This window comes from Ruegeria sp. BG8 (assembly GCF_056538325.1).
On sequence record NZ_JBQFSZ010000010.1, the window covers coordinates 1 to 57,671 of the forward strand.

Sequence of the window (57,671 nt, forward strand, 5' to 3'; positions counted from 1 at the left end):
GCTCCGCGCCCGGCGCGCTTGCCCAATCAGACGACGGAGAATATGAAAACCAAACCCGCAGACTCTCGTTATGAAGGAGAGAGCCTTGGGAGGTAGGTCAGACCTTTTTGACTGTTTGCGCCGATATTTTGATAATTTCTTCCCAATGCAATAAAATAGCTGGCTGAAAGCCACGACTAATTATCGTTTTTGGTAACAATTTGAACAAGCCAACCCTCCGTTTAGGATATCTGACTCTCTTCCGCGGTTATTGGCTTCCTTAAGACAAAGCAATTTGATCTGTGCGTCGATTTTTCGGTTGTTCTACTCAACCTAGCCAATAAATTGGTGGCCCAAAAGGCTGTAGCTAGATGGCAGAAGTACACAAATTTCACGAAATTTCAGCCCATACCTCGCGGATGACATCTGCAGCCATCAACACATCATCTCGGGTTGTTTCAAACTGACCAACTTGAAAGCGGATAATCTTGCGGCCTTCAAAAATTGCTTGTGTCAGGTAAATCCGGCCATCGTCATTCAAGGCATCAACCAGTTTTTGCTGCATGTCGTCGTCTCCGGGACATCGAAATGAAAACAGGCTGAGGATCGGATCTGTCGTGATTTCGAACCCATCCATCGCGCCAATAATCTCGGCTAGTTCATGCGCCCAGTTGACGTGATTGCGGATGCGCATCCGCAACCCCTCAAGGCCATAAGACCGGATCAAGAACCAAATTTTCAAAGCGCGAAAGCGACGACCCAGTGGGATCGTCCACTCGGAATAGTTTGTAACCTCAGCGCCTGTGGTTTTCAGATATTCCGGCTCAATTTTCAGGGTGTTGAGCTGGGGCAACGGGTCTTTCAGGAACTGAACTGCGCAATCGAACTGTGCCCCCAGCCACTTATGCGGGTTGAAAACGATGCTGTCATAACGATCAGAGCCCGACCAGAACGATTGTCGGAACTCCGGACAGATCATCGCCGACCCCGCCCAAGCCGCATCCAAATGGGAATAGAGGTCGTATTCCTGCGCGACGTCAGCAACGGCGTTGAGATCATCACATGCCCCGATCCCCGTTCCTCCTGTAATCGCCACTATTCCCGCCGGTTTATGACCAGCCGCAAGATCCGATTGTATAGCTGCCTTCAAAGCGTTGGCATCGACGGAAAATGTCGTTCCCTGCCCGGGTAACTTGATCAGGTTCTCCTGACCGATCCCGGCCACCCAGCAAGCCCGGTCAATAGACGAATGCGCCTGTTCCGAGCAATAGACACGCAGCGCACCTTTTGCGTTTAAGCCGTCTCGATTTCCGGTATATCCCGTGGCCCTTTCGCGCATCGTCAGAACAGCCGACAACGTCGCTGAGGACGCGCTGTCCTGAATGACACCCGTCATATCTGCTGGCAGGCCAAGCGCCTGTCGCAACCAGTCAACCATCGCACCTTCAAGCTCGGTTGCGGCGGGCGAAGTCTGCCAAAGCATGCATTGCGCCGCGATCGTGCTTACCAACATTTCCGCCAGAATGGATGGAGGGGCTGCATTGGCCGGGAAATACGCGAAAAACCGCGGGTGCTGCCAATGGGTCATACCGGGCATAACGATCTGTTCGAAATCGGTTAGGATAGTTTCCATCGCCTGACCGCTTTCCGGCGGAATCGCATCGATCTGTTGAAATATCTCACCGGGCGCGGTTTGCGCCCTTACAGGACGGTTGGGCAGAGTCTTGTGGTATTCAGACGCCCATCTGGCAATGTGTTGACCCCAGTGTGAAAACTCATCCCAGTTCATGCGACTGTCCTTCGATGCCAATTGCTTGCCGGTACAGTACCTTCGCCCTCAATTTCCGCTAGTCATAGATATTCGGCAGCGAAAAAACGACGCCCGTATCTGGGCGCCGTTTTTCACTCATCCATTGCGATCGAGCTGAGTTTAAGGTCAGTTCGATCAGAACCTGAAGGTCGCTCGGAATTCTGCGGTTACACCATAGCCACCATCAAATGTGGATTGAACCTCGGTGTTGAAGCCGACACTGCGCAGCCCATCCTCTGAGGAATACGCAACATCCAGCCCAAGGAAGCCAGCGGCCGCATCGTCAAAATCTGCGACAAAGGCAAAAGGCGTGGATGCAGCAATCGCTTCAACATCGTCCGAGCCCGCATCAAATGTGGCGTCCACACCAACTGAGAGATTCAGGTCCGTTTTCCCGCCTTCAGCGCCTGCGAATGTCTTTGGCAGATTCACCTGCGCACGCGTGTTGAACAGAGACACATCGCGATCCTCGACAGTTAACGGGGTGCCCGTTCCGGTTTCGGTGTAATCGTCCAATCGCAGATAAACGTAGTTAGCGCGTGCACTGAAGGTCAGCGGTGTCTCCCATTGGGTGATAGGTGCATCAAAGGCCAGTGACGGTGACACGAACGTACCGTCGAAATCGCCTTCCGCTTCTCCGGTGCCGACGGTCCGCGAAGTCTCATTGTCGGTGAAACCAGCAACCAGAGCCGCATTCAAACGGAAGCCATCAAAGCCCCGCTCCCAGTAGACACCACCAAAATAAGACGTCACGTCGGTCTCACCGGCGTTATCATCCAGATTAACCGAACTATTTGTAAGACCTGCCAGGAACCCAAGACTGCCATTCTGAACAATCTCGGTAGATTCCGCGCCTCCGATCAAACCGCCGTAGCTGTGCTCGAAACCTACGTTCGAGCCTTCGGCCTCTACATCTCGATCACCGCCCAAAAGAGAAATCCAGACATGCGGGCCTTGGGTCGAAGCAATGTCGCCGAAACCGCGGCTAACTTCGGGCGCTGGCGTATCCGAGGGCACACGATTGGCTGCTTCCAACGAATTGAAAATTGCGTCGGTAATATCGCTGATGACAGTGGCCTGTGCAGTGAACCCGGTCGTATCAACGGCAATGGCAGTCAACCCGCCATTCACAACCGCGCCTGCGCCACCGAAGTTGATAATTTCAGGTGCCGAAGCAAGGTCATTGTCGCCACCGGACGCATCGGCAAAATCAACTACGGCATTCAGGCCGCTGGAAAAGTTCAGTGTATCAACGTCATTTGGGTTGGTTCCACCCAAGCCGTCGTTGCCGTTACCAAAATCGATGGCTCCGTTCAGTAGCGAACCCGACATCAACGTCACCGTGTCGTTACTGTCCCCTTCAAGGTTGATGGAAAAGCCATTACCCCCCGTCAAAACGCCTGAGTTGGTAATTGTTACGGGCGACGTGCCAGTGGTGTTGGAGCCCGCTCGGATTGCTTCCTCCACCGCGGTTATTTCGCCAGTATTCGTGATCGCGACTTGGCCATTGCCACTATGTTGAACAGTTAATCCAGTTCCCTGCGCGTCTACCGTACCAGTGTTTAAGATCGTGATATTACCCGTTCCGCCTTCACCAGCGACTTCACCAAAGAGGCCATCAAATCCCGACGTAACGCTACCGGAATTGGTCAGGGAAACGTTACCGCTGCCGCCAACAAAAGCAGAGAGGCCAGTGTCTGCAGCCTCGACTTCTGCCGCGTTGTTAACGACGATATTGCCGTCCCCATCTAGGTTAACCTGAACCGCATCCTCTTCCGACAATATTGCGCCGGCCGCAGAGACCGTCACATTCCCGTCGCCCTCAATGAGGGCAGTAATACCGTCCTCTACAGAGTCAACAGTTCCATTGCTTATGATAGCGATGTCGCCGCTACCTTCGATACTAGCATCAAAGCCGGACCCATCCGCCGAAGTCACATCGCCGGTGCTTTCGAAGATGACGTTACCATCACCCTCTACATCGGCTTCGAATCCATTGTCATCTGCGGTCACATTGCCGGTTGAAAAAATCGACACATCACCGCTACCCGTATCGCCTTCCAAACCATCGTTCTGATTTGCGGTAACATCTCCAGTCGAAACAATTGTAATGTTGCCACTTCCAATAATATCCACCTCGATCCCGTCTTGGTCAGAGTTGATATCGCCAGTTGAGCTAACAAAAATGTCTCCGTCCCCATCAATGTCTAATTCGATGGCTTCGGATCCATCGCCATCTGCAGTTGTCAAATTTCCAACGGACGAAACAGTGATATCTCCATCATCGACGTCAACCTCAATAGCTTCGCCGTTCGTTACCGAAATATCACCCCTCGAAGAGATCGTTACGGATCCCGCACCTGTCGAAAGATCAAAGCCGTCACCATCCGCGATGATGTCCCCAATGGAATTCAAAACGACATCGCCGGTTCCGTCTACGTCCAAGATAATTCCATCGCCGTCGTCAGCGGTCACGTTTCCAGTGATGTTCGCAATGATATTACCGCTTCCATCGATACTAGCTTCGATCGCGTCTTCGTTTTGGGACGAAACATTACCGTTAAGGGTCAGCTTGATATCTCCATCATCTGCGATATTTGCAAATACTGCTACACCACCGACTAAAATATCACCTGCCGAATTCACCGTAATATTGCCGTTTCCATTATTCTTTGTAGCACTGATCCCATCAGAGTTACTGGTCTCCGTACCAATGTTGCCAACCGAAAGGATGCTAACGTCGCCAACTCCCTGTGCATCAACGATAATCCCCGACGCTGCGTCTCCAGTGGTTGCAATGCCGACCGTACCGCTGGTATCTGCATTGATATTCACGTCACCCGAGGGCGTAAGGAATATTACCCCGGGAACACCCGCTGCAGGCGCGATGCCCGGCGCTGTGACGGAATTGATGTTCAAAGTATCAATCGTTGGTCCGTTGGCCTCAACACCCGCCGAAAGATCGCCTGTACAAGTTGCGGTGGCTCCAACAACGTCGCAAGGCCCATTCGCGGGCGGCACAACCGTTTGCGCAACCGACGCTTGCGGTACGCCAATCGCGGCACCCAGACTTATGGCACCTGCTGTCAGAAAACTGCGAGAAGAAACGTTATTGGATTTGAGAGAAATTGCTCGTTTACTCCGAGCCAGAGCATCATTCCGACGACGCGCTTTGCGGTTCATATATTTTTTGTCCGACATATACCTTGCTCAACTAATTCGTTACTCATCTGTACGCATCCGGCCGTGCGCGGATTTTCGCGCACAAGTAAGACCGGTCCGCCAAGAATGACAAAGTTACGATTCGGTTAAAATCGAAAATTTTTTTCTCTTGGCGCATGTCGGCAACAAAAGTGTATCGCATTGACACACATCGCAATTTTTACGTGCTGTTGCGAAGTCTCTCTTAGCTCTTATTGCAATGGCTTATGTGCAATAACCCAACGAAATTCGGGCCGTTGAACCCTGCTTTTCAAGTTTACGTCAACGCGAAATAGCGGCTTACACGTTGTCAAGGAGGGACGGCCAATTACCCGCATTCGTTTCGATTGTTTATGACGCGATCTATGGATTAAACGCGGGAACCTATCCCAGATTGAGAGCGTTTCAGAACGCTGACAAACCAGCGTTGGTATCCAGAAGAAACTGCCGAAAGATCGGACTGCTCGCGGCACCAATACCTCTGGCGTTTTCTCCAATCGAACCGGCCTCAACTCTCGGCGGAATGAGGCCGCGTTTGTCCTGATTTATCAGATATCGCCTCACACGAAGGACAAGCTCCTCTCGGACACCTGCGGGAAAGGCTCCGTCGATAAAAATAGCCTCGAAATCAATGACTGCGCAGATCGACAGGGCAGCCTTGGCCAATTCCTGCGCTGTACTCCCGATCCACGGCTCGACATAACGCGCGATGCTGCTCCAGTCCTGCGGTTTGGACCACAGGATTCCCGGGTCAACATTGGCCTCAATCAGACGGTCCTCTAGCAGATGCAGAGAAGCCACATCTATTAATTGCTGACTTTCACCCAATGGCCCCGTCGTCCGCATGGCGCCCAGCGCACCCGCGTTACCCTGATTGCCCTCGAAGACTGTTCCATTGAGCGCGACACCTCCCCCGATCATCGAGCCTATGAAGAAATAGAAATAGTCTCTGTATTCGCCGCCGCGACCATACAGGTGTTCAGCGTGGCAAGCAGCGGTCGCATCATTTACGACAAAAACGGGCAGATCGCTGAACTTGGCGACCTCGGAAAAAAAGTTCACATCCTTCCAAGTACGAAACCTGTCGGCGGCAATGCCGCTAAGATCGTGCCATTTCCAAAGCTCGAACGGAGTACCTATTCCGATCCCACATACCCTGCTACGCAGCTTGTCGGGCTCTGGCGCCAGAAGCTCGGTCAAACCATCTTCGAGAAAACCAAACACAGTTTCAGGAAACGGGTAGTCGTAGGATATTGAAAGCTGGCGGCGCGGCCTTCCCAAGAAGTCGATCAAAAGCAAATCCGCACTCCGGCGTCCAACCTTCATTCCCACAGACAATATGCCTTCGGGGTTAAGCTCCATGGGGATTGAGGGCTTGCCAACTTTGCCGCGTTTCGGCGTGCCGCGACGAATAATTTCGTCTTTTTCCAACTTCCTGAGAATGATCGAAACGGTCTGCGGTGACAGCCCCGTAAGCCGCGCCACATCGGCACCTGGTGTAGGTCCATGCCTTTGTAGAATCGTGAGAATCAGGCGTTCATTGTGGTTGCGCACCCCACTTTGGTTGACCCCACCGGTCAATTTTATCAGCGCCTCTTTCTCCATGTGCCCGACCATAAACGCACCGTATCCCTTTGGAAAGATGGGAATCTAAATTAATAAATCAAGTTTATTTATTTATTGACAGAAAAACGAGAATCACCTTTCCTATGCGGAGACCCGCAATGGAGGTTAGATGTGGGTCATCACCGGAAATTCGGTGCAATCAAAGATATTACCCGGGAGGAAACTATGAAGAAGCTTCTTTATTTTGCCGCATCCGCCGCAGCCCTTACCATCGGGGCGACATCTGCGCAGGCCGCAGGCGAGACTGTTTGTCTGATCACTAAAACAGATACGAACCCGTTCTTCGTGAAAATGAAAGAGGGTGCGACCGCGAAAGCCGAAGAGCTGGGCATGACCCTGAAGGCATTCGCCGGTAAGATCGACGGTGACCATGAAACGCAAGTTCAAGCCATTGAAACCTGCATTCTGGATGGCGCGAAAGGCATACTATTGACCGCATCCGACACCAGTTCGATTGTTCCAGCCGTACAGCAAGCTCGAGATGCAGGCGTACTCGTCATCGCGTTGGACACGCCCCTAAGCCCGATCGACTCGGCGGATGCAACATTTGCAACCGACAACTACAAGGCCGGACTTTTGATCGGGCAATGGGCAAAGGCCAAGATGGGTGACGCCGCCGCAGATGCCAAGATCGCGACACTGGACCTGAACGTCAGCCAGCCAACGGTGGATGTTCTTCGCAACCAGGGTTTCCTTGATGGTTTTGGCGTCGAGTTGGCTGACCCCAACGTCATTGGTGACGAAAACGACCCACGTTTGGTTGGCAGTGACGTCACAGACGGCAACGAAGAAGGGGGGCGTCGGGCCATGGAAAACCTGTTGGCCAAGGACCCATCAATCAACGTCGTTCACACGATCAACGAACCTGCAGCAGCAGGGGCTTATGAAGCACTAAAATCCATCGGTCGAGAAAACGATGTTTTGATCGTATCGGTTGATGGCGGTTGCCCCGGCGTTCAGAACGTAGAAGCCGGTGTGATTGGTGCCACTAGCCAGCAATACCCGCTGCTAATGGCGTCGCTGGGCGTTGAAGCTGTGAAAAAATGGGCCGATGAAGGCGTAAAGCCGGAAAACACACCTGGAAAAGACTTCTATGACACCGGGGTCGCACTGATTACCGACCAGCCAGTTGATGGAGTCGAATCCATTTCGGTGGCGGAGGGATTGAACCTCTGCTGGGGATAAACCCCGCTCGCACAGGCGGGGCGCAAAACTGCGCCTCGTCGTTTTCATTGCACCAGCCATCATAGATTTTTCATCGACACATGCCGGCTATCGGTTCCGCCACCAAAAGGGGGAGACATGTCTGACGCAAACCAAGGCGCACAAGAGTATGAAACCGCTGCTGCGCGCGCCGAGAAAGTCGCCGAATTCGAAGACCCGCGAACCGGAATAATCGGTCGGATACAACACATTCTTCACGCGAACCCGTCTTTTGTACCGCTGATAGTCTTGGTCGGCGCAATTTTGATTTTCGGATTACTTCTAGGATCAAAGTTCTTCTCACCTTTTGCGATGACTTTGATCCTACAGCAGGTTCAGATCGTGGGTATCGTTGCCGCTGCCCAAAGCTTGGTAATTCTTACGGCAGGAATCGACCTGAGCGTCGGCGCGATCATGGTTTTTTCTTCCGTGATCATGGGTCAGTTCACATTTCGCTATGGGATACCTGTACCGGTCGCCGTCTTTTGCGGGCTTGCAATCGGAACGGCTATAGGAGCGATCAATGGATGGCTTGTCAGCCGCGTAAAACTACCCCCTTTCATTGTCACGCTTGGGATGTGGCAGATTATCCTTGCCACTAACTTCTTATACTCTGCCAACGAAACAATCCGTAGTCAGGACATTGAAGCGAATGCGCCTTTCCTTCAGTTCTTTGGCACGAAGTTCAGCGTTGGGGGTGCGACCTTCACCATTGGTGTCATCTTTATGTTGGTTTTGGTTGCGGTGCTTGCCTATGCGCTTAAGCACACGGCATGGGGACGACATGTTTACGCGGTAGGGGACGACCCCGAAGCAGCGGAATTGTCTGGTGTGGATGTCCACAAAACGCTCATGTCGGTCTACATGCTGTCCGGTCTGATTTGTGCTTTTGCGGGCTGGGCGTTGATTGGGCGTATCGGTTCAGTCTCGCCGACGTCAGGACAGCTTGCCAATATCGAAAGTATCACCGCCGTTGTGATTGGAGGAATTTCATTGTTTGGCGGGCGAGGATCAATCTTAGGCTCGCTATTTGGCGCGCTTATTGTCGGCGTATTCACGCTTGGGCTCAGATTGCTTGGTGCAGACGCCCAATGGACGTTCCTGCTGATCGGACTTCTCATCATTACCGCCGTCGCAGTGGACCAGTGGATCAGAAAGGTATCGGGCTAATGTCAGATCAAACTCCTGTCGTACAAGGTCGCGGAATCGTAAAACGATATGGCCATGTCACCGCTATCGACCATTCTGATTTCGAACTGCGCCAGGGCGAAATACTGGCGGTCATCGGAGACAACGGAGCCGGTAAATCCTCGATCGTCAAGGCGATCTGCGGTGCGACGATCCCGGATGAAGGTGAGATCCTCATTGAAGGCAAAAAGGTAAATTTCACCTCGCCCATCGACGCGCGGAACATGGGGATTGAGATTGTCTACCAGCAACTTGCCATGTCACCGGCCCTGTCGATCGCAGACAATATGTTCATGGGCCGGGAAATTCGAAAATCCGGTTTCATGGGAAAGTATCTGCGGCAATTGGATCGCCCAGCTATGGAGAAATTCGCCCGGGACAAGTTGACCGAGTTGGGTCTTATGACGGTCCAGTCCATCAATCAGGCGGTCGAGACCCTCTCGGGCGGGCAGCGTCAGGGTGTGGCAGTTGCTCGGGCCGCTGCATTTGCCTCGAAATTCATTATCATGGATGAGCCAACTGCCGCTTTGGGCGTCAAGGAAAGTCGCAAGGTGTTAGAGCTTATTCAGGACGTTCGCGCGCGCGGAATCCCGATCATCCTGATCAGTCATAACATGCCCCATGTGTTCGAAGTCGCCGATCGCATTCACGTTCATCGCTTGGGACGAAGGTTATGCACCATTGACCCCAAGGATTACACGATGTCTGACGCCGTCGCCTTTATGACAGGTGCGAAGGAACCTCCGGAAGAGGACGCTGCCTAATCGGTTTCCACGATTCTGCAGTTTGAGGTCATGATAAGCACGACCAAACCCTGGGACAGCTCCAAAAACGGATACGGCCAAGGCTGCATAGAATGTGTGCGTCTTGGCCAATCTTGGTTTTCTAACCAACTTACTTATCCTTCTTACAGCTTGGGATCACGGTAGATTTGCCTTGCGCGCATGGCATCGGAGATACCTGACTATAAAACTCGGGTTGACATAGTCGACTAATTCACTCAGTTATCTTACACACGGCGCCGTGACTGTGTGCCTGACGTGATTTTTGAAATGAAAGACCCGATCCCAATGACAAGATTTCTTGCCGCTACAAGCGCACTGACCCTTTGTGCCGCATCATCAGCTATCGCTGCTGACGGCCCGGCAAAGGCCGATGTACTGGCGACCTATGCCAATATTGCCGAAGCCAAATACGAAGACAGCCTGATCGCCGCAAAAACTCTGCAAACCGCCGTAAACGCCCTGATCGCAGAACCATCAGACGCGACTTTGAACGCCGCGCGCGCCGCATGGATCGCAGCGCGCGTCCCCTATCAGCAGACCGAGGTTTATCGCTTTGGCAACGCGGTCGTGGATGACTGGGAAGGTAAGGTAAACGCCTGGCCACTGGACGAAGGCCTTATCGACTACGTGGACGCCTCGTATGGTGGGCCGTCCGATGAAAACGAGTTCGCCGCATTGAATGTCATTGCGAATCCCAGCTTCACTTTGTCGGGTGAGACAATCGACGCGGCCGATATCACGCCTGAATTGCTGGCAGAAACACTACACGAAGCGGATGGCATCGAGGCAAACGTAGCGACCGGCTACCATGCCATCGAATTCCTGTTGTGGGGGCAGGATTTGAACGGCCACGATGCGGGTGCAGGCAACCGTCCGTATACCGACTACGTCCAGGGTGAGGAATGCACACACGGCAACTGTGATCGCCGGGGCCAGTATCTGAGCGCTGCGACCGACCTGTTGGTTAGCGATCTTGCCTGGATGGCGGATCAATGGAAGCAAGGCGGAGAGGCGCGCGCCGCCCTGACAGCCAATGAGGCCGCAGGCGTTTCCGCCATTCTGACCGGTATGGGGTCGCTGTCCTATGGGGAGCAGGCGGGTGAGCGGATGCGCCTTGGCCTGATGCTGAACGATCCAGAGGAAGAGCATGATTGTTTCTCGGACAACACGCACAACAGCCACTACTATGATGGCCTTGGCATCCAGAATGTTTATCTGGGCAGCTACGCCCGCATCGACGGCACGCCGGTCACCGGGGCCTCGTTGTCGGATCTGGTGATTGCCTCTGATCCTGCGCTGGACGCTGAGATGAAAGTGAAACTGGCGAACACCATGCAGGCTTTGGGCCGGATTAAGTCCACTGCCGAAGCTGGATTCGCATATGACCAAATGCTCGAGCGCGGAAACGCTGGTGGTGAGGCATTGATTATGGGCGGCGTGGACGGCCTGGTTGATCAGACGAAGACGATCGAACGTATCGTGACCACGCTGGATCTGGATCAGATCGAATTTGAAGGCTCGGACAGCCTGGACAACCCCGACGCGGTTTTCCACTGAACCGCTCTGATTGCGAGGTGGCGGGAAACCGCCGCCTCGCAGCCATTTGAAGACCCGCAAACAGCTTTATAGATGACTTACGGCAATTAACTGACTAATATAGTCAGAATATAAACCCAGAGTGTGTCGCCATGATCATATGCCACTGCACAAACATCTCGGACGCGGATATTTACGCCGCAATAGATTGGATGCGCCTATCGGATCCTCATGCGGTGATCACGCCTGGAAAAATCTATCATGCCCTTGGAAAATCAGCGGATTGTGGCGGATGCATGCCACTTTTCCTAGACACCATGCGCGCAAGCGATAAGCTGGAAGTCCCCATGCAGCTTCGTGCGTTGCGCAGCGAAGTATCACAGGAGAATGCAGATGAAGGGCGACCCCAAAGTAATCGAATACCTCAACAAATCCCTGCGGCATGAGCTGACAGCGGTCAGCCAGTATTGGCTACATTATCGCCTGCAGGAAGATTGGGGCTTGGTCCACATGGCCAAGAAAAGCCGCGAGGAAAGCATCGAAGAGATGGGCCACGCGGACAAGCTGATCGAGCGGATCATCTTTCTGGAAGGCCACCCAAATCTTCAGAAGTTGGATCCCCTGCGGATCGGACAGAACCCGAAAGAAACACTGGAATGTGATCTGGCCGCCGAACATGACGCGCGCGCTTTGTATATAGAAGCCCGCGAATACTGCCGCGAAGCAGGGGACTATGTCAGCATGTCGCTGTTCGAGGAATTGATCAGCGACGAAGAAGGACATATCGACTTCCTCGAAACGCAGCTTGATCTGTACGAAAGGATTGGCGAAGCCAATTATGCGCATCTCAACGCAGCAAAAATGGACGAAGGCGACTAGCCTTGCCGTTCTGTCGGTGGCCGCTCTTGCGGCCACCCCTTCGCAGTCTACGGAACTGCAAGACCTCCACCTAAACTATCAACCCAGAACTGAAGACGAGCGTGCGCGCATCGAAGCGGTCACCGCGCCGCCAACGGATTACAGCGCGCCCCAACGGTTCGAAGACCTGTCCGCCGGGGCAGCAACGGTTCGGGTACGCAGCGACGCGGATGCCTTTTCCCAACCTTCCGGCAATCTGGAATTCGAACAAGAGTTGGACTTTAAGGTTGGCAACGGGTTGTTCAAAAAGATCTGGGTCTCGTCGCCCTCTTCAACCTTGGCGTCCGACGGACTTGGTCCTTTGTACAACGCCCGATCCTGCCAACGCTGTCACATCAAAGACGGACGCGGCCATAAGCCGTCAAGCCCCAAGGACAACGCGATTTCCATGTTTTTGCGCGTCTCGATCCCCGGTGGCGTCAGTTACGGCCAGATAGAAGACTACATCGCAACCCAACCCGAACCCAACTACGGCGGTCAGATGCAAGACCTCGCCCTACCCGGCCACGCGGCCGAGTACCGGCTGGACATAACGTATGAGGACGTAATCGTAGAACTCTCGGGCGGCGAAACGGTCACTCTGCGCCAACCGACATACGAAGCTGCTGATCTGGGTTACGGCCCGCTGCATCCCGAGGCAATGATCAGCCCACGTGTCGCTCCGCAGATGATCGGCCTTGGTTTGCTCGAAGCGATTCCAGCAGAGGATTTGCTGGCCAATGCAGACCCTGATGACATGGATGGCGACGGGATTTCCGGACGCCCCAACATCGTCTGGTCGGTGGAATATAACAAGCCGATGTTGGGTCGGTTTGGTCACAAAGCCGGGATGCCAACAATCCCCGAGCAATCGGCCGCCGCTTTTGCTGGCGATATCGGGATCTCCAGCCCGCTATATCCGGCGGCCCATGGCGACTGCACGGAACGGCAGGAAAAATGCGTGAACGCCCCGCATGGTGATGGCGATGATCGTGTATTCGAAGTCGACCAACAGGGTATGGACTTGATTGTCTTTTACAGCCGCAATCTTGGTGTCCCGGCACGGCGGAATGTGGATGACCCGGTGGTATTGCAGGGCAAGAAGGTGTTCAACGAAACAGGTTGCGTCGCTTGTCACACGCCGTCCTATGTGACCCATCGCATGTCGGATCGGCCTGAGCATAGTTTTCAACTGATCTGGCCATACACTGATTTGCTTTTGCATGACATGGGCGAGGCCCTTGCTGACAACCGCCCCGAGGCTCGGGCGACGGGCCGCGAATGGCGAACACCGCCCTTGTGGGGTATCGGCTTGACGGAACAGGTCTCGGGCCACACCCAATTCCTGCATGATGGCCGCGCGCGTTCATTGCTCGAGGCGGTTCTCTGGCATGGTGGTGAAGCCCAGACCGCTCGGAACGCGGTTGTGTCGATGCCTAAATCCGATCGCGATGCCCTTATCCGCTTTTTGGAGAGCCTTTGATGCGCCCCCTACTCCTCGTCTTTGCGCTTGCCCTGCCGATTACAGCAATGGCACAGGATCGCGCGCCGATCCTGACGGACGCTGTTCAAAACCATATTCTTCCCGGTTATGCCGCGCTCACAAGCACGGCGCAGGCCCTTGAGACAACGGCGCTGCCAAACTGCGACCTGGCATCCAGTGATTTGCGCAGGGCATATCATACGGCTTTCGACAGCTGGATCTCGGTCAGTCACCTAAGGTTTGGCCCGTCCGAAACCGATGATCGCGCTTTTGCATTGGCTTTTTGGCCAGACACCAAAGGATTCACACCCAAGGCGCTATCCAGCCTGATCGCAGCACGGGATACAGCGGTTGAAAACCCTGATGAATACGCCGAAACATCCGTCGCAGGCCGTGGGTTCTTTGCCCTGGAAATGATGCTGTATGATCCAGCCTTTTTTGATCAGGGTGATGCCGATTACAGGTGCGCGCTGATCCGCGCGATCGCAACGGACATTCATCGCAACGCAAACGCCATCCAAGCAGGATGGGATAGCTACGCGCCGGCCCTGATGAAACCGGGCGAAGACGGTAGCCCGTACCGCACTGGTGACGAAGCCATGCAGGAGCTGTTTAAATCCCTTGTCACAGGCTTGGAATTCACGGCTGAAACACGTCTGGGCCGACCGTTGGGTACATTTGATCGCCCCCGTCCAAAACGGGCCGAGGCCCGCCGATCCGCGCGTTCGCTTCGACATATCGAGCTGTCATTGCTTGCGTTGCGGGACCTTTCGAACCGGTTGTCCTCGGATCATCCTCAGATTGCCGCCGACCTTGATCGCGCGTTCGACAAGGCAATTAGCCGCGCAAGCAAGCTGGAGGACCCGGACCTGTCCGGAGTTGCCACGCCTCAGGGACGATTGCGGATCGAGGCTTTGCAACAGTCGATCAACGACATCCGCGCAATCGCGTCCGCTGACCTTGGCCCGACACTCGGCATAAGCGCCGGGTTCAATTCGCTGGACGGAGATTGAAGCATGGCCAGCCGTCGACTTTTTCTTGCCGGTCTTGCCGCAGCCAGCCTGTCTCCGATACGTGGTTGGTCGATGGTCGGGGCACCAGACTTTCTCGCAGCTGCACTTTTTCCCGATGGGACGTACCGGCTGGCGGGTTTGACGGAACCCGGTGACATCCTTTTCACACTCCCCCTACCCGCGCGAGGCCATGCCGCCGCCGCGCATCCCTACCTGGCACAGGCAGTGGCATTCGCACGCCGCCCAGGCAGATTTGCGGTGGTTATCGACTGTGTAACTGGTCAGGAAATCCAGCGCCTACAGGCACCCGATGAGCGCCATTTCTACGGGCACGGCACGTTTTCGTCAGATGGCGCAACGCTTTTCACCACAGAAAACGACTTTGAGGCCGGAGAAGGCATCATCGGGGTCTGGGATACGGACAACTATACAAGACTAGGCGAATTTTCGTCGGGCGGAACGGGTCCGCATGACGTTCGCCTCATGCCGGATGGCCAAACGCTGGTGGTTGCCAATGGAGGGATCGAAACCCATCCCGACACGGGCCGAACCAAGCTGAACCTGCCAGTGATGCAACCCAACCTGACCTATCTTAATCAATCCGGCGCGGTGTTAGAGCAGGTAGAGCTTCCCCGGAAGCTCCATAAAAACTCGATCCGACATCTGGCTGTGCGGCCCGATGGATTGGTCGGCTTTGCCATGCAATGGCAAGGTGACACCGCAAAGTCACCCGCGCTACTTGGCCTTCACAGACGGGGTGAGGTTCCTCGCTTACTAAAAGCCCCGGAAGCTGAACAAAGCACTTTGCAAGGTTACGCTGGCAGTATCGCGTTTTCCGGGGATGGAAAAACAGTTGCGATCACCTGCCCACGGGGGAATTCTCTGCATCGTTTTGACGTTGCAACTGGTCAGCTACAAGACGCATTTACGTTGGAAGATGTCTGTGGCCTTGGCACCGGCAAGAACGGTTTTTTCTTTACCACCGGAACGGGGCTAGTCGGCGCAGTGTCAGCGACCCCGCAAGTATCTGCCCGCCCTGACTGCCAGTGGGACAACCACTTGATCCCGATCAGCCACGTAACATAAATTCGGCAATTCCCGTCACATAGATTACACTTGGAAGAATCAAATAGCTGCCGTATTGGCGGGCGCAAAACCGGCACCCTTTGAGTAAGGACTGACTTGATTGAAACAGACGCCCGACGCACCGCATTCCATCTACGGGGTTGAGAAATGGGGCAAAGGCCTCATTGAGGTGACGGAGCAGGGCGAGATCGGTCTGCGCAATCCCATGCACCCTGAGGCCGCCGCAATCAGCCTGCCCGGTATTCTGTCCGATCTGGATGACCGGGGCATCAAGGCCCCGATGGTTCTGCGTGTCACGTCCTATCTGGAACACGAAATCGCGCATCTGAACGAAAGCTTCCGCAGCGCCATCGCGCGCGTGAACTACAAGGGCAGCTATCGCGGTGTTTTCCCGATCAAGGTGAACCAGCAAGCACAGGTAGTCGACCGGATCGTCGAGTTCGGCAAGAAATACAACTACGGTCTGGAAGCGGGTTCAAAGCCCGAATTGGTCGTGGCGCTGGCCCATCGTCTGGCCCCTGAGGCGCTGATCGTCTGCAACGGCGTCAAGGATGCCGAGTTCATCCAACTGGCCATCCTGTCCCGCAAGATCGGCTTCAACACGGTCATCGTTCTGGAAAGCCCGAAAGAGGCGGATACGGTGATCGAGGTCTACAAGGAACTCGGCATCGAACCCCTGATCGGCGTGCGGGTGAAGCTGACCAACCAGATCAGCGGCAAGTGGGAAGAAAGCTCGGGCGACCGCTCGGCCTTCGGGATGAACACCGATCAGCTTGTCGCCACGGTGGACAAACTGAAAGCGGCGGGCCTGCTGCATTGTCTGAAACTGCAACATTCGCATCTTGGCTCTCAGGTGCAGGACGTCAACGACGTGCGCCGCGCCGTGGGCGAGGCGTGCCGCTACTATACCGAACTGACGCGCGAAAGCGTACCATTGACCCATCTGGACCTCGGCGGCGGCATGGGTGTGGACTATACGGGCGAGAAGAAAGCCGCCGAGAACTCGATCAACTACACGGTCGAAGAATACTGCGCCAACGTGGTCGAAACCGTCGCCTATGCGATGGATGAGGCTGAGATCAGCCACCCCACGCTGGTCACCGAAAGCGGCCGTGCGGTCGTGGCGACATCCTCGATGTTGGTGTTCAATGTGCTGGAAAGCACGCTTTACGATGCACCGACCGCACCGGATGTGGAATCTGACGACAACCATCTGGTTTCGGACCTTGCTGCCGTTCACGGATACCTCAGCCAAGATCGTCTGCAAGAATGCTGGAACGACGCCACCTTCTATCGCAACGAACTGCGTGCCTTGTTTCGCCGCGGCTATGTCGACCTGCGCCAGATGGCCCGCGCCGAGCGGATTTACCTGTCGCTCATGGCGCGCCTCAAGGCGCTGGCGGCCAGCGATGAACTGGACACGGATGTGGATGAACAGCTTGAGAAAGTGGCCGATATCTACCACTGCAACTTCTCGCTGTTCCAATCTCTGCCCGATGTCTGGGCCATCGACCAGCTACACCCGATCGTGCCCCTGCAAGGGTTGAACGAAACCCCCGACCGCCGCGCCGTCTTGTCAGACATCACCTGCGACAGCGACGGCAAGATCGACCGATTCATACTGGCCGACGGTGTCTCACCCAGCCTGCCGGTGCATTCCCTGCCCGAGGACGGCGAGTACTTCATGGGCGTCTTCTTCGTCGGCGCTTATCAGGAAACCCTTGGCGATCTGCATAACCTGTTCGGAGACACCAACGTCGTCACCATCGACCTGCGCGCCGATGGCGGCTTCGACCTGCTGCACGAGCAAGAGGGCGACACGATCAGCCAGGTCCTGTCTTACGTTGAATTCGACCCCCAAGACTGCGTCGCGGCCTTCCGCAAAATGGTGGACGAGGCGATCTCGACCGGTACTCTGCAAGCCAAGGACCGCAAAACCCTGATGAGCGCCTATCGCGACTCGATCAACGGCTACACCTATTACGAATAAGAAGGAGACAGACCATGGGCAAAACACTGGTTGTCGGCGCGGGCGGCGTATCCCACGCAGCCGTGCACAAGATGGCGATGAACTCGGACATTTTTACCGAGATCACACTGGCAAGTCGCACGAAATCGAAATGCGATGCCATCGCAGCGGCCGTCAAGGATCGCGTCGGCGTCGAGATCAAGACCGCAGAACTGGACGCCTACAAGGTCGAAGACACGGTCAAGCTGATCAAGGAAACCGGCGCTGAGATCCTCGTGAACCTCGCCCTGCCCTATCAGGATCTGGTGTTGATGGACGCATGCCTGGAGGCCGGCATCCACTACCTCGACACCGCGAACTATGAACCCGAGGATGAGGCCAAGTTCGAATACCACTGGCAATGGGCCTATCAGGAACGCTTCAAAGCGGCCGGCCTGACCGCCATCCTTGGCTCGGGCTTTGATCCGGGCGTGACATCCGTCTTCGCCACATGGCTCAAGAAACACAAGCTGGACACGATCCGCCAGATCGACGTGCTGGACGCCAATGGCGGCAGCAATGATCAGGAGTTCGCCACCAACTTCAACCCGGAAATCAACCTGCGCGAAGTGCTGGCCGAAGTCCGCCACTGGGAAGGCGGCGAGTGGAAAACCAGCCCGGCCATGACCCACAAGGTCGAGTTCGACTTCCCCGCCATCGGCCCCAAGAACATGTACCTGATGTATCACGAGGAACTGGAGTCGCTCAGCACCCACTTCCCCGAGATCGAGCGCGCCCGCTTCTGGATGACCTTCGGTGACGCGTATATCACCCACGCCAAGGTGCTGGAAAATGTCGGCATGACCCGCATCGACCCGGTGATGCATGACGGCAAGGAAATTATCCCGATCCAGTTCCTGAAAACCCTGCTGCCCGACCCCGGCGATCTGGGCGCGGAAACCAAGGGCAAGGCCTGCATCGGCGACATCGCCACTGGTCAGGCCAAGGACGGCTCGGGCGAGAAGACCTATTACATCTACAACATCTGCGACCACGAGGAATGCTTCGCCGAGGTCGGCAGTCAAGCCGTCAGTTACACCACCGGCGTCCCCGCCATGATTGGCGCAGCACAGGTGCTGAAAGGCAACTGGCGCGAGCCGGGTGTGTGGAACATGGAACAACTCGACCCCGATGACTTCATGGACATGCTGAACAATCACGGCCTGCCGTGGCAAGTCCACGAACTCGACGGCCCAGTAGAATTCTAGATCCAGAACTTCATCTGGCCAAAAATATCCCGGGGGGTCCGGGGGCAATGCCCCTGGCCTCTCCACAATCGGAGACACCGGACATGTCTGACATGATGACCACCCAAGCCGGAGACGCCGGTGCCTTCCGCAAGTTCGACCTGGCTCGCGTACCCACACCCTGCTTCGTGGTCGACGAAAAAGCCGTCGAACGCAACCTGCGCATCCTCTCTGACATCGGCACTCGCTCCGGCGCGCATGTGTTGAGCGCGCTCAAGGCGTTTTCGATGTTCTCGCTGGCCCCGCTTGTCCGACAGCACCTTGGCGGCTCTTGCGCCAGCGGCATCTACGAGGCACGTCTGGGCCGCGAGGAATATGGCGGCGAGGTCGCGACCTTCTGTGCCGGCTACAAAGATGCCGACATCGGCCAAATCCTGTCGCTCTCCGATCACATCATCTTCAACTCGCCCGCGCAAAAAGACCGTTTCCTGACCAAAGCCCAAGCCGCGAACGTTCAGGTCGGCCTGCGTATCAACCCCGAACATTCCGAGGGCGAGATTCCAAAATACGATCCCTGCGCGCCCTGCTCGCGCCTCGGCACTCCGATCAGCCAGTTGAGCGCCGAGACCCTGACCGGCGTCGATGGGTTGCACATGCACACACTCTGCGAACAGGGGTTCGAACCTTTGCAACGCACGTGGGAAGCGGTCGAACCCAAACTCAAACCCCTCCTCAAACAGCTCAAATGGCTGAACTTTGGCGGTGGCCACCACATCACACGCGATGATTATGACCGCGACGGGTTGGTGGCCTTCATCAAAACCATCCGCGAAACCTACAACGTGGAAATCTATCTCGAACCCGGCGAGGCCGTCGCCTTGGACGCAGGCATTCTGGTCGGCGAAATCCTCGACCTGCCCACCAATGGCATGAACCTGGCAATCACCGACATTTCCGCCACCTGTCACATGCCCGACGTGATCGAGGCCCCCTATCGCCCCGCCCTTATGGACGAGGCCGAAGCCGGCCATACCTACCGTCTCGGCGGGCCTTCATGCCTCGCAGGCGATGTGATCGGGGATTACACGTGGGACAAACCGCTGGAGATCGGCCAGCGCTTTGCCTTCCTCGATCAGGCGCATTACTCGATGGTCAAGACCAACACGTTCAACGGCGTGCCGCTGCCCACCATCGCGCTGTGGAACAGCGAAACGGACGAGCTAAAGATCATCAAACAGTTCGGCTATGACGACTTCAAGGACCGCCTTTCATGAGCATCTTTCTCGACAGTGAACTGACCGCCGCTGAACGCGGCGAAGACGCCCGGTTCCGTGTGATCCCGGTGCCGCTGGAGCGTACTGTGTCCTACGGGTCAGGCACCGCCAACGGTCCCGCAGCCATCATCGAAGCCAGTAACGAACTGGAACGCATCACCGGTCATGCGGAACCTTGCGTCGAAGGCATCTTCACAGAAGACACGCTGGATTGCGACGGCCCCTTGCCCGAGGTGATGGAACGACTTGCGCAACGCACCGAGGCAGCGGTGCGCGCAGGCAAGGTGCCGGTGACGCTGGGCGGAGAGCATTCGCTCAGCTACGGCGCGGTGATGGGCGTGGCGCGCGCGCTGAACCAGCCCGTCGGTATCGTCCAAATCGACGCACATGCAGACCTGCGCAATGCTTATCAGGGCGAGAAGCACTCTCACGCATCAGTCATGCATCTGCTGGCCGAAGAGGGCATCAAACTGGCCCAATTCGGCGTTCGCGCCTTTTCCACCGAAGAAGCACACAGCCGTTTGAAAAACCACGTCTTCCATGTGGACGCCGAAGAGCTGGTCACTGGCAATATCCACGCTGTCGACCTGCCCGAAGACTTCCCCGAACTGGTCTACGTCAGTTTTGATGTTGACGGTCTGGACCCGTCACAGATGCCCGCCACCGGCACACCGGTTCCGGGCGGGCTGGGGTATTACCAAGCGCTGCGGTTGGTCGAACACGCCCTAAAAGGCCGCAAATGCGTGGGCTTCGACGTTGTAGAACTGGCCCCCGATGGCAACGCGGCGTGGGATTTCACCGCCGCGCAGATCGTTTATCGGCTAATGGCGTCCTGTTAATCTTCGGCTGTCTCATTCAGTTCCATATGCCCTTCGCCCTTATTTAACACGCGGCGCAGCATGGGCTCGAAGAATTCCAGCGGCTTGGTCGGATAGTCAGGATCAAACGCCTTTTGATCGTATTCATGGCAGAAATAGCGGCAGTCTTCCCAATAAGGGCTGTCGCGGTATTTGTCGCGCGCATTGCGATCTCCGCCCAGGTGATGGTTGTAGTAGTAGCCCTGAAACACGCAGTGATGTTTCAAAATCCAATAAACCTTTTCGCTGACATAGGGTTTCATCATCGCCGCTGACAGTTCGCCATGATTGTAAGGCGACAGGATATCGCCAGTGTCATGGATCAGGGCAGCGACTACCAATTCCTCATCCGCGCCATCCTCATAGGCGCGGGTCGCGGCCTGAAGGCTGTGCTGGTAGCGGTTCACCGGGTAAGGCGTCCACTCTTCATCCAGCGATCGGATTGCGTCCAGAATACGATCGGGCAGCGCAGCATTATAGGCCTCTTCATACTCCATAACGGCGTCCCAATCTGCTTTGGTCGCCTCTTCAAAGCTTGTCCATGAGGGTTTGTGGCTTTTGTCCAGCATGACGCGACTCCCTAGCTGATGGTCTGTCGTATCTTAACCGCTCACACATTAGCAAAAAAATGAATTGATTTTATCAATTTGATGAAAAAATACTTTCAATATGCAAATCAAAGCTTTTGAGACTTTTCTATGCGTTGCGGAAACGGGTGGCTTTCACGCAGCGGCGCGTAAGCTGAACGTGACGCAAACGGCCATCAGCGCCCGCATCAAATCGCTGGAAGAGGAAACCGGCAAACCCCTTTTCAGCCGCGGCGCGGGTGGCACTAATCTGACCGAATTCGGCCGTCAGTTTCGGCCCTATGCAGAACAAATGCTATCGCTGTGGTCTTTTGCTTCTCGGGATCTGCCTGCGCAGACCCAGAATCGGATCGTGCTGAGGCTTGGATCCCAGCTTAGCATCTGGGACCCTTTGCTGGTCGACCTGGCAGTAAGGTTTGAGCAAAAGCTGGGACGGCTATTGCTGACGCTTAACTATGATCATGACCTAAACATGATCGACGCTGTTGCCACACATGTACTGGACGCCGCGCTGACCCATGAAAAACCTTCGGATACTCGCGTTGTTTTTCAAGAGCTTGACGCCGAGCGGCTGCTGCTGGTGGAAACACCTGATAGCGTTGGTGAACCCGTATTCGCCAATCTGGAGTTGGGGCAAGTTTACCAAGACCATATTCGAGAAACCGCAAGACAGGCCTCGAACCAAACGGTATTTCTTGGGAATTGCACCATGGCCCTGCGCTATGTCCTGCGGCGGAGCGGCATTGGGTATTTTCCTGAATATGTCATCGCTGAACACTTACAGTCCGGCGCGCTGAAACCTGTACGTGGGGCACGTGACCTCATGCTACCGCTGTATTTAGTGACGCGACCTGACAGCGCTAATTTTGATGATATCCGGACCTGTCTGACTGAACTTCGCAAACCCGGTTAAACCTTTGCCAACGTTTGGGAAGAAGCCTGGGCACGGGCGCGAATAAGCGGACGCCCCGCGATAAGAAGGAAAGCGCACGAGATCAAAATACCCATGATTGCGGGCAGATACAGCACGATCCATAGACCCGGATCATCAATTACGATTGGGGAAACAAACCCGCGGACGCCTTCGAGCAAAACCAGAATCGTGAACGCGCCGAAAATCTGTGGCCACAATCCGAAACGCGAAAAGCTGCCCAGCATCAAGGTCGCATATCCCGCCATAGCAACGGCAACGCAGATGGCGATCCATGAGAACCGTTGGTGCAGTTCTTCGATCAGTTCACCTTCAGTAAACCCCTCCGCCTCGGCAATCGCAGACCTGTTTTGCAACAGCTCTCCGGTCGGAATGGCCTCAAGGCTGCGTTCCGTCATTCTGTTGGTATTGGTCAGTCCCGAGATGTCGTAAGACGCATCCTCGAACAACGTCGATGACAACGTACGGCCCTGCTGATCCAGACGCAGCGCCACGCCATCCACCATGACAAGGTGAATCCCCAAGCCGTTGTTAACCAGATAGGCGGTCTTGCTGGAATAACTGACAGGGCTTGTTTCGTCGCGTCGGTCAGACACAAATACTTCGTGCAAGGTACCGTCCAGATCAATTTGCCCGATATACACGGTGACGCCATAGGCGGGATGCAGAAACTCACCTTCATTCAAAAGCTGCGCTGTGACGTCACCGGCAACTTCGGCCTGGCGGCGCTCCAACTGTTCAACCGAAGCGGGGCGCAGGAAAATACTGATGGAGGCCATCATTGCTCCGGCAACTAATCCGAACAGGAACACGGCGCGCGCCAGCCGCCAGGGGCTGGATCCTGTCGCCAACATCACCGTCAGTTCGCTTTCGCGGCTCAAGCGGTTTGTCGCGTAGACGGCGGCGGCAAAGACAGCCATCGGCATGACAGTGCGGATCAGAGTCGGCAACGTAAGCGCCGTGAACTCAAGGAACACAACAGCCGACTGGCCGCCGCTGATTACGCGATCAAACAGGCTGACAGATCGGGTAATCCAAAAGACACCCACCAGAACCAGGGTGAAAAAGCCGAATAGAATCAGCAATTGCCGCAGGAAATATCCATCGAAACGCGACATGTATCCTCATTCGACCATTGGGTGTTCAGCCGGACAATATGCCAATCAACAGGACGAGGAAACCGCAATGCTGGCGATTTGTCGAAATTGCCACGTTATCGTTCAAGTGTTTGAGGAAATGGCAGGGGCAGCAGGGTTCGAACCCGCGACCTACGGTTTTGGAGACCGTCGCTCTACCAACTGAGCTATACCCCTAAGGTGCGCCTCAGATATGACAGCCGCGCGGCGGACTCAAGAGGCTTTTTAAGATTCCGCCACTCAAACAGCAGATGACAAACAAGTTGCGCGCCGCGTCGAGTTCTATAAGACACGTTTTGCCCAACAGAAGGACCCCGCCTGTGAGTATTCGCAAGAAGATTGCCGACAGTGAAGCCGTCTTGAACTGGGTTGCGCGGCGCATTGCCTGGTATATCAGGCTGGTCAATCGCAATACGGAATGGCAGCGCATCGGGTATGAAGAGCTGGATCAACTGGCGGCCCAAGGCGAGCCGGTTATCGTTGTGCTTTGGCACCAGCGGCTAGCGCAATCCCCGTATTTCTACCCGTTGGACAAGGGCCGCATCTGTTCGATCACATCCTCTGCACGGGCCGGCAGCATGGTGGGCCGCGTTCAAAAGCTGTTCGGCATGGATACCATTGCCATGACCAGCAAACACAAAAGCAACGTCGCCGTATCGCGTGAAGTCATTGGGAAAGTCAAGCAGGGTATTTCAATAGGCATCGCAGCCGACGGCCCCCGCGGGCCGGAACGGGTGCTGTCCACGGTGCCCCTGGTCTGGGCACGCACGACTGGAAAGCGGGTGTTCGGGATCACCTTCTCCGCACAACACGGACGCGAGGCTGGCACATGGGATAGGTTGCTCATGCCCCGCCCCTGGCGCAACAAAGGTGTGTTTGTTTGCCGCGAGTGGACTGAAACAGTGCCCCGCAAAGCGACCGAAGAGCAGATCGAAGAGCTTCGTCAAAGCCTTGAACAACACATGAATGACATAACGGCAGAAGCCGACCGCATGGTCGATCGCGAACCCTGGTCGCCTGCTTAACCGCCTCTGAGGCGCTGCATTAGATAAACTTCGGCGCCTTCCGGTATGGGTTCGGTGAGGCCTGTGGCAATGACCCGACCGTCAACAGCAATAGAAACGCCAGCATCTATTGGGGCCTGAAGCTGCGGGTGTACCCGCACCAGCTCTCTTAACAATTCACCTGTGGTCTTGGCCTCAACCTCGACCACTTGCTGGCCCCCGGTCAATGACCGGAGACCAGACCAAAGATGGACCTCAACCATTGTCCTTGAGCGCCGCCAGAATACGCGGCGGGGACATTGGCAGTTGCTTCATCCGAACACCTGCAGCGTTCGACACAGCATTGGCGATCGCGGCCAAAGGCGGCACGATGCCCGTTTCACCCACTCCGCGTACACCGAATGGGTGGCCGGGATTGGGTACTTCGACGATGACCGTGTCGATCATTGGCAAGTCACTTGCAACCGGGATGCGATAGTCGAGGAAGATCGAGTTTTGCAGGCGACCATCCTCGCCATAGATGTATTCCTCGTTCAGCGCCCAACCAATGCCCTGCGCTGCCCCGCCCTGGTACTGGCCTTCCACATAGGTTGGGTGGATGGCTTTACCGGCGTCCTGAATGACAGTGTAGCGGGTGATCGACGTTTTGCCGGTTTCAGGGTCAACCTCAGCATCGACGATATGGGTGCCGAATGACACGCCAGCGCCTTCGGGTGTCGCCTCAAAATGGCCCGAGATCGGACCGCCGGTGCGTCCCATTTTCGCTGTGATGTCAGCCAAAGGCATAGGATCGAAATCACCTGCGTTCGGGCCGGAAGGCACCGCGCAGCCGTTTTCCCATTTCACCGCTTCGACCGGAATATCCCATTTGGCCGCTGCGCGTTCGCACAGCTTTTCAACCGCATGCCGGGCGGCCTTGATCGTGGCCAAACCCGATGCGTAGGTCACACGCGAGCCGTGGCTGACATCGTTGTAACCCAAGGTGGCGGTATCCGCGACGGTGACACGGATATTTTCGTAAGGAATGCCAAGTACTTCGGCAGCCATCAGTGCCATCGACGCACGCGAGCCGCCAATATCCGGCGTTCCGACCATAACCTGCGCCGAGCCGTCCTCGGACAGAGCCAGAGTTACGGATGTCTCGCCCCCGTGGTTGAACCAGAAGCCGCAGGAAATTCCCCGCCCCTGCCCCGGCTTCAACGGCGCTGAATAATGCGGATGTGCCTTGGCCGCTTCGAGGGTTTCCACCAGCCCGATGCGTTCATACCGGGGGCCATAGCTGGCCTTGGTACCCTCATGCGCCGCGTTCTTCAAGCGCACGTCGACCGGATCCAAACCCAGCTTGTTGCACAATTCGTCAATAACGGACTCGACCGCAAACGCCCCCATCGGCGCACCCGGCGCACGATAAGCGGCTTGTTTCGGACGGTTGGCCATGACGTCATAGCCGATCTGTTTGACGTTCGTCAGGTTGTAGGCCGCAAACGCGCACATCGCGGTCATGTCACATGGCGCGCCGGGGAAGGCACCGCCCTGCAGGCGAAATTCGCCACGTGCCGCAGTAATTGTGCCGTCCTTCTTCATCCCGATCTTGACGTCCATAGACGCCGAAGCAGTCGGTCCGGTCGAGCGGAACACCTCGGACCGGGTCATCACGATCTTGACGGGGCGGTTTGCCTTACGGCTCAGCGCCAGCGCGACCGGTTCGATGAACACGGTAGTCTTGCCTCCAAAACCACCGCCAATCTCGGACGCTGTCACACGCAGTTGCGAGGTTTCGATACCCAGCAGTGCCGCACAGGTTTTCTGCGCGATCCAGTGACCTTGGGTGGTGCACCACAGCTCACCCTTGCCATCGGCGCCCAAAGACCCAAGGCAGGCGTGCGGCTCGATGTAACCCTGGTGCGTGGCCTCGGTGGTAAAGCTGTCTTCGATGACCAGATCGGCCTCGGCAAAGCCCGCGTCCACATCACCATGCCCACTTTCGTGATAGCGCACGACGTTCGGGTGCAAACCCTCAGGGACCGAGTAGTCCGCAGCGCCTTCGCGGATAACAGGCGCGTCCGAAGCCATCGCCTTGTCCACGTCGGTCACGTGCGGTAGGACCTCGTATTCAACCTCGATCAGCTTTAGCGCATCACGCGCCGCCAGCGCAGACGTTGCCGCCACTGCCGCTACGGCATGGCCATCATACAGGGCTTTTTCGCCTGCCATGACGTTTTCCAGCACGTTCCAGAACTCGCCCTCGAGACCCGGAAAGAACGGCACGTCTGCAAAATCGGCACGTGTAACGACAGCTTTGACGTCTTTGTGCGCCTCGGCTTTCGAGGTGTCGATTTTGACGATCCGCGCGTGCGCATGAGGCGAGCGCAGAATAGCGCCATGCAGCATACCCGGTGCCGAGATATCAGCGCCGAACTTGGCGCGGCCCGTGACCTTGTCCAAACCGTCGGGACGGTCGGGGCGCGTGCCTATAAAATTGAATTCAGTTTTGCGATCGTCCAAAGCCATTATGACGCCTCCCGCATCTCAGCCGCCGTATCCATCACGGCGCGAATGATCTTGTCATAGCCGGTGCAGCGGCACAGGTTGCCTGCCAGCCAGTACCGGGTTTCTTCTTCGGTCGGGTTCGGGTTCTTTTCCAGCAACGACTTTGCCGCCACCAAAATACCCGGAGTGCAGATGCCGCATTGCAGAGCGGCATATTCGATCATCTTCTTCTGCAACGGATGCAGAACATCACCATCTGCAATCCCTTCAACGGTTTCGATCTGCTTTCCGTCGGCCTCGACGCCCAGCATCAGGCACGAACAGACCAGACGGCCGTCGACGGTAACCGAACAGGCACCGCAATCGCCGGTACCGCAGCCCTCTTTCGCGCCTGTCAGGTTCAGCTTGTCACGCAGACAATCCAGCAGCGTTTCGCGGGGGTCGCACAGATATTCGACACTGTCCCCGTTCACAGTCGTAGATACGTGGAGCTTGCTCATACTTCTTCTCCCTTTGCGCGGGCATATGCGATCTTGGCAGCGCGCTTGGCCAGAACACCAGCGACTTCGGTGCGGAATTCGATCGTACCACGCTTGTCGTCGATTGGGTTGCATGCAGCCGACGCAGCCGTGGCCAAAGCATCCAGGGCAGCATCGTCCAGCGTTGTGCCGATAATGGCCTTGGCGCAATCTTCGACAAGCAAAACGGTTGGTGCGACCGCACCCAAAGACACACGTGCCTCGGTGACCGTGTCACCGTCCAGCCGCAGGTTCACACCGACGCCGACAACGGCAATGTCCATCTCGGTGCGCGGAATAAAACGCAGGTATGCGTCGCCACCATTCGCGCCACGTGCGGGGATATTTACGGCGGAAATCACCTCACCCTTGGAAAGTGACGTTTTTCCCGGGCCGGTCGGGACATCCTCGACCGCGATCTCGCGGGTGCCCTCCGGACCGGTAACCGTCACGGTCACGCCCGCAGCTACCATTGCCGGGACCGAGTCCGCTGCCGGAGAGCCGTTGCACAGGTTGCCGGTCAAAGTGGCGCGGCCCTGAACCTGGGTCGACCCGATCAGATCCATAGCCTCGACCACACCGGGCCAGTCACTGCCAAGCTCGGGATACTCGCTCATTTCAGCACCGGTCGCAGCGACGCCCAGCGTCCAGCTGCCATCGGCATTGCGCGCTATATCACGCACACCATCAATTTTTTTAATGTCAATCAGCGTGTCTGGTGTAACCAGCTCTGATCGCAGCTGGACCAGGACATCGGTGCCGCCGGCCAGAAACCGCGTTACGCCCGTTGCGTTTGCAGCCAGTGCCGAGGCTTCGGCAAAACTGGCGGGGCTGTGGTAGTTCATGAAAGAGTCCTCGCGCCTGTTGATCAGGATTCACTGGGTTCGCGCGAAAACTAATGCAGCAACCCCGTCGCGTCCATGCCTCTGAGCGACGAAAATGCAATTCTTGCATGTCGTTTTTAGGTGACCGTTCATAGGTCCAGCTCAATTATTCCATCCACTTCCGCCGCGCGGCTTTGGCACAGGATCATGGCCCCTTCGCGCTGTTGATTGGAAAGAACAAAATCCCTGTGTTCCACCGCGCCGGATACCAAACCGCATTTGCACACACCGCAGATGCCGTCCGCGCATTTCACGTCAACGTGAATACCTGCCTCGTTCAACACTTCGGCGGCGTCTTTGTCTGCAGGTACGTGCAATTCCCGGCCTGATCGCACCAATCGAATAGTGAAAGGGTGATTCTCATATTCGGGTTGTTCGGGAACCGAAAAATACTCCAAATGCCGCGCCTCTTCGGGAAATCCCTGCGCCTCGGCTGCTTGGATCACGCCGTCCATGTACCGCTCGGGGCCGCAGGTGTAGACATGCCAACCGTTTTGATAGCCGGACAGAATGGCGTTCAGATCGGCGCGCGTTCCCTCGTCGGAAAAATGATAGTGCACGTGATCGGACCAAGGCATCTTTGCCAAGTCATCCAGATACCCGGCCGTGTTACGCGTACTGACGGAATAGTGCAGTTGGAACGGTTTGCCCAATGCGTGCAGCCGATGCGCAAAAGCTATCATGGGGGTAATACCGATACCGCCGCCCATCAAGAAGGTCTTGGTCGCGGTCTCGTCCAGCTCAAAATGGTTGATCGGTTTCGAGATGAAAACCTTGCGCCCCTCATTGAAAATCCGGTGCAACAAGGCAGAACCGCCGCGCCCTTCGTCCTCGCGCAGTACGCCGATCTGATAGGTCATAGGATCGGCAGGATCACCCGACATCGAATATTGACGCAGGAATTCCGGCGCGACCAGCACGTCCAGATGCGCGCCCGCCGTCCATTCGGGTAAGGCCGCACCGTCGAGTGTCGCGAATTCGTACTTGGTCACATCGGCGGTCATCTTGTCGACCTTGGTCAGTTCCACGCGCATCACCGGGGCATCGCCTGCAATTGTATAGCGATGGATCACCGACAGATCGCCTGCGGCTTTGCGCGCCTTGTATTCATCTGCTGTGACCATGGCCTGATAGGCTGCGATCCCGGCCTCTCGGTCCATGGCAAAGGGATAGGGCCAGGGGTGGGGGGCCAAATAGGCGGGGTAAACCGCCAGCGTCTGGTCCTCGTATTTCAGGTCGAGATCAGTTTGCAGATCACGTCGGTTCAAAGGATGCTTTGAGGGGCGATAGGCGCCGTCCGCCTGCAACTCAAGGTCCCACCACCATTTCTTGACGTCGTTCAGGCCGCCATTGCCCATCATGTCGTCCAACTTTGCCAATGCGGGCGCGGATTGCGGGATGTTCATCGCAGCCCAGCGAAAGGGGCGCTCTTTGAACAGTCCTTCGAGGTTCCAGGGGCAGGTTTTCATGCACCGGCCGCACATCGCTCCTCCCGGAGTGGTCACGCGGTAGGTTGCACATTTCTGGCTGTCGGATTTCCAGATCTCATAGCCGTTGAACATCAGCTTGGGCCCGGCGGTTATCGCACCTGACGGGCATTCGCGGGCACATTTGTTGCAGCTTTCGCAAAAGGTCTGCAGCCCGAAATCAATCGGTTTGTCATGATCCATCGGCATATCGGTGGTCACCGCACCGGACTTAAGACGTGGCCCGAGATACGGGTTCAGGATGACTTCGCCGATCCGGCTGACCTCTCCCAGCCCCGACAACAAAAGCAGCGGAGGTTGCAAGACCTCTCCGTCCATCACCGTATGGGCCTTGGCCTTGTAGCCAAGATTGCGGATTTGCTGCGCGATCACCCCACCCAACAGAGAGAAACGCAAATAAGCGCGCATTGACTGGGCAACGCTGATCCAGTCATCGCCGCTGGCACCCTCCATCGTTTCATAACCCTGATCGATGATCATACTGATGGCCTGATCATGGGGCGGAACGATCTCTTCACCCGTGGCATCATGCGAATACCACGCCCAATCCGGACACCGGCTGAGACCTACGGCGTCAACCCCAAGGAAATACGTCGCCGCCTTAATGTTCGCCGCGTTGCGGGCCGCATCGCTTGGTGGCACCGCATCGGCGCTATCCCCGTCTTGCAACAATACAAACGCCCCCAACGCGCGGCGCTGGGCAAAGCTGGGCGCGGCCTTGCGTGCGTAATATCCGCCCTTTGCCGCGTCTTGCAGGTTTTTGCCCATATCCCCGAACTGAGCCCGCGCGAACATGTCCGCCCGCTTGGGGACACGGGCAACGTTTTCTTCGTCGATATATGTGGTCGGCGTCTCGACCCGCTTGAGCTTTTCAAACGGGTGGGCACCGTCGACGTAGCGGCGTTTGGCATATGGATCCCGGTTCAGCGCATTCTTGGCAAACCCAGCCCCCAACCACCACGCCGGGCCTTGCGTGCGAAACCAGGGTTGCTGTGCCATTGGCTGCAAGGGTTGATCATGTGCGATGGGCATCTCGGTCGTCACGGCGGCCAATCCGAAACGGGTCCCAAGCCAGGGGGAAACGACATCTCCACCCTCGACCGACGCCAGACCGGCAGCGACAGCCAGCTTGCCCAAGTCCACTTCTGACGAGGTCGCCGTATGTGCCCTCGCATCATAGCCCAGCAGACGGATATAATTGGCGATCACCACGGCATTCTCTGTGGCTAACAAGCAAGCGCGGTGATCCTGCGCATCGATAATCCAATCCGCCCCGGGTTCTGATGCATCCGGGTCGCGGTTGTGTTCATACAGAAAAACGATGGCATGCTTATGCACCTGCATTGGCCTTGGCGCGGCCTCCATGCTTTCTTTCAGGTCGGCCATGATCACGTCGATCCCCGACGCCAGCGTCTTGGTCTGACGCGTTTTCAGCGCATATGCCAAACGATCTATGTCAGGATTTCGGCGCGGTTCAGGCAAAAGCGCTTCAGGCGATAATGGGCCGCAACCGACCATCGAAGCATCGTTGAAATACCCGAAAGCTTTCAAATGGTTGGCGCGCTCTGCCGCATCCGGGGGGATCTCGGATTTGACAGGATTCACAAACCCGTCGCGGATCGCGTCCATCATCGCTTGGAACTCGCCCATGGCGTTGACAATACTCTCCGGCTGGTCCGGACGGTGAAAGCTGAGCGCAGGATCGGGCTTTGCCACAGACAAGTCGGGCATTGCCGTCTGGCGCGCCAGCCGTTCCAGCGGGTAAGGCCCCATATGAACCGGTCTGTTTTTATCCGAAAAAAAGCGAATACCCATTCCAAGCCCCTTGTTTGCGCCCTTCCCATAACCCGGCGTAGACACCGAAACCATTCATGAATAATCATAGATAATATGAACAAAACTGATTTTACCGAACTGGACGGCAAGGTTCTGCGAGTCTTCCTGGCGATACTCGAGGAAACCTCGGTCTCGAAAGCTGCGGACCGGCTTGGAGTTACGCAATCGGCCATCAGCCATACTTTGGCCAAATTGCGAAACGTTCTGGGCGACCCTTTGTTCGTGCGATCAGGTCAGGGGCTTACGCCCACCGAACGTGCTCTTTCCTTGAAAGATCCGGTGCAGCGCGTTTTGGACGGGATGCGGGCATTGACCGAAGACCGGCCCTTTGATCCGATGTCCGAAGAGATGCATATCCAGATCGCCACTAATGATATGCCGCGAGAGTTGATCTTTCCCAAGCTGTTGCGAACCACACGGGCAGAAGGCATCCGTTTGCAAATGGGTTTCATACCGTCCGGCGTACCAGACCCTGACTTGCTGCGCAGTGACCGCTGCCAGCTTATGCTGACACCGCTGCCGCCCGACGGGCCAGATATCTTTCAGAAACGATTGCTACAAAGTCCACTGATGGTCTTTTACGACGCCGCACAACGCGAGCCCCCGTCAGACTGGGCAACCTACTGTGCCGCAGACCATGTTGAGGTTCGGTTTTCAGACGGGCGCAGCTCACGCGCGGTGATGCGCGGCGTGGATCAAACGCAAATCCGACCACCGACCGTCACCTTGCCCCATTTCAACGCGATCCCGTCTTTTGTGTCTGGCAGCAACCTGATTTCAACCGACACCGCCCTGATGAAACATGGACCCTTGGCCGCACTAGACTGCGCGCCGCTACCCTTCGCGTGTGAACCGGTTTCGATCTATATGGTGTGGCACCAGCGTTCAGCGAATGACCCGGCCCATCGTTGGCTGCGCGAGCGGATCGAAGTGATCGCGGCCACACTTTAAATATCAGACACGCTCCATCAGGGCAGACAGTCGCGTGAAGATCAGAACCTTGCCTTGACCAAATGGGTCAGCGCGGCCCCTGTCTCGAAATAAGCGCGACGCAAGCCTGTCCAACTTTCGGTATGCGTAGACACTGCCGGGATTGGCAAAAGGTCTGGATCGTCATTCACTAGGCTAAGCGCAGTCAAACGCCCGAAAACAGTACCCGGCCCGATACCACGTCCGGAAAACCCGTGTACCGACAACCCGTTCGGGCCAATCTGTGTGATTTTCGGGATATGGTCCGAGGTCATTGCGATCCGTCCATGCCATCCCGGCATCAACGTTTGATCCCGCAGTTGCGGATAAAGCTCGGCCATCTTTCGCCGGGCCCAAGCGCTATGCGCGTTACTGCCAGCATGGCCCAGATCACCCATGGCACCGATGATGAACCGGCCCTCCTGATCCAACCGGAAAGATGTCATAATCAACCCGGTATCCCAGCACCCTTCGCCACCTGCAATAACGCTGGCGCGGAGATTATCGCTGAGTGGGGCAGTCGCGAACTGGAAGTAATACACAGGCACGTAGGCTGGCGCGTGATCCTTCAATCCCTGATGGTATGCGTTCGTTGCCTGTATCACAGATTTCGCACGCACTGTTCCTCCGGCTGCCTGGATAACCCAAACGCCTGCCTCCTGCCCCATTGTCAAAACCGGGCTTTGAGTAAAGACCTGCGCGCCCGCTTCGATTGCCGCACGCGCCAAACCACGCACATATCCAAGGGGCTGGATCGCACCGGCGCGAGGGTCGAAAAGGGACCCGTGAAAAACGCCGCTGCCGGTCCGCTGAGACGTCTGTTCCGCGGACAACAATTCCACCGGCGCACCCGCGGCGCTGAGCTGTAAAAACCGGCTTTTCAGGTCTGCCAGCCCTGCTGGCGAGTGGGCGCAATGCAGCGTTCCAGCCCGGGTCGGCTCGCAATCGATGTTGTGCCGGTCGATCAGTTCAAACACGTCCGATGGGGCCTGCCCGAGAAGGTCGATCAGACGGCTACCTGCATCCGCACCCAGATGTGACCTTATCTCATCGGGTGGTAACCAAAGCCCTGCATTGGCCAGACCGACATTGCGGCCAGAACCGCCGTACCCAATCTCCTGCGCTTCAAGCAAGGCAACGGTTGCGCCTGCTTCTGCCGCCGCCAACGCGGCGGAGCACCCTGTATAGCCGCCCCCAATTACCGCCAGATCGACCGCTAGGTCACCGGCCAACGGGGCGCAATCGACATGCTCGCGACAGGTTTCGCGCCAAAGGGATTGGTCATAGTCGGTCACTTAGGGCTCCTTAAAACCTTACCGCCATTGCGGCATCAACCGGTCGCAATCTTTCGCTGATCCTCTCGCCCCATCGCGATAAGGAAGGGTTGGGCTGCCTGCTGGGCCTGAAACATCTCTTTATCGCGCATCCCGCGCCAGTCTGCCAGAACCAGAGACTGCGCCACAGCGCCGCCCAAGGTGGCACCCGGTCCGGTTACAATAAACAAATCTGGCGCAAACTCGCGCGCGGCGATTTGTATCGCACGTGTGAAATCATAAGTTTCGGTCACCTGATGGCCCAAAGTATAGTCCCACAGGGCCTGCGTGTCAGTTGCACCGGGCCACCAGATTTTCCCACGACCATCCACCAAAGGACGGTCAGGTTGAGTAAACAATTCGGGCCCCAAAGCGGCCCGACCCTTGGCGGCAACGGGCACCTGAAGCGACGTGTGAAAGGCTGCATGGTTCGGCAATCGCATCGGAAAGCGATCCTGCACCACAGGCTGAGAGGCCTCGAACGCCTTCAGCCCGTTTTCATTTCCGGCCAGCACCAGCATTCCACCCAGATCAATGGACAAAGCCAGATCACACGCCTCTTTCGCGTTGATCCGCGCCACATCTTCCAGCAATTCGGCCTTACGCGCAGCGTTGTCTGCCCAATCGTCTTCTGTAAAGGGATAGACAAGCTGGCCACCGATCAGGTGCTTTTGCATCAGGGTGCCCATAGTATTCACCACGCGAAAACCGTTCTCGGGTGACACCGCCCCTCCGGCGGCCAGTGCGATATACCACCCCATAGAATTGCCCGTAACGGCGACAACTTCGATGTCTTCGGCCAGCGCTTGGGCATCTGCCAGCGATGCTGCGTAGATCAGGGGTGAGGCCACATCGCCGCGAGAATACGTGCTGACGGAAAACCGCTCGGCCCCGTCCAACTCAGTCACGGTTTCCTGACCATTTTCAAGACGAAGCGCATCAAAGCTGCGCAGCAGTTCGGCGCGGTTGGAATGATGGCGGCGCAGGTACCCCAGTTCCGGTTTGTTATACGTGCCGCGGCCAGGGCAGATAACGACGGCAGTGCGGGTCATGATCGACCTCCTGTCAGGGATAGTGCGGCTGACACGATGCCGTCCTTAGATGGCAAAGGCGCGGCATAGGCAGGACCTGTGGCGATAAAACTGTCCTCGGCCACAACGCGGGCGACCGGAGTTGCTGGGTTATCCTCGGTGAAGAACGTCATTAATGCTTCGGACTGGCTGCCGGTGCGACGGCATTCGTCGACGACCAGAATATGCGCGCACCCCTTGGTCGCGGCGCGCAGTGCGTCAACCGGCAGCGGCGCAAGCCATCGCATGTCGACGATCCGAACCTTCAGACCAGCCGCCTCAAGCTCGGGCAGAGCCTGCTTGGACAGGTAATGCCCATTGCCATAGGTAACAATTGCCAGATCTGCACCGTCGCCGTGCACGCCGACCTCGCCCAGTGGGATGCGTTGATCCCTGTCAGGATAGGTTGTCATCCAGGCTGCGTCCTGAGGTGCGTGCAGATCGCGCATTGGATAGAGCGCGATGGGTTCAAGAAACACCACGACGCGCTGTTCTTCACGCGCAAGACGCACGCATTCCCGCAACATCCGCGCTGCATCTGCGCCGGTCGAAGGGCAAGCAATAATCACGCCGGGAATATCCCGTAGAACAGCCAAAGAGTTGTCATTGTGAAAATGCCCACCGAACCCTTTCTGATAGCCTAGGCCCGCAATCCGAAGGACCATCGGGTTCGTGAATTGCCCGTTCGAGAAAAACGGCAGCGTAGCGGCCTCACCACGAATTTGGTCCTCGGCATTGTGAAGATAGGCAAGGAACTGAATTTCCGGGATCGGTACAAAACCATTATGCCCCATCCCGATTGCCAGACCCAGAATGGACTGCTCATCCAAAAGCGTGTCGATCACCCGGTCCGGTCCAAACCGCTGCTGCAGCTTTTGCGTCACCCCATAAACACCGCCCTTGCGGCCGACGTCTTCGCCCATGCAGACGATCTCACCGTGATCCAGCATCAGATCGGTCAATGCCCAGTTGATCAGGCGGCTCATGGGCTGAGGATCTTTCATCGCCCGCAGATCGCCCCCAAACGCCGCCGCCCGCGCCTCGGCACTGGGGCCGTTCGTGGGTTTGCAGTTGCGCTTGGGCGGTATCAAACTGGCCATCACATCCTTTGCATCAGCAAGATGCGGGCGAGAGGCGGCCTCGGCCGCGATACGGTCCATGCGGGCGCACGTATCGGTGTAGATCGTCAGCGCCTGGTCCGGTGTCAATGCCCCGGCTTGATCCAAAAGTCGAACGGAATGCAGCAATGGATCATTTGCCTCATCCGCCTCCACTTCGGATTTGGGCAAATAGGTTGTGGGAACATCTGCACCCGCATGACCGTATAACCGAACAGTTTTGAGGTGCAAAAACGCCGGTTTCCGGCGGGTCCTCACATAATCAGCGGCCTCTTTGGCGACAGCATAGGTTTCGAATATGTCCAGACCGTTGGCCTGAAAATACTTGATCCCCGGACGATGCTCCATCGAGGCCTGAATCCACCCTTTGGGTGTTTTGACGGAAATCCCGATCCCGTTGTCTTCACACACGAACAGCAACGGCAGAGGCGTGGATTGCACACTTGTCCAACCAGCTGTGTTGATGGCCCCCTGTGCCGTCGAATGGTTGGCCGACGCATCCCCGAACGAGCACATCGCAATCCCGTCTTCCGGCAACTCGCGGTGTTCAGGATCATGACGTCGCGCAGCCCCCAGCGAATAGGCCGCACCTACGGCCTTGGGCAAATGGCTTGCAATCGTCGAAGTCTGCGGCGGTATCATCAGCGCTTTGGACCCCAACACCTTGTGCCGCCCGCCCGAGGTCGGGTCTTCGCGGGAGCAAGCAAAGCTCAGCAGCATATCCCAGGCAATCTGTTGTCCGGGAACCTGCTCAGCCCGCGCGATCTGAAATGCGGCGTCGCGATAGTGCAAAAAGGCGATGTCGGTCGGGCGCAACGCATGTGCCACAGCGGCCATGCCTTCGTGCCCTGAAGAGCCGATCGTGTAGAACCCCTGCCCCGCCTTTTGCATTGCGCGACTGGTCCGATCCAATGCCCGGCTCAGGACCTGTGACCGAAACAGGGACACAGCTTCGGCATTGGACAACCCATCGCGTGGGCGGGCACCCGGCGGCAGATCGCCCTGCGCAACGCGGGTCAGGAAATTCTCGTGAACGATCTGAGCGCGATCCATTGGCGGCCTCTCTTACTTCAAACTGGCGGTCACATCGGCGATGCGGCGCATACCTTCTTGCAGGCTTTCCGTCGCGTAGGCAAAAGAAAGCCGCAAATGCCCCGACATGCCAAACGCGCGGCCCGGAACCAGTGCAACCCCCGTCTTTTCTAACAAAAAGCGGCAAAACTCATGATCTGTCGGCATTTTTTCGGGTGTTTTGGGGAAGACATAGAACGCTCCGTCCGGGACACTGCAATCCAGCCTTGCAGCGTTCAGACCCGCCACAACAAGATCACGCCGCGCGCGTATGGCATCGCGGCGCTCGTCCAGAATATCTTGCGGGCCGGTAATGGCCGCCAACGCCGCGGCCTGCGCAATGGAACAGGCACCTGAAGTGACTTGCCCTTGAACAGCGGCTATCGCCTTAATCAATGGCGCGGGTGCCACGCCCCAACCAATGCGCCATCCTGTCATTGAATAGGCCTTGGACACACCACTGACCGTCAAAACCCGATCGGCCAGTTCAGGCACAGCCGCGCCAAACGATGCGAAAGGCACATAGGACAGGTGCTGGTAAATCTCGTCAGAAATCACCCAGACCTGCGGGTGGTTCTGTAGTACCTGTCCCAGCGCCTGCAACTCGGATGCCGAATAAACTGCGCCAGTCGGATTGGATGGAGAATTCAGCAAAAGCCATCGCGTCCGCGGCGTAATCGCGGCCTCCAGCTGCGCGGGGGTCATCTTGAACCCTTGCGATGCCGGGCAACTTACGACGATCGGGATACCTCCGGCCAGTCGGATCATGTCCGCGTAGCTTGTCCAGAACGGCGCGGCGGTGATGACCTCATCACCGGGATCAAGCGTCGCCATCATCGCGCCGGACAGAACCTGCTTCGCCCCGGTCGATACAATCACGTTTTCGGCCTGCACGCCCGCGTCTTGCGCAATGGCATTGCGCAATTGCGGTGTTCCCGCAGTCGCCGGGTACTTTGTCTGACCGCCCAGCGCGGCCTTATGTGCCGCTTCAACTACATGTTCCGGCGTTGGGAAATCAGGCTCGCCCGTGCTCAGCGCGATCACATCTGCACCCTGCGCCCTGAGACGGGCTGCGTGTTCCGAGATTTGAACGATTTCCGAAAGCTCAATCCCGCCAAGGCGGCTGGCCCTGCGAAAATCACTGCGGCTTTCAATTAATGTCATTGGTGCCCATCCCCAAACGCGAAACTGGCCCTTTGTATCGGTCTGGCGGATCGCAATTACCAGTGATATTCCGTCCGAAAGGTATGAGGATTTGTTATATGATCGCCCCGCGCCGCTTCCTGCCCTCTGTCCCGTCGCTGCTGGCGCTGGAAGCTGTAGACCGCTTAGGCAGCGCTTCGGCCGCTGCCGAGGAATTATCCCTGACCCAAAGCGCCATCAGCCGCCAACTCAAGGCAATGGAAGAGCAGTTGGGGGTCGAGTTGCTTCAGCGCACCCAGATGCGACTGCACCTTACACCGGCTGCCAGAGAATACGTGCAAGTCGCGCGCACCGCGTTACAGCAACTCGCGCAAGCGTCACTAAAGCTCAAGGCCAACCCGACCGGAGGGTCTCTGAACCTGTCAATTCTTCCGGCATTCGGGATGCATTGGCTCGCGCCGCGGCTCCGGGATTTCGCCCGCCGCCACCCTGAGGTGACAGTGAACCTGAACACGCGACTTAAGCCCTTTGACTTTGAGACCGAACTTTTTGATGCCGCCATTCATTTCGGCCGACGGGATTGGGCCGGCGTAAACTATCTGCCGATCATGCGCGAAGACGTATTGCCGGTTTGCGCCCCTGGGCTTTTGCCGAAGGACGCAGAGGACATGGATTGGTTGTTGAAAGCCCCTCTATTGCACCTAGAAACCCGACCCGACGCCTGGGAGCGCTGGTTCGCCGCTCAGGGACGGTACGTGTCTGGCATCCGTGGCATGCTGTTTGATCAGTTTTCGACAATGGGACAGGCTACGATCCACGGCTTGGGTGTCGCGCTCTTGCCAAGCTACCTCGTTGCAGATGATCTGCGGACCGGACGTTTGGTGGCTGCTTGGCAAGGGCCTGCCATCAGTTTGGGAGAGTTCTTTCTGGTTTGGCCCCAATCCCGCGCCGAATCTGAACCCCTGAAATCCTTCAAACACTGGCTGAAAGAGCAAGTGGCGCGCGGCCAAGAGACTTAGGTTTAGATATTTGTGGGAAAACTGCCCGGCCCAACGGAAGGAGATGTTTCGCCAGAAACATCGACGACGGGCGGGAGCGCTTTGGGGATTTTATGTGTCCAATGACCGAGCGATGAGTTCCTTCATGATCTCATTCGTTCCGCCATAGATCATTTGCACACGGGCATCTGCGTACAGACGCGCAATCGGATACTCCATCATGAACCCGTATCCACCAAATAGCTGAAGACACTCATGCATGACTTCGTTTTGCGCCTCAGAGCCCCAGTATTTCGCCATTGACGCGGTTGCCGCATCCAACGTTCCGGCTTCGAGCCGTGCGATGCAGTCGTTGACAAAGCTACGCAGCACCTCAGCTTTTGTCTTGCACTCAGCCAGCTTGAACCGGGTGTTCTGAAAGTCCATAACACGTTGCCCAAAGGCCTTGCGCTCTTGCGTGTATTTGACCGTTTCAGCGATGGCGAAATCAATTGCACCCAGCGCCCCTATCGCGATTGTCAAACGTTCCCAAGGCAGTTGTTTCATCATCTGATAAAAGCCCTGGCCTTCTTCCGGACCGATCAGGTTGGTCATTGGAACTTTGACGTCCTCAAAAAACAGCTCGGCCGTGTCGTTTGCCTTCATGCCCAACTTTTTGAGGTTGCGACCCTTGCGAAATCCTTCAGCGCCTTTCGTTTCGACGGCAACCAAAGACACGCCCTTAGACCCTAAGGTTTTATCCGTCTTTGCTGCCACAAGGATCAAGTCAGCGGATTGGCCGTTGGTGATGAAGATTTTCGAGCCATTCAACCGATAAGAATTTCCATCCTTTTCCGCTGCCGTCCGGATCGACTGAACGTCGGAACCAGTCCCCGGCTCGGTCATGGCAAGCGCACCAACTATCTCACCCGTGGCCAGTTTGGGTAACCACTTTTGCTTTTGGTCCTCGCTTCCGTATGCGGTGATGTAATGCGTGACGATCGACTGGATGGCATATCCCCAGCCAGAGTCGCCCCTCGACGCCTGCGCGTACATCGTGACGGCATCAAACCCGATGTCGCCGCCGACACCGCCATACTCTTCTGGGATGGCACCGGCCATCAGCCCCATTTCACCAGCCTTGTGCCAAAACGCACGATCCACAACGCCAGCTTCGTTCCAACGCTCGATATTTGGCGTCAGTTCATCATCCATGAAGCGGTGCGCCATCTCGGCAAACATCTGGTGCTCTTCCGTCACCCAGTTGGCGGTTGTGGTAAACAGAGACATCTCGCGTCCTCCCGATTCAAGTTTCGGTAAGGGTAGCTGTGGTGTTGATCCATTCCAATGCGCGGACGCGGTTGCAACGCAACGTCTTTTTCGATCAACCGGCGTTAGCCCATCAGCGCATTGTCCAAAAGAACCTGTGCCGCGGCCTTCGCGTCGCGCGCGGGGCCGCAATTATCGATCAGAACCGCCGTCACGATGGCCCCTTCCATCAGAAGAAGAAGCTGACAGCCCAACTGGTCAGGATCCTTTGCGCCAGCCTTTCGGGCCGTCTTGACGAGGTATTCCAAAAAGACGCGCTTATGTTCGGCGGCCTGGGCGTGGATCGGGTGGTCCTTGTCCTGATACTCAGCCCCCGCCTTGATGAACATGCACCCGCGATATCCGTCTTCCTCAAACCATTCTGCCAATGCGTCAAAGCCCGCAATCAGCTGCTGGGCAGGTGTGTCGGCAAGCGCATCAACCCTCTCGAAGAACCATGCGCTGAACGTATCGTCCCGCAGGCGCAAAGCGGCAAGGATCAGGTCTTCCTTGGTGCGAAAGTGCTTGTACATCGACGTTTTCGACACGCCTGTTTCCGTGACCAGCTTATCCATACCGGTCGAATGAAACCCATCGCGGTAAAAGACCTGCAATGCGTTCCGGACAAGCTCATCACGTTTGTTTGGGCGCATGTTCGGCTCCTGAATGTACTGATCAGTACATAATATCCTAACGCTCAACTCACAAGTTTCAGCGCCGCAATCTGCAAAAAGATGCATCAAAAATGAGTGTTCTGGGACACAGCGTCTTTTTTTCAACCCGAGACTTGCAAAAGTTTACCGATCGGTACATGATCAATTCAAGGTGTACCGATCTGTAAATAACGGAGCTTGTCAATGCGACGCCACAGCAGCCCAATACCACCTCAGTACGTCCCCATTTTATTATCTTTGGCAATTTTTGCCGCCACTTTGATCTGAAAGGCACCGTATGAGCCGTCCCCCTCTGCCCCCCTTCACTGAAGAAACAGCCATCCAAAAAGTGCGTATGGCCGAAAACGGCTGGAACAGCCGCGATCCTGATGTTGTGACGCCTGCCTATACCGAAGATAGCACGTGGCGAAATCGGGCAGAATTCATTTCGGGTCACGCAGACATCCACGCCTTCCTGACGCGCAAATGGAACAAAGAACTGGATTATCGGTTGATCAAAGAGCTTTGGGCCTTTTCCGGAAACAGGATCGCCGTGCGCTACGCCTATGAGTGGCACGACGACAGCGGAAAGTGGTTCCGGTCTTACGGCAATGAGAACTGGGAATTCGCGGAAGACGGCCGCATGGCAAAACGTCACGCGTCTTTGAATGATTTGCCGATTGCCGAAGAAGACCGCCTGTTCCATTGGCCGCACGGCCCACGCCCGGATGACCATCCCGGTCTTTCTGATCTGGGTCTCTAGAAACTCACCATGCCGCGCGCTTTTTCAAAACTGTCTTTCACGCCGACCGTGCTTGCCCATCAAGAGCGAATGGGGTCGGCCAAGACCTATGCCAAGTTTATCGAAGGCGGCCCCCTTCAAGGTCACGAGATCGGCGCGGAAGAGAAAGCATTTATTGAAGCGCGTGATGGTTTCTACCAGTCCAGTGTGTCGGAAACCGGTTGGCCGTATGTGCAATTTCGCGGTGGACCCATTGGGTTTTTGAAAGTCCTGGGCCCGCAAACACTCGGGTACGCGGATTTCTCTGGTAACAAACAGTACATTTCGCGCGGCAATCTGGACACCAATGACCGGGTTGCGATGATCCTGATGGATTATGCGAACCAGCGCCGCCTGAAAATTCTGGGCCGGGTCACGTTCACTGAAGGTGAGGCTGCAGCAGCCAGCCTCTATCCTGATGGGGCCGAGGCGGCGGCGGAACGCGCCGTGATCATTCGTGTCGAGGGGCTGGATTGGAACTGTCCCCGACACATCACCCCCCGTTATTCCGAGGCCGAATTGCGCCCACACCTGAACACGCTGGGCCAGCAATTGGCGCAGCTGCAGGTGGAAAATGAACAATTGAAGCGAAAGCTGGCTGAAAAATCCTGAATGGCACATTGCCCGGCCAATTATCTGTAAACGGAAAACAAAATGCGACGTTCGACGATTAACATTGCAGGTCTTTTCGTAATCGGTCTGGTGCTGTTTGTCGTGGCGTTGGTATTCGCGTTTTTCGCTTCCCCCGAAGCTGTTCGCAGCACACCACCTGGCGTTTACAACTCGCTTTTGCTGGAAATGTTGCGGGACCAATAACCGAATTTGCAACGCTGGTATGCGTGAAAACGCACCCTTTCCCCTTGACCTTCCCGTGACTGGAACCCCCATAAACAGAACAGTTGCACAGCGGGATGAGTCGGATGGAAAACCCTCAATCGACGCAATTGAAAATAACGGGAATGGGCTGCGCGTCGTGTGTTGGGCGCGTTGAAACTGCTTTGCGCGGTGTACCGGGCGTTGCAGAAGCATCCGTGAATTTTGCCACCGAAACCGCCCTTGTGAAATATGACGGTCCGCTCGGCGCTTTGACGGACGCGCTGGATGTCGCGGGTTATCCGGCTGCGACCACCGAGACGACCTTAAAGATTGACGGGCTGAGCTGCGCCTCGTGCGTGGCGCGGCTGGAACGCGCGCTGATGGCAGCACCGGCCGTGGTCAGTGCCCAGGTGAACCTTGCCACGGAAACCGCAACGATCCGCTTTATCGACGCGGCAACCGATCCGCTGGAACTCGCCACGCTTTGCACAGACACAGGTTATCCAGCGCACGTCGCGCAAGCAGATGATCCAAACTCAGAAAAAACCCAAGAGGCGAGATCTCTGGCCCGCACGACGCTCGTCGCGGCCGTTCTGGCCCTGCCCGTATTCGTTTTGGAAATGGGCGGGCATATGGTCCCGGCCTTTCATCACTGGATACACGCAACCATCGGTATGCAAGCCAGTTATCTGATCCAGTTTGCGCTGACCACTGCATTGCTGATTGGACCGGGGCGGGTCTTTTACCGCAAGGGGATCCCCGCCCTGCTGAAAGGTGCGCCGGATATGAATGCGTTGGTCGCGATCGGTACGGGTGCAGCCTATTTGTTTTCTGTGACATCCACCTTCGCGCCCAAGCTTTTGCCTGAAGGCAGCGCAAACGTGTATTTCGAAGCCGCTTCGGTCATCGTGGTGCTGATCCTTTTGGGGCGCGTGATGGAGGCGCGGGCCAAAGGGCGCACCGGCGCTGCAATTCGCAAGCTTGTCGGGCTGCAACCCAAGACCGCTCGGGTTGAACGGGGCGACACGACAGTCGACCAGCCGATCGCCGAGATCAGAGTTGGTGACATCATTCAGGTCCGTCCAGGAGAACGTTTGCCCGTCGACGGTGAGGTTCTGGACGGCACCTCATATGTCGATGAAAGCATGATCAGCGGTGAGCCTGTGCCTGTGGGCAAAGCCCCCAAGGCTCAGGTCGTCGGCGGCACGGTGAACGGAACGGGGGCGCTGCGCATTCGTGCCACACGCGTCGGGGCCGATACCGTTCTGGCTCAGGTGATCCGAATGGTAGAACAGGCGCAGGGGGCTAAACTGCCTATTCAGGCGATGGTCGACCGGATTACGGCGTGGTTCGTCCCCGCAGTGATCGGAGTAGCGTTGCTGACGATAGCAGTCTGGCTTTTGTTCGGCCCAGCGCCCGCACTGCCGATGGCGATGGTGACAGGGGTCTCTGTCCTGATTATCGCCTGCCCATGCGCCATGGGGTTGGCAACCCCCACGTCGATCATGGTCGGAACCGGACGCGCCGCTGAGTTGGGTGTGCTGTTCCGCAAAGGCGATGCTTTGCAACAGCTGCAGCAGGCCAAAATCATCGCCTTGGACAAAACCGGCACGCTGACCATGGGCCGCCCCGAGTTAGAAAGCATCACGACAACCAACGGATTTGACCGTGACACCGTGCTCCGCCTGGCAGCAGCGGTCGAGTCCCGCTCTGAACATCCTATTGCTTCGGCTATTACCCGCGCCGGTCCATCGGCGTTGCCTGACCTTGCAGATTTTCAGTCTCTGACCGGGCTCGGTGTGCAGGCCATGACAGCAGGGCATGCGGTATTGATCGGGTCTTCCCGTCTGATGGAGAAAAACCAGATTGACCTATCCGACTTGAGCGCCGAGGCCGAGCTAAGGGCAACCGAAGGTGCAACGCCGCTGTTTGTCGCGATCGACGGACAGGCCGCAGCCCTGTTGGCGGTATCAGACCCGGTCAAACCCGGAACCGCTGAGGCTTTGGCCGAGCTGCACAGTATGGGGCTGACGCTGGCGATGATCACAGGCGACAATGCCCGCACAGCGCAGGCTTTGGCGCAAAAACTGGGCATCGACCACGTCACTGCCGAAGTCCTTCCCGACGGAAAACTGGCAGCGATAAACACCCTACGCGATCAGCACGGGGCGCTGGCTTTTGTGGGTGACGGCATCAACGATGCCCCAGCACTGGCAGCCGCTGATACAGGTATTGCCATCGGTACCGGGACGGATGTCGCAATTGAAACGGCAGATGTTGTGTTGATGTCGGGCGATTTGCGGGGGGTAATCAATGCGGTTGAGATCAGCCGCAGGACGATGCGCAACATTCATCAGAACCTGGGCTGGGCCTTTGGATATAATGCGTTGCTGATCCCAGTGGCAGCTGGCGTTCTTTATCCGTTTGGAGGACCGCTTTTGTCCCCGGCGCTTGCTGCTGGTGCGATGGCACTGTCCAGCGTGTTTGTCGTATCCAACGCATTGCGCCTGCGCCGCGTTCGCACTCGCTTTCACCTGACTGAAAAAGCCCCTGCGCCACAGGCGGTGCCGGCATGAATATCGGAGACGTATCGACACAGACCGGACTGCCCGCGAAAACCATCCGCTATTATGAAGACATTGGCCTGATCAAACCTTTGCGAGATGACAATGGCTATCGCCGGTTTCGCAGTCAGGATCTGCACAAACTGAATTTTCTGGGCCGGGCCCGGGCGCTGGGTTTTACGATCGAGGATTGCCGAACCCTGATGGCGCTTTACGAGGATGAAACCCGCGCCAGCGCTGATGTTAAAAAGGTTGCACGGGCTCACATGGCGCAGATCGAGGCAAAGATCGCGGATCTGAACGCCATGCGAGACACCTTGGGGCATTTGATTGAAGCCTGCGCGGGCGATGATCGCCCTGACTGCCCCATCCTGCGGGATTTGGGCGGCAAGCCGTGACATGGGGTTGCCCTTTGGGCGCAGCTTTGGTTTGTCAGTGCTGAACATCCCGGCCTGCTGCACTAGATAAGGTCCGGACAGCAGAGAGGATCTTAACTATGGCAAAAGTCGCATTCCTGGGCCTGGGGGTCATGGGCTATCCGATGGCCGGACACCTGCAGGCCGCAGGTCACCAAGTCACCGTCTACAACAGAACCACGGCAAAGGCCGAAGCCTGGGTTGCGCAGCATGGCGGCGCAATGGCAGCAACGCCGCGCGCAGCGGCCGAAGGCGCAGAGTTTGTGATGGCCTGCGTTGGAAATGACGACGATCTGCGCATGGTTTGCACAGGAGACGACGGAGCGTTTCCGGGCATGTCAGACGGCGCGATCTTTGTCGACCACACGACCGTTTCTGCAAAAGTCACGAGCGAGCTGTACGAGGCCGGCAAAGCCGCTGGCGTCGCTTTCGTTGACGCTCCGATCTCGGGCGGTCAGGCGGGGGCCGAAAACGGCGTTCTGTCGATCATGTGTGGTGGGGATCAGGCGTCCTATGACGCCGCAGAGCCGGTCATGCAGGTTTATTCCAAGATCTGCCGCCGGATCGGGGAAAGCGGTGCGGGACAAATGACCAAAATGTGCAACCAGATTGCCATTGCCGGGCTTGTTCAGGGCTTGAGCGAAGCGCTGCATTTTGCCGAAAAAGCAGGATTGGACGGACGTGCGGTCGTCGAGGTCATCAGCCAGGGTGCGGCTGGCAGTTGGCAGATGACAAATCGGTATGAAACTATGCTGGACGATCATTTCGATCACGGTTTTGCTGTCGATTGGATGCGCAAGGATCTGGGTATTTGCCTGAATACGGCGAACGAAACGGGTGCCTCACTGCCCGTGACTGCGTTGGTCGATCAGTTCTACAAAGATGTGCAAAAACTGGGCGGCGGTCGGTGGGACACATCCTCGCTGATCAAACGCTTGCGCGCGCTGGACTAAGGGTAAGGGGGCTGTCTGCCCCCTCTTGGCCCGTTGGGCCAATTCACCCCCGAGGATATTTTTGGCCAGATGAAGAGGATCCCGCGTCTGACGGGACAGGATTTTGAATGGATGACGTAATGGCGTTCTGGGCGGATTTGGTGCGGCAGCGCTGGGGGTTGGACGCATCGCTGACCCGCCTGGATGGCGAATATGATCTGAACTTTCTGGTTCAGGCGACCAACGGGCAGGATTACGTTCTGAAAGTTATGCGTCCGGGCTGTTCGGTTGAATTGGTGGATATGCAGATTAAGGCATTGAACCACATCGCGTCTGAGGCGCCTGGATTGCCGTTTCCGAAAGTTATTGCGGACTTGAGCGGGCTCGAACTGCCGGAGATTGCGGACCCGCAAGGGCGGCCTCGGCTGGCTTGGATGCTGGAGCGGTTGCCGGGGCAATGCTATGCCACAATTGCACCGAAGTCGGCTGAATTGATCCTGAAGCTGGGTCGCGTTCTGGGCGCGACAGATCGGGTTTTGGAGTCCTTTAGCCACGATTGTTTGCACCGCGCGGATTTCAAATGGGATTTGATGCAAGCGCATTGGATCGCCGATCGATTGGATGCGATTACTGACCCTGCGCGCCGCGCTTTGCTGGTGGATATCTGCGCGCAGTTTCAGGCGCATTCGAAGGCACTGGCCGGTCTGCCCAAACAGGCGATCCACAATGATGCAAACGACTATAACATTCTGGTCGAAGGTGCGTTGGATCAGCGTCAGAGCATTTCGGGCTTGATCGATCTGGGGGATATGTGCGTCGCACCGCGCGTTTGCGATTTGGCGATAGCGGGGGCCTATGTAGTTCTGGACCACCCAAACCCAGAGAAAGCGCTGGCAGAATTGGTCCGTGGATACCATGCCGCCAATCGGTTAAAGGCAGAAGAGGTCGATTTGATCTGGCCGTTGCTGCGCATGCGCTTGGCAGTTTCTGTAGTCAATTCGACCTTGATGGCCACCGAGAACCCTGATGATCCTTACATCACTATCAGCCAGGCACCCGCATGGCGCTTTCTTGAAAATGTAAACATCAATGGCGGGCTAATGCCTGCCCGCTTGCGCGTTGCATGCGGGCTGCCCGTCACAGACGGGGCGGCGCGTGTCCAAACCTATCTGTCAGAACACCGGGGCGCGTTTGCGCCAATGTTCGATAGGGATCTCAGCGATGCCCCGATGGGGTCGCTGTCAGTGGAAAACTGTGTTTGGCCTCAAAATCCGTTCCACATGCCTCTAGCCGAGGCTGCCCGTGTGGGCGAAGAACATGGTGAGGGGTTTTGGTTGGGTTACTACAATGAACCACGCCTGATTTACGCCGAACCGGGGTTTCGCAAGGGTCCTTGGAAGGCCTCTGATCGGCGTACCGTGCATCTGGCGGTCGATGTTTTCGCCTCCGCAGGTACAGTATTGCACGCCCCCATGAGCGGGCGGGTCGAAGCCGTCGAAAACCGGGATGCACATCTTGATTACGGTGGCGTCATTATTTTGCACCATGAAACGCCCGAAGGGGATGCGTTTTACACGCTCTTTGGTCATCTGGATCCGGAAGTCTGCGACCGATTGAAACCCGGCGATCCGGTAGCACAGGGTGCGGCTTTTGGGCGTCTGGGAGACGCCATGCAAAACGGCGGCTGGGCACCGCATGTTCATTTCCAACTGGCCATGACCACAGACGGAATGCAGGCCGATTGGCCCGGCGTAGGTGACCCCGACGAGATGGAGTTGTGGAACGCGATTTGCCCGAACCCAGCTGCGTTGCTGAACCTGCCGGATGACAAGGTGTGCTACCAACCCACCGACAAGCAAGCAATCGCGCAGGGTCGCAAAGCCCATTTTGGCGGCAATCTCAGCCTGACCTATGACGACCCGGTGATGTTGGTGCGTGGGTGGAAGCACCACTTGTTTGATGAGTGGGGTCGCCCTTACCTGGATGCCTACAACAATGTTCCGCATGTGGGCCATGCGCATCCGCGTATTCAGGCCGTTGCTGCGGATCAGCTGAAGCGGATGAACTCAAACACCCGGTACTTACACCCAGCACAGACGGCCTTTGCCGAGAAAGTACTCTCTAAGTTTCCAGACCCATTCGAGGTTTGCTTTTTCGTCAATTCGGGGACCGAGGCAAACGAATTGGCGCTGCGTTTGGCCCGCGCCCATACCGGGGCCAAGGGCATTGTCACCCCTGATCACGGGTATCACGGCAACACCAATGCAGCCGTCGCGATTTCGGCGTACAAGTTCAACAAACCCGGTGGCGTTGGACAGGCTGACTGGGTCGAACTGGTAGAAGTGGCTGATGACTATCGCGGCTCTTTCAAGCGTGATGACCCCGAACGCGCGCGAAAATACGCAGACCTTGTCGATCCTGCCATCACGGCTTTGCTGGACAAGAGTCAGGGCCTGGCCGGATTCATCGCCGAAACCTTTCCTTCCGTTGGTGGTCAGATTATTCCGCCCAAGGGCTACCTGCCTGCGGTCTACGAGAAAATCCGCGCTGCGGGCGGGGTTTGCATTGCCGACGAGGTTCAGACCGGACTGGGACGTCTGGGCGACTATTACTTTGGTTTTGAGCACCAAGGCGCGGTACCGGATATCGTTGTGCTGGGTAAGCCGATTGGCAACGGGCATCCATTGGGGGCCGTGGTTACAACCAAGGAAATTGCCCAAAGCTTTGACAATGGGATCGAGTTCTTTTCGACCTTTGGGGGGTCAACTCTGTCCTGTCGGATCGGCAAGGAAGTTCTGGATATCGTCGATGATGAGGGGTTGCAGGACAACGCTCGCACGATGGGCAACCGCTTGATGGATGGCTTACGCCAGATCGAAACGGAATTCAGGTGCGTCGGCGATGTGCGCGGGATGGGGCTGTTTCTTGGGGTTGAACTGATCAACCCGGATGGGTCCGAAGGCACCGAGATTTGCAAATACGTCAAAAACAGAATGCGTGATTATCGAATTCTGATTGGCAGCGAAGGTCCAAAAGACAATATCCTGAAGATCCGCCCTCCTTTGACCATTGAGGCCGATGATGTGGACATGATCCTGTGGGCCCTGCGCAGTGTTCTGACAGAAGTTGGCGATTACGCCCCTGCCCCTGATTGCGACCACACGCATCACCACGCCGGATGCGGATGTTGCTAAAGGAACAAAGCCCGGACTGAATGCCCGGGCTTTGAACCTGCTCGACCGTTAATGAAGCACTGCCGAGGGGGATTTATGTCCGGTACTGGGAACCGGCAGCGATACCGTCATTCTGCGCAGTGCCAACCCTAACTCTTCGGACAAAGAGGCAAGTGCTGGTGCAAAGTCGGGGCGCACAATCAGCGAAGCCATCATCATCGCATCTTCGCGTGCGCCTTCGGACGCAGCCGCGATCATCTGAGCAAAACAGTTCTCGTCCGCACCGAGGCAGGAACACCCCAATCCGTGACGGATCAAAGGACGCCGCCCGTGATGTGCACATAAGGAACACAACCGGTCCAAGGTCAGCATGGCCAAGCGCCCTTGATCTGTGCCCAACGCTATCTCGAAATCACTGGCAGCATCCGCCCGCGCCTGCGCACCATCGCTCCATAGCCGCAAGTACATGACAGCCCCCGCCTCTAGCGGGCTAAGGTCTGCCAAACGTCCGACCGCCGCACCGCCGCGCGTAGTGGACCCGCTCATTTCGTCAGGATCAATTTGCCGGCGCGGGTGATACGCAGCGTGTAAAGCTGATCGCCCAGTTCAATATGCGCAAGATTGCCGCCCTTGGTCAGGTCTTCGGCTTTATGGGCTGGCAGCATGGAAACTGCGTAGGATTGGCTGGGGTTCGGGTTCTGCACATTCATAATGACAACTCCAGACGCTTTCGGCGAAAGGCCTTTTTCTGTTCGCATTTCAAATATCTGGCTGACCCGAATCCGGGGTGGCTGTCGATCTTGACATTAATCTGATTATTTTAGTCAGGTATGTCAAGTGCGATTTATACCACGCATGAGCTGGAGCGATTTGCACTCTTTCAACACGCGGGATAGGTCTGGCGCGGCAGCTAGCAAGGACGAGGCATCAATGACCGCGACAATCATGTTCGATCTGGACGGAACCCTGATTGATTCCATCCCCGACATCGCGGCAGCCGCGAACAAGATGCTGCAAAGTCAGGATGTGGACCCGTTGCCGCAAACCACTATCAAGCAATTCGTCGGCAACGGCCTGCCCAAGCTGGTTGAGAGGGTCATCCTGCATTGCGACCTTCCCCTTGAACGCCACGGAGAGCTGACAAAAATTACGCTGGACTACTATACGGCCGCCTCCAGCGACTTGACCGTACCTTATCCCGGCGTGTCCGAGGCACTGACCGAGTTACGCAATATGGGCTGTGTTTTGGGTATCTGCACCAACAAACCCGAAGCTCCAGCGCGCCACATCCTGCAAGCCCTCAACCTCGCGCATCATTTCGACACAGTTTTTGGCGGCGACACACTGGACACCCGCAAGCCCGACCCAGCGCATCTGCATGCGAGTTTTGAGGCGGTGCAAAATACAGGCCCGCGCCTTTTTGTCGGGGACAGCGAGGTCGATGCCGAGACCGCCCAGCGAGCTCAGATACCCTTTTTGCTGTTCACGGAAGGGTATCGAAAAACCCCGGTCGCTGAGATTCCGCATACCTTGAGTTTTGACCACAACAATAAGCTGCCTTCCCTCGTAACCGAAGTCGTGTCACAACTGGCTTAAGGTGGCAGCTTTCAGGCTCCCGGATTGCACGAACCAAGTTCGCCACCCGCAAACATCGGGTGATCTGGTGGATAGGTTACCTGCTCAACCGGTGTCACATCGACTATTTCCAGCTTATCATAGTCGTTGGTCGGGTTCTGACGCCCTCTCACTACCAAAACGTCTTTGAAGCACTGATGGTCGTCTGACCGGTACAGTGTCGGACCGTTTCCAAGACCGTCAAATTCAAATCCCTCAAGGGCTTGGACAACACCACATGGGTTGAACGTACCCGCACGTTCACATGCGTCGGCATACAGCAATGTCTGAGCGTAGCAGGTCTGCGCCGCACTCGATGGCGGTTTGCCGTATCTGTCACTAAAGGATTTCACGAAGGCCTTGGTGCCTTCATCCTGCAGCTGCCAGTTCCAGTTCATTGAGCCCAGAACACCCTTGATTTTCTCTCCCAGAGCATCGGCGATTAACTCGGTGTGTAATGGCACGACAATTTTAAAGTCTCTACCGTTTGCGACCTTTTCCAAAAGGCCAGACCGGATCGCCTGGCTTAGAGAGATCACCATGTTGGCGCCATAATGATTTAGAATCAACACATCCGCACCCGCGTCCAGGACCGGAGAAATAAAATTCGCGAAATCAGTCTCCCCGAGCGGTGTTTTAACCCTGTCGACGGTTTCCCAACCCATGGCTTCGGTCGAGGCAACCAACGCCTCCTCCTGACTGCGGCCCCAGTTGAAATCAGCCGTCAGATGATAGGCACGGCGCTCTTGGCCCAATTCGGTGGCCAGCACGGGTGCCAGCGCGGCGCCTGACATGTAGGCGTTAAAAAAATGACGGAACCCGTTGGCTTTTTTATTCTTACCTGTCGTGTCATTTGCGTGGCTCAGACCGGCCATGAAAATCACACCCGCTTCCTGACACAGATCCTGAACGGCAATTGCCACACCCGAGGTCGAGCCGCCGTTTATCATAATCGCGTCGCCATTCTCGATCATCGATTTGGCCGACGCACGCCCAGCATCCGATTTGGTCTTTGTGTCGCCGGTAATAAACGCGACTTTCTTGCCCAGGATACCGTTCCCGCTAAGCTCTTTGGACGAGAATGTGTTCAGGCAACCACCGTCGCCTTCGCCATTCAGGTGTTCAACTGCAAGCTGTTGCGCCAGCAGTTCGTCATTCCCTTCCTCGGTATATGGCCCTGTGAGCGCATTGTTGAAACCCAGCGTAACCGAAGAGCCAGTTGGTTCGTTGGTGTATGCAGCCGCGGACGAGGCCGTGAATACCATTGGCAAGGCCAGGCCCGAACCGGCAGCTATGCCGGACCTTAGAACGCCGCGGCGCGTGAAAGATTTGCCAGTCATTCGCTCATGCCATTTCCCATTTTCTATACGCCGACTCTTGTTCCAGCGAATGAAAACGCATCCTGCGTTCTAAAAATACAAACGAGCTTCTGAAGAAGCGCTCAATAACCAATTAAAAATGCCGCTATGGTCTGTAAATAAAAGAGCAAAAAACGAGAGGTTCTGAAACATTTTTGACACATAGCATGCATCCGGCTTTCGACCTGCCACACATTCAAAAACCAAATAATCTGATGTTTCTATTCGTAGACGTTAAACTTTAGTGCACGACATACCCTATTAAACAGATACCACCTGAAAGTGTTTACTCCGAGCTTTTCTTATGTGCCCGGTTCACTTAGGGAAATTGGCAATATCCATGCATTTCGGTGATCTCATCGCGTGAATACCAACAGAACAAAAGGGGAATACTCCGGGCAATACCAAGGGTATTTAGGCACTTTATTGTCTGCCTAAGGCGGAACAGTGAAGCATATTTTGTGGCTTTGTCTATAATTTGGCGGCCAATTGGTCACAACTTCCAGCATAACGCCAGAATTTATGTACCGTTAATTTTCAGTTAATTTTTAAAGTGATACTTTCGATATCTGATAAGAATCGATGAAAGACAGTATGGGCATTTGCCCGATTTCGGCGTAAGCCACAATTTGTTGTAACTAGTATGGAACGGTGACGTATGGATGGGGGGAAGGCTCAAAGTGGGGCGTGGCTGCCAAACGCGCTTCATGCACGAGCAATCATAAATTTCATTCATTGGAGTCAGGGCGGACTTGTTCTGGACGCTGCGCTAAAAGGCATTGTTGAAGCCTTTGGTGCAGAGTGCGGTGTGATAAGTCGCCTTTGGCTGAACAAGGGTGCCCATCGCATTGCCGCGCGTGCTGACACGCGCGATGTCGCGAACGGTCGGAACTTGTTCATGTCGTTCGCGAACGATGCGCTTGGCCCGTTTCGCAACATGCCTAAGCGTGGTTCTGTTTTCAGCCTGCGTGAAGACGGTGAGGACCCAGGAAAATGGTCGCCTGTCCTGACGGATTGGGTTTCGAACCGCAGAATTTCAGATATTCTGTTTGTGTGCCTGGACCACCAGGCAGGTGAGATCGATTTTCTGGAGCTTCATTTCGGACCAGGTTCCGATCAACGCTTTAAAGAGGCGATCGAACAGATCACTCCACAGTTGTCGGAAACCTTTCAGAGCCGCCGCGCGGGTCTGGTGACCGAAGCCTTGTCACGCCAGACTGTGGCGACAATCCGCAAAACCTGTTCTGATGCCCCAATTCTGAGCACAGACAACCCGACGGGACTGACCCGCGCTGAGTGGCGGGTCTGTGTTCTGGTTTCTCGCGGGATTTCCACACAGGCGATCGGTGCCGAACTGGGGATCGGACCTGCAACTGTCAGAACACACCTCAAACATATCTACTCAAAAACCGGTCTGGACAATTTCCATATGCTGGCGCGCAGACTAGTTTCGGTCGAAGAGCGTGAAGCTCTTCATGGGAAACTACATCAAGCAAGGGCTTAATGCCTGACACAGACTGGCAAACTTGGATAGCTCTTTGGCTTTTCGCACCGCTTTTTGCGGCAATCGCATGGACTGATTTCACTCAGCTGCGAATCCCCAACACCTATTGCATGATCGGCGTGGCAATTTTTCTTGTCACCGCCCCCTTTCTGGCGTGGAACGAGCTGCTGCTCCGTGCGCTCATCGGCGGGGTTTGCTTTGCAGTTTGTTTCGGCTTGTTTGCCATTAGGTGGTTGGGCGGTGGGGATGCAAAAATGCTTCCGATCGTCTTCCTTGTCGTTCCTGTCCGCGCACTACCTGACTATCTTTTGTTGCTTGCGGTCGCGATGGCGCTTGGAATTGCATTGATGATCACGCTTCGCCGTTTCGCTAAAGAGTTTTCGCAACGCTTCACATCAACGGCCCAATCGCGAGAGTTTCCCATGGGTATTGCCATCGGATCATCCGGGTTGGTCCTGGTGATCTGGTCGATCACGCAGGTAACCCAGTAGATCTTAGTTGCCGAAAGTCTCCATATAACGGATGACGATAGGTGCAAGTATGAGCCCGGCAATGGCTGGCAGCATCAAACTCGCCATAACGGCAGACATCTGAACGGGCAGCTTGTTGGCTTTTTCTTGCGCACGCACCTCCCGCAACTCTCGCATTTCTTCCGCATATGTGTTTAGAGCAGACGCCAGCGGAACACCAAAGCGAGTCGATTGCAGAACCACACTGACAAAGGCACTCATTTCTTCAATCCCGGTCCGACGCGCCATGCGCATCAAAGCGGCATCACGATCGCGACCGGCCTGTATCTCGCTTAGCGCAATTAGGATTTCTTCTGACATCTCAGGCGCGACCAACTGCATTTCAACGGCAACTTTCAACAAGGCCTGATCAAAACCCATCCCTGCCTCTATCCCAATCTGCAGCAGATCAAGCATGTTAGGGAACGCGTTTTGCATGAGCCTTTTGCGTTCTTTAATGCGCGCGCTCATCCAAAGGTGCGGAACATAGAAGCCAATCGCCCCTAAGATTACGACATTACGTAAAGTGGTCAGCAGGTCCAAACCGGCCATATATTCCGCAATACGAGCACCAAAGTTGTTAGCAGGCTGCCAGTTCAGCAGGAAAATGAACGTGAGCGGCAGGAATGTCGCCAATCCCAGACGAATAAAGTAATATCCCGCGATGGCATTCTTTCCACGAAACCCAGAGCGCGCGAGCACCTGACCAACTTCGAGCCGCTCGCTGGCGTCTGTCGGGATCAGCGCCGCGCTAAGTCCGGTTGGCGTTTCTCCCTCAAGTTTATCAGGTGTTGTGCGCGCAAGGTTCTGCCGCGGACGACTGGGAGCCATACGCTCGGCAGCGGTCGAACGTTCGCTGAATGCGGATGAAATTCCGAAAAACGCGACCACAGCGCCGATGATAACCACGGCAAAAATAAGGATTTGCGATGCGAAACCGTTTTCAAGAATTGAATTTACAAATTCCATCGAAAGAACCCCTTATATCCGGAAATTCACCAACTTAAACAACACGATGGCGTTCACCACGACCGCAACGGCAATCACACCCATCACCGGCCAGAACTGCGGAGCGTCTGCAACGTCACCATAGTAGGTCGGCGTCATGATTGTCATGAACACGGCAATCAAAACCGGAATGCTGGACAGAATGAATGCAGTCATACGACCCTCTGCGGAAATCGCTTTGACCTTACGCCGCAAGGACATACGTGCCCGAATTACCCGCGCCAGAGTTCTGAGGATCCCGGCCAAATCGCCACCGGTACCATGCTGCATCATCAGCGCAACGGCGAGGTATTGAATATCCTCTTCGTCAATGCGGTCTGCCAGGTTTTTCATGGCATCCGTAAGCTCTTCGCCATAAGCGACCTGGTCCACGATCAGGCCAAATTCAGTCCCGATAGGATCTGGCATCTCTTCGGCAACACTCTGCAGTGTCGTGTTCAGGGGGTGGCCTACTTTTAGACCACGCGCCATCAGATCCAAGGCATCCGGTAATTGCTTGATCAGATTCGCCTTACGTTTTCTGAGTGTGGACCCCAGAATGACCAGAGGCCCAATTAGAAACACGACAGCGGAAATTGGAACCACCTGATACGGGTTAGCGATTGTCGAGCCCCCGATCGCACAGATCAGGAACGCCACAACGCAGGCCACCAGAAACATCTCAGGGACCATATTCAACCCTGACGCCTTCAAAGCCGCCGGCAAATCGCCCACGAATGGGAAATTCCTTATGAACGGCTTTGCCTCCTGAGGCTTCAGAAGGTTCAGGACGTCCTCACCGCTTCTGCCTTCGTTCAGCATCTGAACGCGGCGGTTGATGGCCTCTTCCCGGTTTTCACCGCGACGCAGGAACTGTCGAATACCTTCCCAGGCGATCAGAGCGCCCAGGAACATGACCAATGCAAGAACAAACCGAACGTCAAAGCCCGCAATTTCCATCTCGGGCCCCACCAGGGCATTGATGTTCAGGTTAGCGAAGTATGATCGAATTTGTTCAAACATGACCGGTCTCCTTTAGCTGAATTTGACCGTGGACAGATCGACCCCAGCGGCGGCCAATGCCTCGCTGGACTTCGGTCGAATGCCTGTCGCCATGAACCGGCCGAGAACTTTACCGTTCTCGTCTTTACCTTCGCGCTTGAAGACAAAGATATCCTGCATGGTGACGATATCACCTTCCATACCGGTTACCTCGGCAATCGACGTCACGCGGCGCGTACCGTCCGACAAACGGTTGAGCTGCAAGACAAAATTCACAGCGGACGCGATGGTTGCGCGGATCGCCGCGTGAGGCAGTTCCATGCCGCCCATCTGCACCATCTGCTCAACACGCGACAGGGCGTCCCGAGGGCTGTTGGCGTGAACCGT

General features: G+C 56.3%; 49 protein-coding genes and 1 tRNA gene (1 of these 50 running past the window's edge). 27 read left to right on the forward strand and 23 right to left on the reverse strand.

Annotation, left to right across the window (positions count from 1 at the left end):
* Positions 1-370: 370 nt before the first annotated feature.
* The 3 genes from ACR0DG_RS17250 to ACR0DG_RS17260 all read right to left on the reverse strand — a co-directional run bounded on the left by ACR0DG_RS17250 (position 371) and on the right by ACR0DG_RS17260 (position 6,595).
* Positions 371-1,768 carry a pyridoxal phosphate-dependent decarboxylase family protein gene (locus ACR0DG_RS17250; RefSeq protein WP_480699523.1) on the reverse strand — a complete coding sequence of 466 codons (1,398 nt, stop codon included), beginning with the start codon at positions 1,766-1,768 and terminating at the stop codon, positions 371-373.
* Between the two features lie 156 nt (positions 1,769-1,924).
* Entirely contained in the window at positions 1,925-4,972 is a 3,048-nt protein-coding gene (locus tag ACR0DG_RS17255) for an autotransporter outer membrane beta-barrel domain-containing protein (protein ID WP_480707244.1), read from the reverse strand.
* A 423-nt stretch (positions 4,973-5,395) separates the two neighbouring features.
* Positions 5,396-6,595, reverse strand: coding sequence for an ROK family protein (locus tag ACR0DG_RS17260; protein ID WP_480699740.1), 1,200 nt, complete (start codon positions 6,593-6,595; stop codon positions 5,396-5,398).
* Between the two features lie 186 nt (positions 6,596-6,781).
* Here ACR0DG_RS17260 and ACR0DG_RS17265 point away from each other — a divergent pair, with 186 nt between their 5' ends.
* From ACR0DG_RS17265 to speB, 13 genes are all read left to right on the forward strand, one after another.
* Entirely contained in the window at positions 6,782-7,801 is a 1,020-nt protein-coding gene (locus ACR0DG_RS17265; protein ID WP_480699527.1) for a substrate-binding domain-containing protein, read from the forward strand.
* A gap of 117 nt (positions 7,802-7,918) precedes the next feature.
* Positions 7,919-8,989: an ABC transporter permease gene (locus ACR0DG_RS17270; RefSeq protein WP_480699529.1), complete on the forward strand. Its 1,071-nt coding sequence runs from the start codon at positions 7,919-7,921 to the stop codon at positions 8,987-8,989.
* The gene (locus ACR0DG_RS17275) at positions 8,989-9,771 is read left to right on the forward strand and encodes an ATP-binding cassette domain-containing protein (protein WP_480699531.1); all 783 of its coding nucleotides are present in this window, start codon (positions 8,989-8,991) and stop codon (positions 9,769-9,771) included. Before ACR0DG_RS17270 ends, ACR0DG_RS17275 begins: the two co-directional genes overlap by 1 nt.
* Before the next feature lie 306 nt (positions 9,772-10,077).
* Entirely contained in the window at positions 10,078-11,349 is a 1,272-nt protein-coding gene (locus ACR0DG_RS17280; RefSeq protein ID WP_480699533.1) for an imelysin family protein, read from the forward strand.
* A 131-nt stretch (positions 11,350-11,480) separates the two neighbouring features.
* Entirely contained in the window at positions 11,481-11,774 is a 294-nt protein-coding gene (locus ACR0DG_RS17285; RefSeq protein WP_480699535.1) for a (2Fe-2S)-binding protein, read from the forward strand.
* Positions 11,722-12,207 carry a bacterioferritin gene (gene bfr / locus ACR0DG_RS17290; RefSeq protein WP_480699537.1) on the forward strand — a complete coding sequence of 162 codons (486 nt, stop codon included), beginning with the start codon at positions 11,722-11,724 and terminating at the stop codon, positions 12,205-12,207. The genes ACR0DG_RS17285 and bfr overlap by 53 nt, the downstream gene beginning before the upstream one ends.
* The gene (locus tag ACR0DG_RS17295) at positions 12,167-13,708 is read left to right on the forward strand and encodes a di-heme oxidoreductase family protein (protein WP_480699539.1); all 1,542 of its coding nucleotides are present in this window, start codon (positions 12,167-12,169) and stop codon (positions 13,706-13,708) included. The genes bfr and ACR0DG_RS17295 overlap by 41 nt, the downstream gene beginning before the upstream one ends.
* The gene (locus ACR0DG_RS17300; protein WP_480699541.1) at positions 13,708-14,721 is read left to right on the forward strand and encodes an imelysin family protein; all 1,014 of its coding nucleotides are present in this window, start codon (positions 13,708-13,710) and stop codon (positions 14,719-14,721) included. Before ACR0DG_RS17295 ends, ACR0DG_RS17300 begins: the two co-directional genes overlap by 1 nt.
* A 3-nt stretch (positions 14,722-14,724) precedes the next feature.
* A complete protein-coding gene (locus tag ACR0DG_RS17305; RefSeq protein WP_480699543.1) occupies positions 14,725-15,807 on the forward strand; it encodes a DUF1513 domain-containing protein in 1,083 nt (360 codons plus the stop codon).
* A 100-nt stretch (positions 15,808-15,907) separates the two neighbouring features.
* The gene (speA, locus tag ACR0DG_RS17310) at positions 15,908-17,797 is read left to right on the forward strand and encodes a biosynthetic arginine decarboxylase (RefSeq protein ID WP_480699545.1); all 1,890 of its coding nucleotides are present in this window, start codon (positions 15,908-15,910) and stop codon (positions 17,795-17,797) included.
* Positions 17,798-17,811: 14 nt separating this feature from the next.
* On the forward strand, positions 17,812-19,023 hold the full coding sequence (locus tag ACR0DG_RS17315) for a saccharopine dehydrogenase family protein (RefSeq protein WP_480699547.1): 1,212 nt from the start codon (positions 17,812-17,814) through the stop codon (positions 19,021-19,023).
* A gap of 83 nt (positions 19,024-19,106) precedes the next feature.
* The gene (nspC, locus tag ACR0DG_RS17320) at positions 19,107-20,276 is read left to right on the forward strand and encodes a carboxynorspermidine decarboxylase (RefSeq protein ID WP_480699549.1); all 1,170 of its coding nucleotides are present in this window, start codon (positions 19,107-19,109) and stop codon (positions 20,274-20,276) included.
* On the forward strand, positions 20,273-21,115 hold the full coding sequence (gene speB / locus ACR0DG_RS17325) for an agmatinase (RefSeq protein WP_480699551.1): 843 nt from the start codon (positions 20,273-20,275) through the stop codon (positions 21,113-21,115). Before nspC ends, speB begins: the two co-directional genes overlap by 4 nt.
* On the opposite strand, the gene ACR0DG_RS17330 is transcribed toward speB, so the two are convergent.
* Complete coding sequence (locus ACR0DG_RS17330) at positions 21,112-21,702, reverse strand: HD domain-containing protein (protein WP_480699553.1); 591 nt, start codon at positions 21,700-21,702, stop codon at positions 21,112-21,114. The two genes, speB and ACR0DG_RS17330, sit on opposite strands and share 4 nt — an antisense overlap.
* A 100-nt stretch (positions 21,703-21,802) precedes the next feature.
* On the opposite strand from ACR0DG_RS17330, the gene ACR0DG_RS17335 reads away from it, so the two are divergent.
* Positions 21,803-22,633, forward strand: a complete 831-nt coding sequence (locus ACR0DG_RS17335) for a LysR family transcriptional regulator (protein WP_480699555.1) — start codon at positions 21,803-21,805, stop codon at positions 22,631-22,633.
* On the opposite strand, the gene lptF is transcribed toward ACR0DG_RS17335, so the two are convergent.
* On the reverse strand, positions 22,630-23,769 hold the full coding sequence (lptF, locus tag ACR0DG_RS17340) for an LPS export ABC transporter permease LptF (protein ID WP_480699557.1): 1,140 nt from the start codon (positions 23,767-23,769) through the stop codon (positions 22,630-22,632). The two genes, ACR0DG_RS17335 and lptF, sit on opposite strands and share 4 nt — an antisense overlap.
* A 119-nt stretch (positions 23,770-23,888) precedes the next feature.
* Positions 23,889-23,964, reverse strand: a tRNA-Trp gene (locus ACR0DG_RS17345).
* Between the two features lie 143 nt (positions 23,965-24,107).
* Here ACR0DG_RS17345 and ACR0DG_RS17350 point away from each other — a divergent pair.
* Positions 24,108-24,812: a lysophospholipid acyltransferase family protein gene (locus tag ACR0DG_RS17350; RefSeq protein ID WP_480699559.1), complete on the forward strand. Its 705-nt coding sequence runs from the start codon at positions 24,108-24,110 to the stop codon at positions 24,810-24,812.
* On the opposite strand, the gene ACR0DG_RS17355 is transcribed toward ACR0DG_RS17350, so the two are convergent.
* From ACR0DG_RS17355 to ACR0DG_RS17375, 5 genes are all read right to left on the reverse strand, one after another.
* Positions 24,809-25,054: a MoaD/ThiS family protein gene (locus ACR0DG_RS17355; protein WP_480699561.1), complete on the reverse strand. Its 246-nt coding sequence runs from the start codon at positions 25,052-25,054 to the stop codon at positions 24,809-24,811. The two genes, ACR0DG_RS17350 and ACR0DG_RS17355, sit on opposite strands and share 4 nt — an antisense overlap.
* Entirely contained in the window at positions 25,047-27,302 is a 2,256-nt protein-coding gene (locus tag ACR0DG_RS17360; protein ID WP_480699563.1) for a xanthine dehydrogenase family protein molybdopterin-binding subunit, read from the reverse strand. The genes ACR0DG_RS17355 and ACR0DG_RS17360 overlap by 8 nt, the downstream gene beginning before the upstream one ends.
* Positions 27,302-27,781 carry a (2Fe-2S)-binding protein gene (locus ACR0DG_RS17365; RefSeq protein ID WP_480699565.1) on the reverse strand — a complete coding sequence of 160 codons (480 nt, stop codon included), beginning with the start codon at positions 27,779-27,781 and terminating at the stop codon, positions 27,302-27,304. The genes ACR0DG_RS17360 and ACR0DG_RS17365 overlap by 1 nt, the downstream gene beginning before the upstream one ends.
* The gene (locus ACR0DG_RS17370; protein WP_480699567.1) at positions 27,778-28,644 is read right to left on the reverse strand and encodes an FAD binding domain-containing protein; all 867 of its coding nucleotides are present in this window, start codon (positions 28,642-28,644) and stop codon (positions 27,778-27,780) included. The genes ACR0DG_RS17365 and ACR0DG_RS17370 overlap by 4 nt, the downstream gene beginning before the upstream one ends.
* Positions 28,645-28,772: 128 nt before the next feature.
* A complete protein-coding gene (locus ACR0DG_RS17375; RefSeq protein WP_480699568.1) occupies positions 28,773-31,985 on the reverse strand; it encodes a reductive dehalogenase in 3,213 nt (1,070 codons plus the stop codon).
* Positions 31,986-32,060: 75 nt separating this feature from the next.
* Between ACR0DG_RS17375 and ACR0DG_RS17380 the strand changes: the two genes are divergently transcribed.
* Entirely contained in the window at positions 32,061-32,957 is an 897-nt protein-coding gene (locus ACR0DG_RS17380; RefSeq protein WP_480699570.1) for a LysR family transcriptional regulator, read from the forward strand.
* A gap of 41 nt (positions 32,958-32,998) precedes the next feature.
* Here ACR0DG_RS17380 and ACR0DG_RS17385 read toward each other — a convergent pair whose 3' ends face one another.
* From ACR0DG_RS17385 to ACR0DG_RS17400, 4 genes are read right to left on the reverse strand one after another with little or no spacing between them, the layout of a single operon-like run.
* The gene (locus ACR0DG_RS17385; protein WP_480699572.1) at positions 32,999-34,270 is read right to left on the reverse strand and encodes an NAD(P)/FAD-dependent oxidoreductase; all 1,272 of its coding nucleotides are present in this window, start codon (positions 34,268-34,270) and stop codon (positions 32,999-33,001) included.
* Positions 34,271-34,305: 35 nt separating this feature from the next.
* Positions 34,306-35,340: an ACP S-malonyltransferase gene (locus ACR0DG_RS17390; protein ID WP_480699574.1), complete on the reverse strand. Its 1,035-nt coding sequence runs from the start codon at positions 35,338-35,340 to the stop codon at positions 34,306-34,308.
* The gene (locus tag ACR0DG_RS17395; RefSeq protein WP_480699576.1) at positions 35,337-37,529 is read right to left on the reverse strand and encodes a dehydrogenase E1 component subunit alpha/beta; all 2,193 of its coding nucleotides are present in this window, start codon (positions 37,527-37,529) and stop codon (positions 35,337-35,339) included. The genes ACR0DG_RS17390 and ACR0DG_RS17395 overlap by 4 nt, the downstream gene beginning before the upstream one ends.
* 12 nt (positions 37,530-37,541) lie before the next feature.
* Positions 37,542-38,711: a pyridoxal phosphate-dependent aminotransferase gene (locus tag ACR0DG_RS17400; protein ID WP_480699578.1), complete on the reverse strand. Its 1,170-nt coding sequence runs from the start codon at positions 38,709-38,711 to the stop codon at positions 37,542-37,544.
* Positions 38,712-38,809: 98 nt separating this feature from the next.
* On the opposite strand from ACR0DG_RS17400, the gene ACR0DG_RS17405 reads away from it, so the two are divergent.
* Positions 38,810-39,709: a LysR substrate-binding domain-containing protein gene (locus ACR0DG_RS17405; protein ID WP_480699580.1), complete on the forward strand. Its 900-nt coding sequence runs from the start codon at positions 38,810-38,812 to the stop codon at positions 39,707-39,709.
* 90 nt (positions 39,710-39,799) lie between these two features.
* Here ACR0DG_RS17405 and ACR0DG_RS17410 read toward each other — a convergent pair whose 3' ends face one another.
* Positions 39,800-40,957 (reverse strand): acyl-CoA dehydrogenase family protein, encoded by a 1,158-nt coding sequence (locus ACR0DG_RS17410; RefSeq protein WP_480699582.1) that lies wholly within the window; start codon positions 40,955-40,957, stop codon positions 39,800-39,802.
* A 104-nt stretch (positions 40,958-41,061) separates the two neighbouring features.
* The gene (locus ACR0DG_RS17415) at positions 41,062-41,628 is read right to left on the reverse strand and encodes a TetR/AcrR family transcriptional regulator (RefSeq protein WP_480699584.1); all 567 of its coding nucleotides are present in this window, start codon (positions 41,626-41,628) and stop codon (positions 41,062-41,064) included.
* A gap of 298 nt (positions 41,629-41,926) precedes the next feature.
* Between ACR0DG_RS17415 and ACR0DG_RS17420 the strand changes: the two genes are divergently transcribed.
* The 7 genes from ACR0DG_RS17420 to ACR0DG_RS17450 all read left to right on the forward strand — a co-directional run bounded on the left by ACR0DG_RS17420 (position 41,927) and on the right by ACR0DG_RS17450 (position 50,331).
* Positions 41,927-42,391, forward strand: a complete 465-nt coding sequence (locus tag ACR0DG_RS17420) for a nuclear transport factor 2 family protein (protein ID WP_480699586.1) — start codon at positions 41,927-41,929, stop codon at positions 42,389-42,391.
* A gap of 9 nt (positions 42,392-42,400) precedes the next feature.
* Positions 42,401-43,021, forward strand: coding sequence for a pyridoxamine 5'-phosphate oxidase family protein (locus ACR0DG_RS17425; protein ID WP_480699588.1), 621 nt, complete (start codon positions 42,401-42,403; stop codon positions 43,019-43,021).
* Between the two features lie 42 nt (positions 43,022-43,063).
* Positions 43,064-43,225, forward strand: a complete 162-nt coding sequence (locus ACR0DG_RS17430) for a hypothetical protein (protein WP_480699590.1) — start codon at positions 43,064-43,066, stop codon at positions 43,223-43,225.
* A gap of 104 nt (positions 43,226-43,329) precedes the next feature.
* Positions 43,330-45,801, forward strand: a complete 2,472-nt coding sequence (locus ACR0DG_RS17435) for a heavy metal translocating P-type ATPase (protein WP_480699592.1) — start codon at positions 43,330-43,332, stop codon at positions 45,799-45,801.
* Positions 45,798-46,187, forward strand: a complete 390-nt coding sequence (gene cueR, locus ACR0DG_RS17440; protein ID WP_480699594.1) for a Cu(I)-responsive transcriptional regulator — start codon at positions 45,798-45,800, stop codon at positions 46,185-46,187. The genes ACR0DG_RS17435 and cueR overlap by 4 nt, the downstream gene beginning before the upstream one ends.
* 98 nt (positions 46,188-46,285) lie before the next feature.
* Entirely contained in the window at positions 46,286-47,158 is an 873-nt protein-coding gene (locus tag ACR0DG_RS17445; RefSeq protein WP_480699596.1) for an NAD(P)-dependent oxidoreductase, read from the forward strand.
* A 107-nt stretch (positions 47,159-47,265) separates the two neighbouring features.
* Positions 47,266-50,331 carry an aminotransferase class III-fold pyridoxal phosphate-dependent enzyme gene (locus ACR0DG_RS17450; RefSeq protein WP_480699598.1) on the forward strand — a complete coding sequence of 1,022 codons (3,066 nt, stop codon included), beginning with the start codon at positions 47,266-47,268 and terminating at the stop codon, positions 50,329-50,331.
* Between the two features lie 48 nt (positions 50,332-50,379).
* Here ACR0DG_RS17450 and ACR0DG_RS17455 read toward each other — a convergent pair whose 3' ends face one another.
* Together ACR0DG_RS17455 and hemP are read right to left on the reverse strand one after the other, a co-directional pair.
* Positions 50,380-50,856: a hypothetical protein gene (locus ACR0DG_RS17455; RefSeq protein ID WP_480699600.1), complete on the reverse strand. Its 477-nt coding sequence runs from the start codon at positions 50,854-50,856 to the stop codon at positions 50,380-50,382.
* Positions 50,853-51,020, reverse strand: coding sequence for a hemin uptake protein HemP (gene hemP, locus ACR0DG_RS17460; RefSeq protein ID WP_082637147.1), 168 nt, complete (start codon positions 51,018-51,020; stop codon positions 50,853-50,855). The genes ACR0DG_RS17455 and hemP overlap by 4 nt, the downstream gene beginning before the upstream one ends.
* A gap of 220 nt (positions 51,021-51,240) precedes the next feature.
* On the opposite strand from hemP, the gene gph reads away from it, so the two are divergent.
* A complete protein-coding gene (gene gph, locus ACR0DG_RS17465) occupies positions 51,241-51,906 on the forward strand; it encodes a phosphoglycolate phosphatase (RefSeq protein WP_480699602.1) in 666 nt (221 codons plus the stop codon).
* Positions 51,907-51,917: 11 nt separating this feature from the next.
* Here gph and ACR0DG_RS17470 read toward each other — a convergent pair whose 3' ends face one another.
* A complete protein-coding gene (locus tag ACR0DG_RS17470) occupies positions 51,918-53,264 on the reverse strand; it encodes a substrate-binding protein (RefSeq protein ID WP_480699604.1) in 1,347 nt (448 codons plus the stop codon).
* Between the two features lie 676 nt (positions 53,265-53,940).
* Between ACR0DG_RS17470 and ACR0DG_RS17475 the strand changes: the two genes are divergently transcribed.
* Positions 53,941-54,786, forward strand: a complete 846-nt coding sequence (locus tag ACR0DG_RS17475) for a helix-turn-helix transcriptional regulator (protein WP_480699606.1) — start codon at positions 53,941-53,943, stop codon at positions 54,784-54,786.
* On the forward strand, positions 54,786-55,277 hold the full coding sequence (locus ACR0DG_RS17480) for an A24 family peptidase (protein WP_480699608.1): 492 nt from the start codon (positions 54,786-54,788) through the stop codon (positions 55,275-55,277). The genes ACR0DG_RS17475 and ACR0DG_RS17480 overlap by 1 nt, the downstream gene beginning before the upstream one ends.
* A gap of 3 nt (positions 55,278-55,280) precedes the next feature.
* Here ACR0DG_RS17480 and ACR0DG_RS17485 read toward each other — a convergent pair whose 3' ends face one another.
* The 3 genes in view from ACR0DG_RS17485 to ACR0DG_RS17495 are tightly spaced (at most 12 nt apart) and all read right to left on the reverse strand, a layout consistent with a single transcriptional unit that may run on beyond the window.
* Entirely contained in the window at positions 55,281-56,264 is a 984-nt protein-coding gene (locus ACR0DG_RS17485) for a type II secretion system F family protein (RefSeq protein ID WP_480699610.1), read from the reverse strand.
* 12 nt (positions 56,265-56,276) lie between these two features.
* Positions 56,277-57,305, reverse strand: a complete 1,029-nt coding sequence (locus ACR0DG_RS17490) for a type II secretion system F family protein (protein WP_480699612.1) — start codon at positions 57,303-57,305, stop codon at positions 56,277-56,279.
* A 12-nt stretch (positions 57,306-57,317) separates the two neighbouring features.
* On the reverse strand, positions 57,318-57,671 hold the 3' end of the coding sequence (locus ACR0DG_RS17495) for a TadA family conjugal transfer-associated ATPase (protein ID WP_480707246.1). The gene runs 948 nt beyond the window's last position; the window shows 354 of its 1,302 coding nt (coding positions 949-1,302); the start codon falls outside the window, past its right edge; its stop codon occupies positions 57,318-57,320.

Excerpts from the sequence above, each read along its gene's own strand:
- ACR0DG_RS17330 (WP_480699553.1), bottom strand. The coding sequence starts at position 21,702 with ATGCTGGACAAAAGCCACAAACCCTCATGGACAAGCTTTGAAGAGGCG.
- ACR0DG_RS17380 (WP_480699570.1), top strand. The coding sequence starts at position 32,061 with ATGAACAAAACTGATTTTACCGAACTGGACGGCAAGGTTCTGCGAGTC.
- ACR0DG_RS17300 (WP_480699541.1), top strand. The coding sequence starts at position 13,708 with ATGCGCCCCCTACTCCTCGTCTTTGCGCTTGCCCTGCCGATTACAGCA.
- ACR0DG_RS17370 (WP_480699567.1), bottom strand. The coding sequence starts at position 28,644 with ATGAACTACCACAGCCCCGCCAGTTTTGCCGAAGCCTCGGCACTGGCT.
- ACR0DG_RS17250 (WP_480699523.1), bottom strand. The coding sequence starts at position 1,768 with ATGAACTGGGATGAGTTTTCACACTGGGGTCAACACATTGCCAGATGG.
- ACR0DG_RS17360 (WP_480699563.1), bottom strand. The coding sequence starts at position 27,302 with ATGGCTTTGGACGATCGCAAAACTGAATTCAATTTTATAGGCACGCGC.
- nspC (WP_480699549.1), top strand. The coding sequence starts at position 19,107 with ATGTCTGACATGATGACCACCCAAGCCGGAGACGCCGGTGCCTTCCGC.
- ACR0DG_RS17485 (WP_480699610.1), bottom strand. The coding sequence starts at position 56,264 with ATGGAATTTGTAAATTCAATTCTTGAAAACGGTTTCGCATCGCAAATC.
- ACR0DG_RS17450 (WP_480699598.1), top strand. The coding sequence starts at position 47,266 with ATGGATGACGTAATGGCGTTCTGGGCGGATTTGGTGCGGCAGCGCTGG.
- ACR0DG_RS17470 (WP_480699604.1), bottom strand. The coding sequence starts at position 53,264 with ATGACTGGCAAATCTTTCACGCGCCGCGGCGTTCTAAGGTCCGGCATA.
- ACR0DG_RS17405 (WP_480699580.1), top strand. The coding sequence starts at position 38,810 with ATGATCGCCCCGCGCCGCTTCCTGCCCTCTGTCCCGTCGCTGCTGGCG.
- ACR0DG_RS17275 (WP_480699531.1), top strand. The coding sequence starts at position 8,989 with ATGTCAGATCAAACTCCTGTCGTACAAGGTCGCGGAATCGTAAAACGA.
- cueR (WP_480699594.1), top strand. The coding sequence starts at position 45,798 with ATGAATATCGGAGACGTATCGACACAGACCGGACTGCCCGCGAAAACC.
- ACR0DG_RS17255 (WP_480707244.1), bottom strand. The coding sequence starts at position 4,972 with ATGAACCGCAAAGCGCGTCGTCGGAATGATGCTCTGGCTCGGAGTAAA.
- ACR0DG_RS17335 (WP_480699555.1), top strand. The coding sequence starts at position 21,803 with ATGCAAATCAAAGCTTTTGAGACTTTTCTATGCGTTGCGGAAACGGGT.
- ACR0DG_RS17375 (WP_480699568.1), bottom strand. The coding sequence starts at position 31,985 with ATGGGTATTCGCTTTTTTTCGGATAAAAACAGACCGGTTCATATGGGG.
- ACR0DG_RS17365 (WP_480699565.1), bottom strand. The coding sequence starts at position 27,781 with ATGAGCAAGCTCCACGTATCTACGACTGTGAACGGGGACAGTGTCGAA.
- ACR0DG_RS17285 (WP_480699535.1), top strand. The coding sequence starts at position 11,481 with ATGATCATATGCCACTGCACAAACATCTCGGACGCGGATATTTACGCC.
- ACR0DG_RS17295 (WP_480699539.1), top strand. The coding sequence starts at position 12,167 with ATGCGCATCTCAACGCAGCAAAAATGGACGAAGGCGACTAGCCTTGCC.
- ACR0DG_RS17355 (WP_480699561.1), bottom strand. The coding sequence starts at position 25,054 with ATGGTTGAGGTCCATCTTTGGTCTGGTCTCCGGTCATTGACCGGGGGC.
- ACR0DG_RS17480 (WP_480699608.1), top strand. The coding sequence starts at position 54,786 with ATGCCTGACACAGACTGGCAAACTTGGATAGCTCTTTGGCTTTTCGCA.
- ACR0DG_RS17265 (WP_480699527.1), top strand. The coding sequence starts at position 6,782 with ATGAAGAAGCTTCTTTATTTTGCCGCATCCGCCGCAGCCCTTACCATC.
- gph (WP_480699602.1), top strand. The coding sequence starts at position 51,241 with ATGACCGCGACAATCATGTTCGATCTGGACGGAACCCTGATTGATTCC.
- ACR0DG_RS17315 (WP_480699547.1), top strand. The coding sequence starts at position 17,812 with ATGGGCAAAACACTGGTTGTCGGCGCGGGCGGCGTATCCCACGCAGCC.
- ACR0DG_RS17430 (WP_480699590.1), top strand. The coding sequence starts at position 43,064 with ATGCGACGTTCGACGATTAACATTGCAGGTCTTTTCGTAATCGGTCTG.
- ACR0DG_RS17435 (WP_480699592.1), top strand. The coding sequence starts at position 43,330 with ATGGAAAACCCTCAATCGACGCAATTGAAAATAACGGGAATGGGCTGC.
- hemP (WP_082637147.1), bottom strand. The coding sequence starts at position 51,020 with ATGAATGTGCAGAACCCGAACCCCAGCCAATCCTACGCAGTTTCCATG.
- ACR0DG_RS17490 (WP_480699612.1), bottom strand. The coding sequence starts at position 57,305 with ATGTTTGAACAAATTCGATCATACTTCGCTAACCTGAACATCAATGCC.
- ACR0DG_RS17390 (WP_480699574.1), bottom strand. The coding sequence starts at position 35,340 with ATGACCCGCACTGCCGTCGTTATCTGCCCTGGCCGCGGCACGTATAAC.
- ACR0DG_RS17475 (WP_480699606.1), top strand. The coding sequence starts at position 53,941 with ATGGATGGGGGGAAGGCTCAAAGTGGGGCGTGGCTGCCAAACGCGCTT.
- ACR0DG_RS17280 (WP_480699533.1), top strand. The coding sequence starts at position 10,078 with ATGACAAGATTTCTTGCCGCTACAAGCGCACTGACCCTTTGTGCCGCA.
- lptF (WP_480699557.1), bottom strand. The coding sequence starts at position 23,769 with ATGTCGCGTTTCGATGGATATTTCCTGCGGCAATTGCTGATTCTATTC.
- ACR0DG_RS17410 (WP_480699582.1), bottom strand. The coding sequence starts at position 40,957 with ATGTCTCTGTTTACCACAACCGCCAACTGGGTGACGGAAGAGCACCAG.
- ACR0DG_RS17455 (WP_480699600.1), bottom strand. The coding sequence starts at position 50,856 with ATGAGCGGGTCCACTACGCGCGGCGGTGCGGCGGTCGGACGTTTGGCA.
- ACR0DG_RS17305 (WP_480699543.1), top strand. The coding sequence starts at position 14,725 with ATGGCCAGCCGTCGACTTTTTCTTGCCGGTCTTGCCGCAGCCAGCCTG.
- ACR0DG_RS17400 (WP_480699578.1), bottom strand. The coding sequence starts at position 38,711 with ATGACATTAATTGAAAGCCGCAGTGATTTTCGCAGGGCCAGCCGCCTT.
- ACR0DG_RS17270 (WP_480699529.1), top strand. The coding sequence starts at position 7,919 with ATGTCTGACGCAAACCAAGGCGCACAAGAGTATGAAACCGCTGCTGCG.
- ACR0DG_RS17415 (WP_480699584.1), bottom strand. The coding sequence starts at position 41,628 with ATGCGCCCAAACAAACGTGATGAGCTTGTCCGGAACGCATTGCAGGTC.
- ACR0DG_RS17395 (WP_480699576.1), bottom strand. The coding sequence starts at position 37,529 with ATGGATCGCGCTCAGATCGTTCACGAGAATTTCCTGACCCGCGTTGCG.
- speB (WP_480699551.1), top strand. The coding sequence starts at position 20,273 with ATGAGCATCTTTCTCGACAGTGAACTGACCGCCGCTGAACGCGGCGAA.
- bfr (WP_480699537.1), top strand. The coding sequence starts at position 11,722 with ATGAAGGGCGACCCCAAAGTAATCGAATACCTCAACAAATCCCTGCGG.
- ACR0DG_RS17425 (WP_480699588.1), top strand. The coding sequence starts at position 42,401 with ATGCCGCGCGCTTTTTCAAAACTGTCTTTCACGCCGACCGTGCTTGCC.
- ACR0DG_RS17420 (WP_480699586.1), top strand. The coding sequence starts at position 41,927 with ATGAGCCGTCCCCCTCTGCCCCCCTTCACTGAAGAAACAGCCATCCAA.
- ACR0DG_RS17260 (WP_480699740.1), bottom strand. The coding sequence starts at position 6,595 with ATGGAGAAAGAGGCGCTGATAAAATTGACCGGTGGGGTCAACCAAAGT.
- ACR0DG_RS17445 (WP_480699596.1), top strand. The coding sequence starts at position 46,286 with ATGGCAAAAGTCGCATTCCTGGGCCTGGGGGTCATGGGCTATCCGATG.